Here is a 55,862-nt window from a genome sequence, read left to right as displayed (position 1 = left end):
GGCAACGGCCAGCGCGTTGCTCACCACCCAGGTGCCGAGTTCCCCGTAGGTGACGTCGATGTCGTCGTGCTCCCCGACGTGGGTGGTGACGGCGAGCTCGACGGCCGGCAGGGTCACCGGGTGCACCCGGCCGCTGCGCGGCGGTTCCGCCGTCGGTCGGTACACGAGAAGGTGCCCGCGGCCGTCCTCGAACAGCCCGTTGTCGTAGAGCCCGCCCGGAGCACCGGTCGGCTGGCGGACCACGGCGTCCAGCTCGGCCATGGCGCCGGCGTACCAGCCGAGCACCTCCTCGTGCGCCACGTCGTCCTCGACCGCGGCCACCGTCGTCGCCGGGACCGTGCGGAGCTCGACGTCCAACGGGGCCGGCTCCGGCCGGAGCAGCCGACGCAGCGACATCACCGCGGCGCGGGTCCGATCCAGCTCCGACTCGAGTCGTTGCAGGTGGTCGGCGACGAGGGCGGCACGTGTCCCGGGGTCGGGAGAGCGCAGGATCCGTTGGACGTCGGACAGCGGGACGTCCAGATCGCGCAGCCGGTGGATGACCTGGGCGATCGGGATCTGCTCCGCGCTGTAGTAGCGGTATCCGGTCGTGGAGTCCACGGCCGCGGGCTCGAGCAGGCCGGCGTCGTGGTACCGGCGCAGGGTGCGCACGCTCAGGTGGGTCAGCCGGGAGAACTCGCCGATCGCCAGCACGCATGCACTGTGCCCCCTCCCCCTGGGGGAGAGTCCAGCGCTTGACCTTCCCGCCGCGGAAGGCCGCACCGTGGGGCCATGACCACACCGAACGACATCCAGCCCGACCAGCTCCCCGCAACGATCCGGGGCTACCTCGCTGCGCACGACGCCGGCGATGCGGACACCGCGTTGCGCGCCTTCACGCCGACCGCCGTGGTGGTCGACGACGGCATCACCTATCGCGGGACCGAGGAGATCCGGCGCTTCCTGGCCAAGGCCGGGGCCGAGTTCACGTACACCAGCACCCTCGTCGCCGTGGAGCGCTCCGACGATGCGCACTGGGTCGCCACCAAGCACCTGGAGGGGAACTTCCCCGGTGGCATCGTCGACCTGCGTTACCGCTTCGCGATGGACGGCGACGCCATCGCGGAGCTCGTCATCGCGCCGTGACGACCAGCCACGACCCGTCCACGACACCGCAGAGCAGGGAGTCGGCCTCGCTCATCGCCATCCGCCGGCTGGCCGCGGAGCGACGGCAGTTCCGTGACGGCGACGACCGCCTCGTCTCCGGCCGCCCGTATCCGGACCGCCCGGCGGCGAGGCCCGGTCGGGCAGGACGAGACGAGGCAGTGGCTCACCGGACGGGCGGCCGCGGGCGCCTTGCCGTGTCGGAACCAGGGACCTCGTATCGGTCCTCCACCGCACTGTCCCGCGCGCACTGACTCGCCGCCGTCGAGGGGATCGCGGATCGCCCGGGCAGGATCCGCGCAGCAGCCGGACGGTGGTGGGCGCTGATGGGTGCGGACGTGATGGCGGCCGGCCTGGTGGGCCGGGACGTGGAGATCGACGCGCTCGATTGGCTGCTCCGCGGCGTGCGGCGCCGCGGTGCCGCCGTCCTGATCCGTGGCGAGGCCGGGATCGGCAAGTCCGCCTTCTTGCGCCACGTGTGCGACGCTGCGGCCGAACGCGGGCTGCGGGTGCTGAGCACGACCGGCGTTGAGTCCGAGATGACCCTTCCGTTCGCCGGCCTCCACCAGCTGGTCCGGTCGCTGCTCGGTCGCCTTCCCGCGTTGCCCGCCCCGCAGCGGCGGGCGCTGAAGGCGGCGTCCGGCATGACCGACGACGCTGCACCGGAGCTCTTCCTGATGGGGGCGGCCCGACGTCGTCGACCGCCTCCTGCGCGAGACCGCGGCCCTCGACGTCCCGGCTCGGGAGCGGACCCGCGTCACTGCGGTGCTGGTGGGCCGATCCCGGCGCCGAGGCACGGGCCCGCCTGCTGGAGGTCGTCGAGCAGGCCGTCGACCCGGACGCCGTGCTCGTGCTCGGTCCAGCCAGTGCATGTCGTCGATCACCACGAGCAGCGGCGTGCCGGTGCCCGCCCGGCGGAGGAGTGCCAGCGATGCCCCACCACCGTCGAGCGATGCGCGGCGGGGCCCGAGCCGATGCCGAGGGCAACCTGGAGCGCCTCCCGGCTCGGGGCGGGGAGCTGCTCGAGCTCGTCGGCCAGCCGGTCGACGAGCTCGAGCAGACCGGCGAAGCTCACACCGGTCCCGTGCTCGATGCCTCCACCGCGGACGACCCGCACCCCGCCGACGACCGCTTTCGTGGCGGCAGCGTCGAGAAGCGCCGACTCGCCTGCGCCAGGTTCGCCTCTCGGCAGGAGGGCGGCACCGTCAGCCTCGACCCGGGCCAGGAACGCGTCGACGGCTGCAGGCTCGCGCTCGCGACCGAGGAGACGGTACGGGTCGTTGTCGACCTGAGCCATGGGTCCCGCTCCTCGGCCCCGAGCTGCGGAGCAGGCATCGGATTCCGATGGATGGAACCCGATGCCAACGGCCACCTGCCCCTCGGCGCACCCACTCGGATTGTCCGCTGAACGCGTCCCGAGGCCCCCGGAACTCGAGCCACGCACGGTGGGGCAAGCCCTTGGTGCGGCATGGTCAGGCAGACCTCTCGAGGGTGGGGTAGTCGGTGTAGCCGGCGCGGCCGCCGCCGTAGACGAGTTCGGGTCGCAGCGGGTTGAGGCCGGCGCCGATGGCGAGACGGGCGGGCAGGTCGGGATTGGCGATGAAGGACTTGCCGAACGCGATGGCGTCGGCCCATCCGCTCCGGAGCACGCGCTCAGCCTTGGCAGCGTCGTAGCCGCCGGCGGCGATGATGACGCCGCTGAAGGCTTCGCGGAGCTTGACGCGGAAGTCGTCGTCGAGAACGGGTCCCTCGGCCCAGTCCGGTTCGCTCAGGTGGAGGTGACCGACGTTGCGCTCGTTGAGCCGTTCGGCGATATAGAGGCCCATCTCGAGCCCGTCGGCGTCGTCGAGGCCGCCGAACTTGATGAGCGGTGAGATGCGCACGCCGACGTGTGCGGCGTCCCAGGCGTCGACGACGGCGTCGACGACCTCCAGAGGGAAGCGGGCCCGATTCTCCAGTGAGCCGCCGTACTCGTCGGTTCGCAGGTTGCTGCTGGACGACATGAACTGTTGGAGGAGGTAACCGTTGGCGCCGTGGATCTCCACCATGTCGAACTCGGCGTCGCGGGCGTTGTGTGTTGCTCGGTACTTCGCTCCACCAACGACGCGTCCACCGGCTGCTGATCGCCTCGTCGCAGGGAGCCCGGGAGTCCTTCGGCCCCCGCTCCGGCGGGTCAGGAGCGGATGAACTCCAGCAGGTCGGCGTTGATGGTCTCGGCCTGCGTGGTCGGCATGCCGTGCGGGAAGCCGACGTAGGTCTTCAGTGTGCCGTTGGGGAGCAGCTCGGCCGAGAGCGGACCGGAGTCCGCGTAGGGCACGACCTGGTCGTCGTCGCCGTGCATGACCAGCACCGGCACCGTGATCTTCTTGAGGTCGTCGGTGAAGTCGGTCTGGGAGAACGCGACGACGCCGTCGTAGTGGGCCTTGGCGCCCCCCGTCATCCCCTGCCGCCACCAGTTCTGGATGACCGCTTCGATCGGCTCCACGCCGGGCCGGTTGAACCCGTAGAACGCAGTGGCGGCGAGGTCGCGGTAGAACGCCGACCGGTTGGTGGCCACCTGCTCCTGGATGCCGTCGAAGACGCTCTTGGGCAGGCCGCCGGGGTTGGCGTCGGTCTGCACCATGAGCGGTGGCACGGCGGCGATCAGCGCCGCCTTGGCCACCCGGTCCTGGCCGTGGCGGGCCAGGTGGCGGACCACCTCGCCCCCACCGGTGGAGTGACCGACGTGCACCGCGTCGTGCAGGTCGAGGTGCGCGGTCAGCGCGGCCAGGTCGTCGGCGTAGTGGTCCATGTCGTGTCCCTCGCTGACCTGCGCGGAGCGGCCGTGCCCCCGCCGGTCGTGCGCGATGACCCGGTAGCCCTGGGCCAGGAAGAACATCAGCTGCGCGTCCCAGTCGTCGGACGACAGGGGCCAGCCGTGGCTGAAGACGATCGGCTGACCGGTGCCCCAGTCCTTGTAGAAGATCTCGGTTCCGTCGTCGGTGGTGATCGTGCCCATGGCGGAGGCTCCTCGTGTGCGTCGGGTCCGCCGGCCGGGATGGCTCCGGCGGACGGGGTGAGGGGTAGGACGCTCGACGACGGCGGGCAGCTCTGCATCCGTCATGTGACCGAGCCCGGTGCTGTTCCTGGTCGCGAGGAACGACGAACTCGCCGGGAGGAGTGGCCCTGCCGCCGATGTCTGCCGGGCGACCGAAACGGGTCGCCAGCAGGGCACCGTCGTCCTCGGGGGAGGCATCGACGACCGGTCATCTGACGGATGTGCGTGCCCTCGCGCCCGGCGAGCATCCGCGACATGACTTCGCCCGAGGACCACCCCGCCACGACGTCGCTGACCAGTGAACCGGCCTCGCTGATCGCCGTCCGCCAGCTGGCCGCGGAACGACGGCGGTTCCGCGACGGCGACGACCGCCTCGTCTCGGCCGCCCGGATCAGGGCCGCCCGACGGCGGGACGCGCTCGGGCAGGACGACGCCGGGCGGTGACCCACGCGCTGGGGAGCGACCGGCACTCGACCGCATGGAGGGGCTGGGACGACGTACGGCGCCCGGCCCGGTCGTGCGCTTCTCCGGACCGGGCAGTGTGGCCGCCAGGATTTCGTGGTCTCGAAGCCAGAGAGCCCGTATCGGGCCTTTACTTCAGCGCCCCGATGGCAATATATTGCCGCGGTGTCAAGGGCGTCGCGGATCGCCTGGGCAGGATCCGCGCAGCAGCCGGACGGTGGTGGGCGCTGATGGGCGCGGACGTGGTGGCGGCCGGCCTGGTGGGCCGGGACGCGGAGATCGACGCGCTCGATCGACTGCTCCTCGATGTGCACCACCGCGGCGCCGCCGTCCTCGTCCGCGGCGAGCCCGGTATCGGCAAGTCCGCCTTCTTGCGCCACGTGTGCGACGCTGCGGCCGAACGCGGGCTGCGGGTGCTGAGCACGACCGGCGTGGAGTCCGAGATGAACCTCCCGTTCGCCGGCCTCCACCAGCTGGTCCGGTCGCTGCTCGGTCGCCTTCCCGCGTTGCCCGCCCCGCAGCGGCGGGCGCTGAAGGCTGCGTTCGGCATGACCGACGACGCTGCACCGGAGCTCTTCCTGATCGGTCTGGCGGCCCTGACGTTGATCAGCGACAGCGCCGCGGACCAGCCCCTCGTGCTGGCGATCGACGACGCGCACTGGCTCGACCGGCCCAGCGCCGACGTCCTCGGTTTCGTCGCGCGGCGGCTGGAGTCCGAGGCGGTGGTGATGGTGGCGGCTCAGCGCGACGGCTTCCCGTCCGTCCTCTCCGGTCCGGCGCTGGACGAGCACCACCTGGAGCGCCTGGACCGTCGCGCCGCCGAGGACGTGCTGGCGCGCCGGGCGCCGCAACTCGATCCGGCCGACCGCCGGCGTCTGCTGGCCGTGGCCGCGGGGAATCCGCTCGCGCTGGTGGAGCTGCCTCTGGAGGGCGCGGGGCACGACTGCGCACCCCTGCCGCTGACCGCGCGACTGGAGCATGCGTTCGCGGCCCGGCTCCCCGGGCTGCCCGACGCGACCCGGGACCTGCTGCTCGTCGCAGCGCTGGAGGACGAGGGCGACCTGGGGGAGGCCCTGGCCGCGGCGTCCGCACTCCGCGGCGCCGAGGTCACCGCGGAGGCACTGACCTCGGCGGTCGAGGTCGGGCTGGTCGCCGCCGACGGCGGGAAGCTGACCTTCCGTCATCCGCTGGTCCGCCACGCGATCCGGCAGCGGGCCACCCTGGCCCAGCGGCAGCGGGCGCACATCGCGCTGGCCGGGACGCTGCGCGGCAGCGACCGGCAGATCTGGCATCGGGCTGCGGCCGCCGATGCGCCGGACGACGCGGTCGCCGCGGCACTGGAGGACGCCGCGGCGCGCGCCCAGCGCCGAGGTGGCGTGGCAGCGGCGCAGGCGGCGCTCGAGCGCGCCGCCCGACTGACCGCTGACCCGGCGCAGCGGGTGCGGCGCTACCTGCAAGCAGCCGAACTGGCCTTCGAGTGGGGGCGGCCCGACGTCGTCGACCGTCTCCTGCGCGAGACGGCGGTCCTCGACGTCCCGGCTCGGGAGCGGACCCGCATGACGGTGATCCGGGAGGGGTTCGAGGAGGGCATCCACGACGTCCGCGCGGGCACCCGGATGCTGACCGAGGTCGCCGCCGCGGCCGCCGCCGACGGCCGGGCCGACCAGGCGCTGCGGTTCCTCCAGGCCGCGTCACTGCGGTGCTGGTGGGCCGATCCCGGCGCCGAGGCGCGCGCCCGCCTCCTGGAGGTCGTCGAGCAGGCACTCGACCCCGACGACGTGCTCGTGGTGGAAGTGCTCTGCTACGTGGCGCCGTTCGATCGCGGGGCGATGCTCCTCGAACGGCTGCGCGCCGTGTCCGACGGTCCGGTGGACCCGGCGCGGGCCCAGGCCGCCGGCTTCGCGGCGAGCGTCGTGGGTGACTTCCCGCTGGCCGTGGACATCCTGACGTCGGCGCTGGCGGGCCTCCGGGCCGACGGCCGGCTCGGGCTCCTGGGCCGAGTGCTGACGGTGCAGGCCTGGAGCGCGCTCAACGCCGGGCGGTTCGACCTGGCCGCCACGGCCGCGGACGAGGCCGTCCGGCTCGCCGCCGACTCCGCCCAGCCGCTGATGAGGGCCGTCGCCCTGGTGGTCCAGTCGGTGGTCTCCGCGGTCCGCGGCGCCGAGGACGTGGAGGAGCGCCTCGCCGAGGCGGCCCGGCTGGGGCTGCAGGTCGACTCGAACGCCGTCCTGGCGGTCGTGCAGTTCGCCCGCGGCATGGTCGCGCTCAACGGGGGGCTGCACCAGGCGGCCTGGGACCAGCTCGTCCGTCTCTCCGACCCCGCCGACCCCGCCTACCACCCCGTGGTGCGCAGCTTCGCCGTCGGCGACCTGGTGGAGGCCGCCGTCCGCAGCGGGCACCGGGCCGAGGTCGAGCCGATCCTGGCGGACCTGGAGGCGATCGCGGCGCGGACGCCGTCCCCGGTGCTGCACATCGGGTTGCGGTACGGCCGAGCGCTCCTGGCTCCCGAGGACGACGCCGAGGAGCTCTTCTCGGCCGCCCTGGCAGCCGACCTGGGTGCCTGGCCCTTCGCCCGCGCCCGGCTGCAGCTGTCCCACGGCGCCTGGCTGCGCCGCCGTCGGCGGCCGGCGGAGGCCCGGGCCCCGCTGCGGGCCGCCCGGGACACCTTCGACGCTCTGGGCGCCGCTGCGTGGGGCGACCGGGCGCGCCACGAGCTGCGCGCCTCCGGGGAGCAGAGCAGGCCGCGCACCCCGGAGGCGCGCGAGCAGCTGAGCCCGCAGGAGGTGCTGATCGCGCAGCTGGCGGCGCAGGGCCTGACCAACCGGGAGATCGGCGCGCGGCTGTACCTGTCGCACCGGACGGTCGGCACGCACCTGCACCGGATCTTCCCGAAGCTGGGGATCACCTCCCGCGTGGCCCTGCGGGCCGCGATCGGTCCGGAACCGACCCGATCCACCGTCGGCGCGAAGGTCGTCTGACGTACGCGAAGGCCGGGCCCGCCTCCTGCGGTCGACACACCAGCGCTGACGCGGCCGATCCGGTCGTCCCGGTCGCGGCCTGGCGGACCATCCCGTCGTGGACCCTGGTCACGCGGCAGGACCTCGCGGTCCCGGCCGAGGCGCAGATCTCCATGGCCCAGCGCGCGCGGTCCACGGCCGTCGAGGTCGAGGCATCCCACGCCGTCGCCGTCGCCGTCGCCGTCGCCGTCTCCCGGCCCGGCGCGGTCGCCGACCTGATCCTCGAGGCCGCCCGCGCGACGGCCGGCTGAGGCCGACGACCGCCCGGGCCCGCTCCGTGATCCTCCGGCGATCATGGTGTGCCCGCGGTACCTCTGATCTGTTCGAGGGAGCCGGTCGACCTCGCGCCGCCTCACCATGGGCAGGTGCGTCCGTCCCCTGCACCGCAGAGCGAGCAGGTCACCCAGACCGACGTCGGGTGGGTCCTCGGCGCGCTGTTGCGGAGCCACCGGGAGGTCGTCGCTCCGGGGCTGGGCAGCTGCCCGCAGGGTGGAACGTGCCCCCCTCGCACACGCGAACCCTGCGCTTCTCGGGGCGGGACGGCCTGGTCAGCCGGACGGTGACACCGTCCGTTCCGGTCACGGGCCGCTACGAGCGGCCGGGTCACGCGGACAGTGCCACCGTCGGTGGTGTGCGGGCAGCGCGCAGGGCCGGGTAGAGCCCGGCGACGGCGCCGATGCCCAGGGTCGCGGCCACGCCGACGACGGGGACGCCGGGCGGCACCACGGGGAGCCATCCGTTGGCCACGGCCACCACCGCGGTGACCGCGCTCCCGATCCCCGCTCCGGCGACGCCGCCCAGCGCCGACAGCAGGAGCGCCTCGCTGAGGAACTGGGCGGCGATGTGCCGCCGGGTGGCGCCGAGCGCACGGCGCAGACCGATCTCCCGTCGCCGCTCGATGACCGAGATGATCATCGTGTTGGCCACCCCGATCCCGCCCACGACGAGCGCGATCGCACCCAGGCCCAGCAGCAGCCCGGTGAACGCCTCGTCGGCGGCAGCGCGCGCGGCGAGGGCGTCCGAGGGGCGGGAGACCGCGACCGCGCCGGGCTGGGCGGGCTGCAGGGACGGGGGGATGAGACGGGCGACTGCGGCGACCGTTGCGTCCGTGGAACGCTCGTACAACCGGGTCGGCGTCCCGGTGTAGCCGAGTTCGGACGTGGCGACCGGCATTCCCACCAGGGCGGCGACGTCGAGCTCAGGGGCCAGCTGCACCGGATCGAGGATCCCGAGCACGGTCGTGTTCCGGCCGCCCAGCCACACCTGCCGCCCCACCTCGGTGATCCCCAGCCGCCGCGCTGCCGTGGCGCCCAGGACCGTCGTGGGGAAGCGGGCGGAGGCCTCGTCCAGCCAGCGACCGGTCCGCACGTGCCCCCCGACGACGTCCAGCAGGTCCAGCTCGGTGGCGGTGACCGTCAGGCCGCCGGTCAGCCCGGCGTCGACCGCCTTGCTGCGGTAGACGGCGACGTCGCCGAGGTCGGCGGTGGTCGTGGCCGCGGTGACCCCGGCGATCCGCTCGACCCGGGCTGCCGCGTCGGCCGGGAGCGACGGGAACTCGATCCCGCCGGGGGAGTCGGCCACGCCGGCGGTGAGCAGGTTGGTGCCCAGCGCCGCCAGTTGCCGGTCCAGGCGTGCCTGGCTGGAGGCGGACAAGCCCACCACGGCGACCATGGCGCCGATCCCGATGGCGATGCCGAGCGCGGAGAGCACGGCGCGCACGGGACGGGCACGAAGGCCTGCCGAGCCCAGGTGCACGAGATCCCCCGCGCGCAGCCGGGACGCAGGGGAGCCAGGTCGCCTGCGCCCGTCGGCGGGGGTCACCGGGTCCCCCGTCCGTCGCCACCGGCGGCGATCGGGGACCCGGAGTCGGCCACGACCCGGCCGTCGGCGATGGACACCTGCCGGGGCAGGCGGGCCGCGAGTCGCTGATCGTGGGTGATGACGACGACCGTCGTCCCGGTCCGGTGCAGCTCGTGCAGCAGTTCCACGATGCTGCCCCCGGAGCGGGAGTCGAGGTTCCCGGTCGGCTCGTCGGCCAGCAGCAGCGGTGGCCTCCCGACGACGGCGCGAGCGATCGCGACGCGCTGCCGCTCGCCCCCGGACAGTTGGGAGGGCAGGTGGTCCAGTCGGTGCCCGAGCCCCACTCCGTCCAGCGCGGCACGGGCCCGCTCCCGGCGAACGCGGCGAGGCACGCCGGTGTAGAGCAGCCCATCCGCGACGGCGTCCACGGCGCTCACCCCCTCGGCGAGATGGAACTGCTGGAACACGAACCCGATCCGGAAGGCCCGCAGGGCCGAGAGGCCGGCGTCGGACAGCCCGCCGATGTCGACGCCGTCGATGAACACCCGACCGGAGGTGGGGTGATCGAGGGTGCCCATGACGTTGAGCAGGGTGGACTTGCCCGACCCGCTGGGGCCGACCACGGCGACGAACTCGCCCGCCTCCACGGCGAGGGTGATCCCGGCCAGTGCTCGCGCGGGGGGCGTTCCGTAGCTCCGGGTGACATCGTCGAGGCGGAGGACGGCGCTCATCGGGTCGGCACCACGACGTGGAGACCCTCGCGGATGCCGTCGCCGGAGATCTGGACGCGTCCGGAGGCGAATGCGCCGACGGTGACCGGGACGACGGTCGTCGGGTCACCGGCCCGCCGGCCGGGCACCTCGACGCCGAAGGTGGTCTCGTCGACGGCGACGAGCGCCTCGACCGGGACGGTCAGGACGTCCTCGCCGAGGGTGCTGGTGAACCGGACGAGCACGTCCGCCTGCGAGAAGGCCGCCGCGCCGGCCTGGTCGTCCAGGTCCAGGGCGACCGGCACCACGATCCTCGTGCTCGTCCCGTCGGTCGAGGGCCGCTCCACGGCCTCACCCACGCTGCGCACGGTGGCGGGGAGCTCGGTCCCGTCGGGCAGCACGACCGTGACCGCGGCGCCGACGACGGCGAGGCTCTGGTCGTCCAGCCCGAGGTCGACATCGACGACCTTGTCGGTGCCCGATGTGGTGAACAGCTCCGTGCCGGGGGCCACCTCCGCGCCGAGCCGGCTGGTGAGCGCCGCCACGCGGACGGGCCGGTCGGAGACCAGCACCGCCGACCGCTCGACGACGCCGGTGCGCTCCACGCCCAAGGCCTTCTGCCAGGCCCGGACCGCGGAGGCCGTGGCACCGGTGAAGCGTGCGTCGGGTGCGCCGGTGAAGTGGCCGAACGCCACCAGGTTCTGCTCCAGTTGCCGAACGTCCTCCCCGTCGGTCACGCCGGCCCGCAAGGTCCGCCAGGCCGGTACCTGCCCGCTGAGGAGGACGACCGGTCGGGTGTCGACGGTGTAGAGCGGATCGCCGGCGGAGATCGTCGTGCCGACGGCCGGGAGCATCGTGACCACGCCGGGCGATCGGGAGGTGACAGGCACCCCGACCGGGAAGCGCAGGGTCCCACGCACGTCGGTCGCGGCCACCATCGTCCCCACGGTCACCGGGACGGTCGCCGGTCGGGTGGATGGCGTCGTCGCGGCGTCCTCCCGCACTCCCTGCTGGGTCCAGACGCCGGCGCCGGCAAGCGCGGCGGCCAGCAGCCCGGCCGCCGCGACCACCCGCCACCGCCGACGTGCGGGGCCAGGCGGGTCGGCCACCGCTCCGGAGCGCGCCGTCGCGGCGGGCTCGACCGACTCCGGCCGTTGCACCTCCCCGGGCGCTGACTGCGTGGCCTCACCCGTCGGGCGCGCCGCTGGCCGGGGCGTCATTCGGCCGGCGTCGTGCAGTCGGCGAAGTCGGCGTCGGGCACGCCGTCCAGGGCCAGCGGAGCCCCCACCTCGGGATCGGACACGTCGTGGCCGAGTTCGCGCAGGCACTCGGCCAGCGCGAGCCCGCTCTCGTGCATCGCGCGCAACTCCTCGTCGCTGAAGTCCCGCGTCGGGGGTTCGCCGATCTCGGCCATGCAGTCCGCAGCCGCGGCCTGGACCTCCGGGCCGCTCTCCTGGATCCCGGCACCCGGGGCCGGGTCCTCCACGTCCAGTCCGCGGCTGCGCAGGCACTGGGCCAGCTCCAGGTCGTAGGCATCCCGCTCGGCGGACGCGCCGCCGGTGGACGATCCGCTGCCTCCCCCCGCCGATGCCGACGATGCGGCGGGGGAGCCGGTCGGTGAGGCAGTGGTGCCGCAGGCAGCCAACGCCAAGGCCAGCGCCGGTGCGGCGAGCAACGCCGCCGACGTCCGACGACGGAACGGGGTGGAACGGAGAGCGAGCACGGTGGTCCTCCTGGGTCAGCGGCAGGTTGCCGCGGTAACGGCCCCATCGACCCAACCGGCCGGCCCGTTGCGCGTGCGTTCGCGGAAACGGATACGTCCACGACAGGTGGGCGCGGGCATGTCGTGCGCGTATGCGCAATCGGAGACGCCCTGGCAACCGCCGCCGGACTGCACTGGATCCGTCCACCAGTTCGCACGTCCGCGCCGGCACCGTCCGGCGGGGGAGGAGCTCCACCGTGAAGATCACCCGCCGACCACCTGCCATCGCGACGAGACGGGCCGCCCGAGCGTCCGTCGCCGGCCGGTCGGCGCCGTGGCGACCGGGCCTGCCGGTGCTCTCTGCGGTCGCCGTCGTGCTCGCCGTCGCCGCCATCACGCTCGGCCCGGCCGAGGTCGTCGCCGGCGCCCGCAGGACCGTGGTGGCCGGGGTCGAGGCACTGCTCGCCCCGTGGGTGGGCACCGTGTCCCGGCGTCCGGTCGAGGCGGTGGCGAACGTGCTGCTCTTCGTCCCGGTGGGTGCGCTGGCCGCGCTGGCCCTCAGGCGCTCAGGTCCGGTGCTGCCGCTTGCGCTCGGAGCCACGACGTCGGTGCTGATCGAGCTGGCGCAGGGGGTGCTCCCCGGCCGCGTGCCCGACCTGGTCGACGTGGCCGCCAACACCACGGGCACGGTCCTGGGAGTCGCGCTCGCCACCCTGTGCCGGGCCGCATCGCGTCGGGCCGCCCAGCGTCGAGGCGGAACGCGCCGTCCCCGGCGGAGGCTCCTGTCCGTGCTGGTCACCGCACCCTTGCTGGCCGCAGGGGTGACCGGCTGCTCGTCGACCGGTCCCGCCGGTCCGGCCGGCGCCGCCGGAGGACCGGTTCCGAGGGCGTCGGACGGGGGAGCGATGACCGTCGAGAACGGCCACGTCGCCGACGGCGAGGAGCTGTCGGCGTTCGCCGACGTCCCGGCCATCACCAACCTGGACAGCGCGCTGCGCGCGGCGGTGCAGGACGCGGCCCGGGACGCGACGGCCGACGGGGTGGACTTCCACGTGTCCAGCGGGTGGCGCAGCGCCGCCTATCAGCAGGCGCTCTTCGACGCCGCGGTGGCCGAGTACGGCAGCCCCGCCGCGGCCCGGGAGTGGGTGCTCGGTCCCGACGAGTCATCCCACGTCACGGGCGATGCGGTCGACATCGGTCCCACGGACGCGATGAGCTGGCTGGCTCAGCACGGGTCGGACTACGGCCTGTGCCAGACCTACGGCAACGAGATGTGGCACTTCGAGCTGGCCGTCGAGCGCGGAGGCGAGTGTCCCGCGCCGGCCGACGACCCCACCGCCGGCTGACCGCATGGCGTCTGCCCGCGAACCGGCCAGCGTCGTCGCGGCACGGCAGCTTGCCGCCGAGGCCCACGAGCGCCGCCGGGCGTCCCGACTTCCCTCCGGTCGTCGCTCCGATACATCGCTGATACGGCGCGCTCCTTACGCTTCGACCATGCGGGTGCTGATCGCGGAGGACGAGCCCTACCTGGCCGATGCCATCCGGGACGCTCTGCGGCTGGAGGCCATCGCCGCCGACGTGGTCCACGACGGGGACAGCGCGCTGGAGCACGTGGCCGTCAACAGCTACGACGTCGTCGTGCTCGACCGCGACCTGCCGGGCACGTCGGGGGACGAGGTGGCCCGCCGCATCGTCGCCGACGGCCTGCCCTGCCGGATCCTCATGCTGACCGCGGCCGACCGGCTGGAGGAGAAGGTCGCCGGCTTCGAACTCGGCGCCGACGACTACCTCACCAAGCCCTTCGCGATGCGGGAGCTGGTGGTGCGGCTGCGCGCGCTGGGCCGCCGTCCGGTCGACGGCGCGCCCCCGGTGGTGGAGTTCGCCGGCCTGACCCTCGATCCCTTCCGTCGCGAGGTCTACCGGGACGGCCGGTACGTGGGGCTCACCCGCAAGCAGTTCGCGGTGCTGGAGGTGCTGATGGCCGCCCGTGGCGGTGTGGTCAGCGCGGAGTCGCTGCTCGAGCAGGCGTGGGACGAGAACGCGGACCCGTTCACCAACGCCGTCCGGATCACCATCTCCTCCCTGCGCAAGCGCCTGGGCGACCCGTGGCTCATCCACACCGTTCCCGGCAGCGGCTACCGGGTGGGGGCGCCGACGAACGGCGTCGACACGAGCGGCGCCGACCGCCGGTGAGTGCCCGGCTGCGCCTGACCCTCAGCTACGCCGGCTTCCTGCTCGTCGCCGGACTGGCCCTGGTGGCGGTGCTGGTCTCGGTCATCTGGTTCGTGCCCGAGGGCAACCTCACCGGCGCGGCCGGGTTCATCCCGGACCGGAACGACCTGCTGACCGCGCTGTGGCCGCGGGCCGCGGCAGGACTCGGCGTGCTGGTCGTCGTCGGTCTGATCGGCGGCTGGTTCCTGGCCGGCCGGATGCTCCGCCCGCTGCACCTGATCCACGCCGTCGCACGGCAGGTCTCGGCCGGCTCGCTGGAGAACCGGGTGCGCCTGCAGGGCACTCGCGACGAGTTCCGGGAGCTCGCCGACACCTTCGACACCATGCTCGACCGGCTCCAGGCCTCCCTCGACGAGCACCGCCGGTTCGCCGCCAACGCCTCCCACGAGCTGCGCACCCCGTACGCCGTCGAACGCGCCATGCTCGACGTCGCGCTGGCCGACCCGGCCGGCGTGGACGTCGAACGGCTGCTGCGCCGGCTCGACCAGACCAACCGGCGGGGCACCGAGACGGTGGAGGCGCTGCTGGCCCTGGCTGCCCTCGACCAGGGCCGCACCCCGTCACGTACCCCCGTCGACCTCGCCGAGCTCACCGCCGACGTCGTCTCGGAGCTGACGACGGTCGCCGATCAGGCCGGGATCGTCGTCGAGGCGCACCTGGGCGAGGGCGACCTCGACGGGGCCCCGCCCCTGGTCCGGCAGCTGGTGGCCAACGTGGTGCTCAACGGGATCCGCCACAACACCGGCCCCGGCGGGTGCGTCCAGGTCACGACCGGCACGACCGCCGAGGGCCGGGCCGAGCTGCGCGTGCTCAACACCGGCCCAGTGGTTCCACCGCACCTGCTGGCGAAGCTGACCGAACCCTTCGTGCGGGGAGAAGGCCGGACGTCGGCCGGCGGGGGCGGCCCCGTCCCGCCCGGCAGCGGACTCGGGCTGGCGATCGTGGCCAGGGTGGCAGAGGCCCACGGTGCGGCGCTGGAGCTCTCCGCGCCGCCGGAGGGCGGCCTGTCCGTGCGGGTGTCCTTTCCCGCGCCGGGGACCTGACGGTCCGTGGCCGGACCGCCGTTCGCCGGAGCAGGCGCTTCCCCGACGCACGATGCTCAGCGGCTGGTGGCCGCCGGTGGTGGAGGTCGCCCGCGAGCCGGGGCGAGCTCCGCGCGGCCGGTCACACCGCGATGGCCGCCGCCCGGCAGTCAACCGTCCGCGTCCGGGGAGTCGGCGGTCGACCCCGCATCGGTCTGCAGGCTGTGCCAGGTGCCGAAGGCGACGGCGGCCGCGCCCGCCACGTCGCCGGCGGCGCAGAGCCGGATGAGCTCGTCGTGCTGCGCGACGGATGCGTGACCCTGGGTGGAGCCGAACCGGAGCCGCTCCGCCCGGCGCAGCGTGGGGGTGAACTGCTCGAGGACCGTGGCCAGCGCGCGGTTGCCGCAGATGGTCACGGGCACGCCGTGCAGTTCGTCGTCGGCCCGCACGGCCGACTCGACGTCGCCGCTCTCGACGGCGGCGGCGAACCGGCGGTTGGCGTCGCGCATGGTGGTCACGTCCGCCTCGGTGAGGGCGGGGACGGCCTCGCGGACGGCCACCTGGTGCATCGCGGCGACGACGTCCCGGGCGTCTCGGACCTCCCGGACGTCGAGCGGCCTGACGATGGTCGAACGGCCGGGCTGGGCCAGGACGAGCCCGCTCTGCGCCAGGCGCAGCAGCGCCTCGCGGACGGGGGTCCGGCTGACGCCGAGCCATGCGGCGAGTTCCTTGTCCTTGAGCTGCTCACCGGGCTGGAACGTGCCGTTCTCGATGGCATCGCGGAGTCGGCGGTACACGTCGTCGCGGAGCAGGCTGCGATCGAAGCTCGGGGCAGTTCCGGGAGTGGCCACGCAGTATATTGCGCCGCTCCGCGACCTCTCGGCAACCGCACAGCCGAGAGCGCGAGCGTGGTGACCGGACACCGACCCCCTCGCCTGGCCGACGGGTAGTCGGATGGGCCGTCATCTGACGTACGCGAAGGCCGGGCCCGCTTCCTACGGTCGATATATCAGCGCTGACGCGGCCGATCCGGTCGTCCCGGTCGCTGCGGATCGAGAGGAACGACGATGACCATCACCACCGACGAGCGCCCGTCGGCTCAGGAGAAGCCCACCGTGGTGCTCGTGCACGGCGCGTTCGCCGAATCGGCGAGCTGGAACGGGGTGATCGAGCAGCTCAGGAGCGACGGCTACCCGGTCATCGCCGCGGCGAACCCGCTCCGGGGCCTGCGCGACGACGCCGACCAGCTGCGCAGCATCCTGGACCAGGTGCGCGGTCCGATCGTGCTGGCCGGCCACTCCTACGGCGGCTCGGTGATGAGCGTGGCGGCGGACGGGCACCCCGGCGTCCGGGCGCTCGTCTACGTGGGCAGCTTCCTGCTGGAGGAGGGGGAGAGCACCGGCGAGCTGGCCGGGAAGTTCCCCGGCAACGAACTGGGGTCCGCGCTGGACCCCGTTCCCGTCCCCGACGGGCGCGGCGGCACGGTGACCGACCTGTACATCCAGCCGGACAAGTTCCGTCAGGTGTTCGCCGCCGATGTCCCCCCGGAGGTCGTCGAGCTGATGATCGCGACGCAGCGGCCCATCACCAGCGAGGCCTTGGAGGAGAAGGCGACGGCGGCGGCCTGGCGGACGATCCCGTCCTGGACCCTGGTCACGCAGCAGGACCTCGCGGTGCCGGCGGAAGCGCAGATCTTCATGGCCCAGCGCGCGCGGTCCACGGCCGTCGAGGTCGACGCCTCCCACGCCGTCGCGGTGTCCCGGCCCGGCGCGGTCGCCGACCTGATCCGCCAGGCCGCCCGCGCGACGGCCGGCTGAGCCGCTGCCTCACGACCGTCCCGCCCCTCCGGCAGCCGGGCTGCCGGAGGGCGCTCGGGACGGTGGGCACGGCTCCGCTCCCCAGCCGCCCGGAGGTCGGTGACGACATGCAGGTCCTCGACCTGATCGGCATCTTCGCCTTCGCGATCTCCGGCGCCCTGATGGCGATCGGCCGCGACTACGACGTGGTGGGGATCGCGATCCTGGCGGTGGTCACCGCGCTGGGCGGCGGCATCGTCCGGGACCTGGTGCTCGGCGACACGCCGCCTCCGGCGTTCACCGGGTGGCAGTACCTGGTCGTGGCCCTGGCGGCGGCCGCGGTCACGTCCGTCGCCCACCCCTGGTTCGGGCGGCTGAGCAGGCCCCTGCTCGTCTTCGACGCGGCCGGCCTGGGGCTCTTCTGCGTCGCGGGGACCGAGAAGGCCCTCGACCACGGTCTGGCACCGGTGGCGGCCGCCCTGCTCGGCGTCACGACCGCCGTGGGCGGCGGGGTGCTCCGCGACGTCCTCGCGCGCGAGACCCCGGCGCTGTTCCGGGCGGACTCCGAGCTCTACGCGGTGCCGGCGGTGGCCGGGGCGCTCGTCGTCGGCGTCGCCTCGACCTTCGACGCCGACGGCCCGGCGCTGGGCGCGGGGGTCGCCGCCACGATCTTCGCCGTCCGCGTGCTCGCCCTGCAGCGCCACTGGCGCGGTCCGCGGGCGCGCCGGCGGCGATCCCCGGTCGGCCCGTCGCCGGTGGGCGGACCGCCACCTTCCTGAGGCAACGAGCGAACAGAGCGACATGACACCGGGCGAGCGGTACGACGTGGTGGTCGTCGGCGGTGGCGCCGCCGGCCTGAGCGGGGCACTCGCCCTCTCCCGGGCGCGGCGCAGCGTGCTGGTGGTGGACGCCGGCAGCCCGCGCAACGCACCGGCGGAGCACGTGCACAACAAAGGCGTCCGAGGAGCCCGGGCGTGGATGACGACGACGAAGGAGCAGAGATGGGAAGCGTGGACCGCGGACGGCTGGACGGGCGTCGAGCGCTCGTCACCGGCGGGTCGAAGGGATCGGGTGGCGCCGTGGCATCGCGGCTTCGCGAGCTCGGTGCGGACGTGTACGTGACGGCCCGGACGATGCCCGACGGGTACGAGTTCCCGGACCGCTTCATCGCGGCCGACACCTCGACCGTCGAGGGCACCGCGCTCGTCGCGTCGCGGATCGAGCAGGCAGGTGGTGTCGACGTCCTCGTGCACGTCGTGGGAGGAGCGTCCACGCCGTCCGGGGGGTTCGCGGTGATCACGGACGAGCAGTGGATGACCGAGCTCAATCTCAACTTCCTCGGCGCCGTGCGGCTCGATCGAGCGCTGCTGCCCTCGATGATCCGGTCCGGGCATGGTGTCGTGCTCCACTTCACGTCCATCCAGCGGCAGATGCCGCTGTACGACGCATCTCTCGCGTACGCGGCTGCGAAGGCCGCGTTGCGCACGTACAGCAAGGGTCTGGCGAACGAGCTCGCTCCGCACGGTGTGCGGGTCAACGCGATCAGTCCCGGCGGGATCGAGACCGAGGCCTCTGAGAGGTTCGTGGATCGGATCGCGGAAGGAAACGGCCTGAGTCGGGAGGGGGCGAAGGAGCAGATCCTCGACTCCCTCGGCGGAGTGCCTCTCGGCCGTTTCGCGAGGACGGAGGAGATCGCCGATCTCGTGGCCTTCCTGGTGTCCGACCAGGCGTCGGCGATCGTCGGTGCGGAGTACGTGATCGACGGCGGGACCGTCCCGACGACCTAGTCCGATGAGACCGGTGCTGTCGCGAGTAGCCGTGTGGCGACACACGCGATCCCCGCCTCGGCGGCTGCCGCCGCTCTTGCTCCACCCAGACGGAGCCGCGGCAGCCGCGAAGCGCGGATCGGGCCGTGACGAGGACGGGGTCGCCAACCGCCCGGGGCGTTACCGGATGCAGAAGAGTGCTCCTGCGGGAGAGGAGTTGCCGTGGGTGCCATGGACGAACTGGTCAGCCCAGTCGTCGTCGCACGGCTACGGGCTGCGTTGCAGGCGGTCGCGCCCACCAGCGACTTCCCCGCTCTGGTCCAGGCGGAAGGTGCCGTACGGGGCGTTCGCCTTCGGGAGCGGGTGGACATCGTCCGCGCTGCTCTCCTCAGCGACGTCCCGGCGGGGTTCCCCGCCGCCGAGCGAGTGGTGCTCGACCTGCTGGACGAGCCGCGTTTCGACGGGTGGATGATCTGGCCCACCACGGAGTTCATCGCTTCGAGAGCGCTCGAGACCGCGTCGACGCGGGACTTCGACGCCGCCATGACACTCCTGGCCCGGCTCACCGTCGGGCTGACGGGTGAGTTTGCCGTTCGCGAACTCCTGAACGCGCGACCCGAGCGCGGCCTTCGCATCATGCAGACCTGGACGGGGCATGACAGCGAGCACGTGCGGCGACTCGCCACTGAGGGCTCTCGCGCGTACCTGCCGTGGGCAAAACGGGTGCCGTGGTTGCTTGCCCATCCTCGTGCGACACGAGGCATCCTGGACGCCACCTATCGCGACCCGGCCGAGTACGTGCGGCGCTCGGTCGCAAACCATCTCAACGACCTCAGTCGCGTCGATCCCTCCGTCGTCACGGAAGTCGCCGCCGCGTGGGCCGGCGACCCGGACGCCAACACTCCCTGGGTGCTCCGGCACGGCCTGAGGACGCTGATCAAGCGGGCTGATCGCACCGCGCTGGCACTCGTGGGATTCACCGGGAACAGCTTGCACGTGGCACGACCGCGCATCTCCGGTGATGTCGTTCCCTGGGGAGGGGATCTCACGTTCACGGCCGTCGTCACCAACGACGGGGAGACGGACGCAACCGTGGCGATCGACTACTCCATCGGATTCCAGCGCGCCAACGGGGCCGTGAGCGCGAAGACCTTCAAGCTCGGGTCACGACGCATCGCCGCCGGCGGCAGCACCGTCGTCACGAAGACCCACTCCTTCCGCCCCATCACCACCCGGACGTACTACCCGGGGCCGCATTACGTCACCGTGCAGGCGAACGGGGTCCTCTCTCCACCCGAGGGGTTCGTCCTGGGAAGGGCGGACGGGGAGGAGAAGGGTGATGACGCGCGTCAAGGGCGGCGAGGCGCCTGAGCTCCGGAGGCTGGGAGCGGCCGCCGACTCTGCCGGAGGTGAACCGGCGTCGGTCGGAATGGTCGACGAGAACTGCAAGGAGCACTCGATCGTCGAAGGCAGCGAGGGGCGACATCGTGAAGGAAGTGGCCGAGCGGGTTCTGGGCACTGTGTCCTCGATCCCCAGCGGGCACGTGATGACCTATGGCGAGGTCGCCGAGGCGGCTGGCACGGGCGCGCGCGCCGTTGGTCAGATCCTGCGCAACGGCGGTCACGACGTGCCGTGGTGGCGGGTGGTGGATGCCATGGGGCGGCCGGTCAAGGGCGCGGCCCACGAGGCACTCGCACAGTTCCTCGAGGAATCCACCCCCTTGCTGCACCGCGGCGACGACGTGCGAGTGGACCTCGCGCGAGCATCGTGGAGCATCCACGATGCCGCGAGAGATACGTGACCTGGGCCCGGCGAACGCGAGCAATGTCAGCGGCCATCTGCGAGCAGTGATCCCGTCGCAGAGCGAGATGCTGACCAGCGCCGATGGGGGGCCCGCACGACGTGCGCTGGCACCTTCCTCTTCTTCGACTTCACACGAGCGCAACCCGGCTCATTGCAACCACCGGTCGCGTGCACTGGTCGCCGTCCACCAGTTCTCGATGCCGCACCGGCTCCGCCGAGCGGAGAGGAGCTCTCATGACGACCACCTCCCAATCGTCCGCAGTCGGGGCGAGCGGGGCAGCCGAGGTCCCCGCCCCCGGCTCCCCGGGCTCCCGACGAGCGCGTTCGCTCGTGCTGGCCGCGGTCGCTGTGCTGCTCTTGGTCGGCTCATCACGCTCGGGCCGGCCGCGTTCACAGCCGGCGCCCGCAGGACCGTGATGGCCGGGGTCGAGGCTCTGCCCGCGCCGTTGCCGGGCACCGTGCACCGCGCGCAGGTCGAGGCGGTGGCGAACGTGCTGCTCTTCGTCCCGGTGGGTGCGCTGGCTGCCCTGGCCCTCCGGCGCTCCGGCCCCGCGCTGCCCCTGGCGCTCGGGGCTGCGACGTCGGTGGGGGTGCGGGACGTCGACAAGGGCGAGCGGGCAGCAGCCCGGATGACCGGCGACGTCGCCGTGCAGCGGCTCGACCTGACGTCGCTGGAATCGGTCCACGCGGCCGCAGCCGAGCTGCGCGACGCGCATGCGCAGATCGACCTGCTCATCAACAACGCCGGGGTGATGTACACCCCGAAGCAGACGACGCAGGACGGTTTCGAGCGGCAGTTCGGACCGGTGCTCCGGCGGCGCCGGCCGGACCGGCGGGACCGGCCGACGAGCAGCCGGTCACCGCTGCGGCCAGCAAGGGTGCGGTGACCAGCACGGACGGCCTCGTAGGCGGCGCGCACGCCGGGCGGCGGCGAGCTGCAGGGCGCCAGAGCGCCGGCCAGGACCATGGCCTGGAAGCAGAACGTCTCGGCCGCGGCGCCGAGCTCCATGGTCCGGATCGCCATCTGCAGGGAGTCCTGCGGCTCCCGGTGCAGGACGGCGAGGGCCGGTTCGGCCCCAGGCGGTGGTGGGTGTCGGCGTAGTTGACGCCGGCGGAGCTCACCTCGTAGACCTGCTGGCCCATGCCGGGGGTGGGGTCTGGTCCTGGGGGCCGTGCCGCGCGGCTGACGCTGTGGCTCCGACGGCGCCGACCGGCCGGGGGCCCTTGCTGAGCGAGAGGTCAGTTGCAGGGTGAGTCGGGGAGGTCGACGACGTCGAGGACCTCGGGGCCGCCGAAGCGGGGGATCTGCACAGCTCGCATGGCGGTGAGGCCAGGGCGTGACGTGGCAGGCCTGGCTCGGCGGCATCACGCTTCGGTGCGGTCGTTCGACTCCCCGCTGTTGCTCTCGGTCGACCAGGCCCGACGACCCCGCCGGGCGGTCGGCGGCATCGGTGGTCGCGCCGCAAGGAGAGCCACAGCGCCCCTGGTGGTCGTGAGCCGTGATTGCTCGTCACGGATCCGTAGCCTGGAGGCGTGCAGCCCACGACCCGGGACCGCAGGCCGCGGTTCGTTCGCCTGCCGGACCGGGCGCGGAAGGCGATCTCCGGGTCCGGACCGCCGACGGAGCCCTTCGCGCTGCGCTCCCGGCCCAGCCCGGTCGATGCGACCACCGCGCGGGCGGCGCTCGGTCTGGCCCTCCGCATCGGGGAGTCGATGATGGCGGTCGGGGCCTCCGCGGCCGACGTCACCGCCACGGTGCTGCGGGTGGCGGCGGCCTACGGGTTGAGCAACTGTCAGGTCGACCTCACCTTCACCTCGCTGACGGTCAGTTACGACCCGGAGGACGTCCCACCGCTGATGCTGATGCGCATCGTGCGCCCGCGGGGGTTGGACTACACCCGGCTCCAGGGGATCGCCGAGCTCGCGGGAGCGATCGCGGCCGAGGGCCTGCTCATCGAGGACGCGCAACGTCGGCTGGACGAGGTCCTGTCCGCGCCGCACCCGTACCGCCGGCGGATCCAGGCACTCGGCTGGTCGGGCATGGCGGGGTGCGTCGCCTTCCTGCTCGGTGGCGGCTGGCTGGTGGCCCTGGTCGCGGCGCTCACCACGGCCGTGATCGAGCTGGTCATCCGGGTCCTGGACCGGCACGGGCTCCCGACGTTCTTCCAGCAGGCAGCCGGCGCCGCGGTGGCCACGGGGTCGGCCGTTCTCCTCGTCATCGGGGACGTCCAGGTCCGCAGTTCGCTGGTCGTCGCCGCGGGGATCGTGGTGCTCCTGGCGGGGCTCTCCTTCGTGAGCGCCGCGGAGGACGCGATCAACGGGTTCCCGGTCACCGCCGCCGCGCGGGCCTTCCAGGTGCTGACGTTCACGACCGGCATCGTCGTCGGCATCGCCGCCGTGCTGGACCTGGCGCAGCGGGCGGAGGTCCCGCTGCGCGTGGTCGACCCGGCGACGTTCACCGTGCCGTTCGTCGTGGCGCTGGCCGCGGCGTCCGGGATGGCCGGGTTCTGGGCGCTGGCGTCGCACGCCCGCCCGCAGGCCGTCGGGTTCGCCACGGTGGCCGGCGCGCTGGCGTGGACGACGTCGTCGGCGGCCGGCGCGGTCGGCGCCGGCCCAGCGGTGGCGAGCGCGGCGGCGGCCGTGGTCGTCGGCTTCTGCGGGGAGGCGCTGACCGATCGGCTGCGGATCCCGCCGCTGCTCGTGGTGATCTGCGGCATCGTCCCGCTGCTGCCCGGACTCGCCATCTACCGGGGCCTCTTCGCGATCGTCGTGGAGGCGGACGTCCGGAGCGGGGGCAACGAGCTCGTGGGGGCGGCGGCGATCGGGCTGGCTCTGGCCGCCGGCGTGGTGCTGGGCAGGTACTTCGGCCGCCCGCTGGGCGGCCGGCTCGACCGGTTCGACCGACGGGTACGACGCCGGGCGACCAGCAGCAACTGAGGTCGCCGCTGATCGGGGGCACCACCGCTCGGACCATGACCCGCGCGCGGCCCCCGGCCGACCGGCCCGGGCCCGGAACGGTGGGGCGCGCTGCGGCCCTGGGGGCACCGCCAGGTCGGGAACGGGCCGGTTGGCGCCGGCGCCCCGGCGAACGGCGCGCGGCCGGTGAGCTGGGCGGCCAGCAGCTCGGCGTTCGCCAGCACCGAGTCGGGTCGGGAGCGGGCCCCCGCGGGGGCGACGACCGGATGGCCCGCTCAGCGGATCAGGGTCTCCTCGAGTGCCCGGGCGTCCGTCTCCGACAGGCCCACGCCGATCTCCTCGCGCAACGCTGCCACCGCCCGCGCCGGTGACAGCCGATCCTCCTCGGCGTTGCCGTCCGGCCACTCCACCCGCCGGACGGTCCCGCGCAGCCGGACGAACGAGTCGTCGTCCTTGCGGATGGCCACCAGGCGCCCGACGAAGGGCGAGGACGGGTGGGTCGCGGTGAAGTGGTTGGCCATCAGGACGTCCGAGGCGTGCACCGGCTCGTCGACCAGGCGGTAGAGGGGCGTGGCCGTGTCCCCGGTCTGCTGCTCGACCTGCCAGGTGTTCTCCGGTCCGCCGGTCATCCGGTACCGCCAGCCGCCCTGCCGGTGCCAGGCGGGGTCCCCCCAGGGCAGCGGTTCGAGCAGGGCGTTGCCGAAGCCGACGTCGGCCAGCCAGTCGCCGTCCTCACCGCGCACGTGCAGGGCCATGTGGGTCCGGGGCCGGGGACGGACCCGGTCTCCGCCGACGCGGGCCAGCAGCCGCTGGACGCGGAAGCCGGCCTCCTCGAGGACGGCGGCGAAGAGGGTGGCGTGCTCGTAGCAGTAGCCGCCCCGTAGACCGTGCACCAGCTTGGCCTGGACGCCGTCGAGGTCGACCGCCACGGACCGGCCCAGGACCACGTCGACGTTCTCGAAGGGGATGGTCGCCACGTGCGCGCGGTGCAGAGCGTGCAGCGTGGCGCCGGTCGCCGCGGGTGGGCCCGGGAGACCGATCCGGTCCAGGTAGGCGGCCAGGTCCAGTTGTCCGGTGGCCCACTCCGGCTGCCGACTCGGTCGGCCTGCGTCGGACATCGGCGGGTCCGCCCTCCTGGCCCGGCGGGCCTGCTGCCGGATGCGGTCGGCCGACGCTACCCGGGGCGGGGGCGGTCCGGGCGGGCCGGCGTCGTCTTGTCGTTCGTGACGTGGTGGGACCTGCGGCGGTCCTGTGGCGCCGGCTGCGGGGAACCCGGCCGGAGGTCGACGTCCGCTCGACGGGGTCGGGACCGCGGGGTGTTCAGCCACTGTTCACCTTTTCGTGCACCGGAGTCCCCGTTCTCCGACAAGGCCGGAGTCGAGCAGGAACCGCACGGTTCCGGCACCGAGGCCGGGGGTGTGAGCAGGCGTTTCGGTTCGTCCGGAGGTCGCCGGAATCGGCTCGAGAAATCCGACTCGGGAATGACGCGTATTGCCGTCCGTGACCGCTACGGTCTCCGGCAACTGCCTCTCAGGGAGACCTCATGCGCATCCGCCGTACCTCCGCCGCCCTGTCCGCCCTCACCGCCGGGGTCCTGCTCCTGACCGGTTGTTCGGGCTCCGACGACGCTCCTGACGACTCGGCGAGCGAGGTGGAGATCGGCCCGCTGGGCGAGTACCTGAACGCCGTTTACGGCGGAGACCTCTCTCCCGAGGAGGAGGAGCGGCAGTTCGCCGAGCAGCAGGAGGAGCAGGAGGAGCTCGTCGCCCGGTGCATGCAGGAACAGGGCTTCGAGTACACGCCAAACAACCAGTCGATGTCGTTCTCCTCCGGTGACGGGACCGAGTGGGAACCCGACGACCGGGAGTGGGTCGGGCAGTACGGGTACGGCGCGGTGACGTCCCCGTACAGCGAGGAACCGGTGCCGGCGGAGGAGGAGTGGGTCGACCCCAACGGCGACTACGTCGCCAGCCTCTCCGAGTCCGAGCAGGCCGCCTTCTACGAGGCTCTCTACGGGCCGCAGCCCTCCGAGGAGGAGATGAACGAAGAGGTCTCCTACGAGTACGACTGGACGACCGCCGGGTGCCAGGGGGCCGCGCAGCACGAGGTCGCCGGTGAGGACCCGTCCCAGTCGGAGGAGTTCAAGCCCCTGTTCGACGCGATGAACGAGTTCTACGAGGGCCTGGCGTCCTGGCCGGGCATGGCCGAGCTGGACGCGGAGTGGGCGGCCTGCATGGACAGCGCCGGCCACGGCGGTTTCGCGACCCAGACCGACGCGCAGAACTCGATCTACGAGGAGCTGAACGAGTTCTACGAGAGCACGGCGCCCACGGAGGACGGCGAGATGCCCGTCGAGCCCGACCAGGCCGCGCTCGACGCCCTCGCGGAGCGCGAGGTGGAGCTGGCTCTCGCGGACCTGGACTGCCGTGAGGAGACCGACTACAGCGACCGTTCCGCCGACGTCATGAACGAGGCCGAGCAGCAGTTCGTCGACGACCACAAGAGCGAGCTGGAGGCCATGAAGGCCGCCGCCGAACAGGACTGACGTGAGCGAGCGGCAGAGCACGGACCAGTTCGACGTCATCCAGGAGGTCAGCGGGGACGACGTCGGCGGGGAGGCCGTGGCCGCGGGGGAGACCGCCGGCGGACGAGGCCGGCGACGCCTCGCCTGGCCGGCGTACCTCCAGCGCAACCGCCCGCTGTGGCTCACCGCCGCGGTGGCGGTGGTGGCCCTGGTCGCCGGGCTGGTGGTCGGCCGGTTCGTGGTCGCACCCGACCCTGCGGGGGCGCAGGCGCCCGACCCCGGGCTGGTCACCGTGCCAGTCGCCTTCGGGGCGCTGAGCAACGACGTGACCATCCGGGGCGAGGTCGGGTACGCCGACTCGCTCGAGGTCACCCTGGACACCTCCGCCATCTCCGGGCCGGCGGTGGTCACCGGTCAGGTGCCGGAGGTCGGTTCGGAGCTGGGACCGCTGGGGGTCGCCCTGGAGGTCGCTGGCCGCCCGGTCGTCGTGCTGCCCGGCGAGCTGCCGGCCTACCGGGCGTTGCGCGTCGGGGTGTCGGGGCCCGACGTCGTCCAGTTCAAGGAGGCCATGCACGCGGTCGGCATCGACGCCGGCGACCCCGCCGACGACGTGTTCGACCAGACCGCCGCGTCCGCCGTGACCGCGATGTACGCCCAGGCCGGTTACCCGGCACCGGCCGCCGAGGAGGGCGCCGCCGACGGCCTGCGCGCGGCGCAGGAGGCCGTCCGGGCCGCGGAGCAGGCGGTGGCCGCCGCCGAGGGGGAGCTCGCCCGCGCCCGGGGCGGGCCCTCGGCCGTCGAGGTGCGGGAGGCGGACAACGCCGTCGCCAGCGCGCAACGCGCCCTGGACGCGGCCCTGGACACCAGCCCGGACGACGCCGTGGTCGTCGGCGACCTGCGCGACACCCTGGCCCTGGCCCAGCTGCGGCGCCGGGAGCTGGACGCGGCCCCGGACACCGACCCGCAGCGCGCCCAGCTGGGCGCCGCGCAGGAACAGCTCAACCAGGCCCGCGGTGACCTCTCCGAGGCCCGGGAGGCCGTGCTGCCGTCGCTGCCGGCCGGCGAGGTCCTGTACCTCACCGGGCTGCCCCGGCGGGTCGACGCCGTGGCGGCCCGGCGCGGGTCGGTGCTCGACGGTGCGGCCATGACCGTCTCGGGGGCGACGCTGGCGCTGTCCGGGACGGCGGCCGCCGCGGACGCCCGGCTGCTCACCGCCGGGATGCCGGCCACCTTCGAGCTGCCCGACGGTGGAGAGCACGCCGCGACGATCGCCGAGGTCGTGCCGGGTGAGGGCGACGACGCCCGCTGGACCGTGCGGCTGGAACCGGATCCGCTCACCCCCGAGCAGGTCGTGCAGCTGCAGGGCGCCAACGTGCGGGTCGGTATCCCGGTCGGCGCCACGGAGGGCGACGTCCTCTCGGTGCCGCTGGCGGCGCTGACCGCAGGGCCGGGCGGGGAGTCCCGGGTCGAGGTGGTCGACGGCGACCCGCGCGACGGTGACCGGGCCGAGACCCGCCTGGTGGTGGTGGAGACGGGCCTGGCCGCCGACGGCGCGGTCGAGGTCCGCCCCGTGGACGACGACCTCGGCGAGGGCGACCTGGTGGTGGTCGGCCGATGACGGCGGCGCCGCCTCCGCGGGTCGGGGCACCGGGCCCGGCGCCCGCCACCGAACCGCTCCTGGCCACCACCCTGGACCGGCCCCCGGCCATCGAGCTGCGCGACGTCACCCGGTCCTTCCCCGGGCCGCCGGAGGTGCAGGCGCTCAAGGGCGTCAGCGTCTCCGTCGCCGACGGCGAGTACGTCTCGATCATCGGGCCGAGTGGTTCGGGCAAGTCCACGATGCTCAACATCCTCGGCCTGCTGGACCGGCCCACCGTGGGGGAGTACCGCCTGGGCGGGGTGCTGACCAGTGCGCTCCAGGATGACGAACGCGCTGCCGTCCGGGCCCGTCAGCTCGGCTTCGTCTTCCAGGCCTTCCACCTCATGTCGCGGCGCACCGTGCTGGAGAACGTGCTGCTCCCCATGCTGTACAACGGCACCCCCCGCGCGGAGCGGGAACCCCGGGCCCGCGAGGCGCTGGACCGGGTGGGGCTCAGCCACCGGGTCGGTTTCCTGCCCGGCACCCTCTCCGGCGGCGAGCGCCAGCGGGTGGCCGTGGCCCGCGCGGTGGCCTCCCGGCCCCGCGTGCTGCTGGCCGACGAACCGACCGGCAACCTGGACCAGGCGACGTCCGCGGAGATCATGGTGCTCTTCGAGGAGCTGCACGCCGACGGGCTCACCCTCGTCGTCATCACCCACGACGGAGCCGTTGCCCGGCGCGCCGAGCGGCGCATCCGGCTCGCGGACGGCCGCGTGAGCGAGGTCGGATGACCGACGGGGGGACGCCGCCGTCCGGCGCGCGCGAACGGCCCCGGTCGCGGCGCCGGTCCTGGCTGCGCGTTCCGACTCGGCTCCGCCGGTCCCGGAGGGCGGTTCCGACGCCGGGCGTCCGGCCGGTCGACCCGGCCGACCGGTTCCGCTTCTCCGACCTCCTCGGCGAGGCGACCGCCGACATCGGATCCCGCCCCGGGCGCCTGGTGACGACGATCGTCGGCACCGTGCTGGGCATCGCCGCGCTGATCGCCACCATCGGCTTCGCCCAGACCGCCGCCGGCCAGATCGCCCGGCAGTTCGACCGGACCGCCGCCACCCAGCTCGTCGTCACCCCCGCCACCGCGGACACCCGCGGCGGCGCGACCGTCGCCACCGGCGCGCTGCCCTGGGACGCCGTTCCCCGCCTGGAACGACTGGCCGGCATCGAGGCGGCGGCGCTGCTCGCGGAGGTGCCGCTGCCCCGTGCGGTCATCGCGTCGGTGCCGGTGAACGACCCGTCGCAACCGGCCACGGCGGCACCACCGGTCTACGCGGCCTCCGCCGAGCTGCTGGACACCGTCGGTGGGCGGCTGGCCACCGGCCGGTTCCTCGACGCCGGCCACGACGCCCGCGCCGACCGCGTGGTGGTGCTCGGCGCCCGGGCGGCGGACCGGCTGGGCGTCCAGCGGGTCGACACCCAGCCCTCGATCTTCATCGACGGCATCGCCTACGCCGTCCTGGGGATCGTCGACTCGACCGACGTCCGCGCCGAGCTGCTCAACGCGGTGCTGCTGCCCACCGGCACGGCGCGGGCCGACTTCGGCCTGCGCGCCCCCGGGAACGCGCAGGCCCGCATCGCGATCGGCGCCGGACCCCAGCTGCGCACCCAGGCCGCGCTGGCCCTGGCCCCCGACGACCCGCAGAGCCTCGAGGTCAACGCCCCCGACGGCCGCTCCGAGCTGGGGCAGGAGGTGCAGGCCGACGTGAACGGCGTCTTCGTCATCCTCTCGGTCGTCGTCCTGCTCGCCGGCGGGGTCGGGATCACCAACGTGACGATGCTGTCGGTGATGGAGCGCGTCGGCGAGATCGGGCTCCGCCGCGCCATCGGCGCCACCCGGCGGCAGATCGCCGGCCAGTTCGTCGCCGAGTCCGTGGTCATCGGCCTGCTGGGCGGCCTCATCGGCGCCTCGCTCGGCGTCTTCGCCGTCATCGGCATCTCCGTCGTCCGGGACTGGACACCGGTCATCGACCCGTGGATCGCCGTCGGCGGTGCCCTGCTCGGGGCCGTCCTGGGGCTGGTCGCCGGCGGCCTCCCGGCCCGCCGCGCGGCAGCCATCGAACCGGTCGACGCCCTGCGCGGAGGCACCTGACCTGACCGCACCCCGGACCGCCGACCGGTCGGTGGCCGGGCTCAGGCGCGCGCCGACCGCCGCTGCAGGCGGGCGGGCGATGATGCTCGCGGGCTGACCTCCCCGCAGCAGGTCGCCCGCCACGGGACGTGCGGCAGGTCGTGCTGCTGACCAGCGACCGCACCCGGGTGGCAGAGTTCCTGGCCGACACCCTCGGCGACCTGGTCGGCGCCGACGCAGCCACCCGCGACACGGTGCTGGCCTACGTGCGCGAGCTGGGCAACGCCTCACGGACGGCGCGGCTCTACACCCACCGCAACACCGTGCTGCGCCGCCTGGCCCGCGCCGACGCCCTGCTGCCGCGCCCGCTGGCCGAGAACGTGATGGCCGTCGCCGCCGCCCTGGAGGTGCTGCGCTGGCGCGGACCGGCGCCGGAGCGGGTGGGGCGGTGACCCGCGGCGGCTGCCGCCGGGAGTGCCCGGCGACTCAGTCCAGGTCGGTGCGGGCGTCGGCCAGGTAGCTGCGTACGGCCTGCTCGGGAACCCGGAAGGACCGGCCGACGCGCACCGCGGCCAGCTCCCCGCCGTGCACCAGGCGGTACACGGTCATCTTCGACACGCGCATGATCGCCGCGACCTCGGCCACGGTCAGGAACGCGGCCACCGCGCGGGGAGCGGGCCGCTCGCCCGCCGGCTGCTGAGCCGCCGGGCGCTGGGGCAGCGGCCGCTGGGGCATCGGCTGGGCCGGCGCGGGGCGCATCGCCGTCCGGGGGCCCGGGACCACGGGCCGCCCGTGGGGGAGCTGGGTGGGGCGGTGCGCGACGTGGGCGGCCGGGCGGGCGAGTGCCGGAGCGGGGGAGCGCTGGGGCAGGGGCACAGGAGTTCCTCTCGGTGGCGGTCGGCGGACCGGGCTGCCACTCCACGGTGGCAACGCTGCGCGTCCGCGCTGGGACCCACAGTAGGGGTTGTGCGCCGGTTGTGGGGGGAAACGCGACAACGAGACGAACTGGTCCCGTTCGTCAGGTGTTGACCGTGCGCACGGGACCCGGCGCGGGGATGGGCTCTTCCGGGGAGCGGAGCAGGGACGCCGCGGTCCCGGCCGACGTGTGATGCTCACGGCGAGCTCGCTCTTCTCTGCAACGGCGCGGACGAACAGAGGTGCCCACGTGATGCTCGAACCCCCGGGTCGCCACGGCCGTGCCGGCGGTGGCTGCCGCCGCGCTGCCGGTGGCTCCCGCCGTGGTGCCCGGTGAGCGGTCCGCTCCCGGCCGACCGCGACCCGCACGCCGTCGTCCCGGTGTTCTTCCTGTCCGACAGCACCGGGATCAGCGCCGAGACGATGGGCAACGCGCTGCTCATCCAGTTCCCCGACGTGCACTTCGAGCGCACTCTGATCCCGTTCATCTCCACCGTCGAGATGGCCCGTGAGGTGGTCGCCCAGCTCGACGAGGCGATGACGGGACCGGTGGTTCCGTTGGTGTTCACCACCGCGGCGGTCGACGAGGTGCGCGAGGAGCTGCTGAAGACCAGGGCCCCGATCATCGACTTCTTCGGCATCCACATGCGCCGGGTGGAGGAGCAGCTGGGCGCCCGCGGGCTGCGGGAGGCCCGGCGGCTGCACGGGGTCGGCGACGTCCGGCGCTACAACGACCGGATGGCGGCGATCGAGTTCGCCATCGAGCACGACGACGGCCTGAGCCCCCGCGGGCTGGACCGGGCCGACGTCGTCCTGCTCGCGCCGTCCCGCTGCGGCAAGACCCCGACGGCGATGTACCTGGCCCTGCAGCACGGCCTGTTCGTGGCCAACTATCCGCTCGTCGACGAGGACCTGGAGACCACCGACCTGCCCCGCCCGGTCCGCGACCTGCGCGACCGATGCTTCGGGCTGACCACCACGGTCTCCCGGCTGAGCCGGGTGCGGCAGGAACGCCGGCCGGACTCCCGGTACGCCTCGGAGGAGCAGTGCCGGTTCGAGCTGCGCCGGGCGGCGGCGATGTACGAGACCCACTCCCTGCCCACGGTGGACACCTCGGCGGCCTCCGTCGAGGAGATCGCCGCCGTGGTGATCCAGACCCTCGCCCGGCAGCGGCGCTCCGCCGGGCGGCCCGCCCACTCCAGAGACCTTCGACGAAGAGGGACCACCTGATGAGCAGTGACACCCGTACCGGCACCGACGACAACGTGCGGTGGTTCGCGGACCTGGGACTGGCCGACCTCGAGGTGGTCGGCGGCAAGAACGCGTCCCTGGGCGAGATGATCTCCCACCTGGCCGACGCCGGGGTCAGCGTGCCGGACGGGTTCGCCACCACCGCGTCCGCCTACCAGCGCTTCCTCGGTGACACGGGCCTGGCCGCCCGGATCGCCGACCGGCTGCGTGACCTGGACACCGACGACGTCCGGGCGCTGTCCGCCGCCGGGAAGGAGATCCGCCGGGCGGTGGTGGAGCAGCCGTTCCCGCCGGCCCTGGAGGCCGACATCCGGGCCGCCTACGCGACGCTGGCCGGGGACGACACCGAGGCGTCGTTCGCGGTGCGGTCCAGCGCGACGGCGGAGGACCTGCCCGACGCCTCCTTCGCCGGGCAGCAGGAGACCTTCCTCAACGTGCGCGGCATCGACGCCGTGCTGCAGGCGGTGCGGGAGGTGTACGCGTCGCTGTACAACGACCGGGCCATCGCCTACCGGGTGCACCACGGCTTCGACCACGAGTCGGTGTCGCTGTCGGCCGGCGTGCAGCGGATGGTGCGCTCGGACGTCGGTGCCTCCGGCGTCATGTTCACCATGGACACCGAGTCCGGCTTCCGGGACGCCGTGTTCATCACCTCGGCCTACGGGCTGGGGGAGGGGGTGGTCCAGGGGGCGGTCAACCCCGACGAGTTCTACGTCTACAAGCCCGCGCTGCGGGCCGGGCGGCCGGCGGTCCTCAAGCGGGGCGTGGGGGAGAAGGCCACCAAGATGGTCTACACCGAGCACGCCGAGGTCGGCCGGACGACGGCGTTCGTCGACGTCGCCCCCGCCGACCGGCGGCTGCTGTCGCTCACCGACGACGAGGTGACCGAGCTGGCCCGCCAGGCGCTGCGGATCGAGGAGCACTACGGCCGGCCGATGGACATCGAGTGGGGGAAGGACGGCCGCACCGGCCGGCTGATGATCCTGCAGGCCCGGCCGGAGACCGTGCAGTCCCGCTCGGGGAACACCTCCGAGCGCTACCGGCTCACCGGCACCGGGGACGTCCTGGTCGAGGGCCGGGCGATCGGGCAGAGGATCGGGGTCGGCGCCGTCCGGGTGCTCGACGACATCGACGACATGGACCAGTTCACCGCCGGCGACGTCCTGGTCGCCGACATGACCGACCCCGACTGGGAGCCGATCATGAAGCGGGCCTCGGCGATCGTGACCAACCGGGGCGGTCGGACCTGCCACGCGGCGATCATCGCCCGCGAGCTCGGCATCCCCGCCGTCGTCGGCACCGGGACCGCCACCCGGGCGCTGCGGGACGGCGACCCGGTCACCGTCTCCTGCGCCGAGGGCGACACCGGCCTGGTCTACGCCGGGGAGGTGGGCTTCGAGGTCGCCGAGACCGAGCTGGCCGCCATGCCGGAGATCCCCACCAAGATCATGATGAACGTCGGGACGCCGGAGCAGGCCTTCGCCTTCTCCCGGCTGCCGCACGCCGGCGTCGGCCTGGCCCGGCTGGAGTTCATCATCAACCGGCAGATCGGCATCCACCCCCGCGCGCTGCTGGAGCTGGAGACCCTCGACGCCCCGCTGCGGGCGCAGATCACCGAGCGGATCGCCGCCTACCCCTCGGCGCGGGACTTCTTCGTGCAGCGGGTCGCCGAGGGCGTGTCGATGATCGCCGCGGCGTTCGCCCCCGAGCCGGTCATCGTGCGGATGAGCGACTTCAAGTCCAACGAGTACGCCAACCTCCTCGGCGGGGAGCGCTACGAGCCGCACGAGGAGAACCCGATGATCGGGTACCGCGGTGCCTCGCGGTACCTGTCGGCCGACTTCGCCGACTGCTTCGCCATGGAGTGCGCGGCGCTGCGGTACGTCCGGGACGAGATGGGGCTGACCAACGTCAAGATCATGATCCCGTTCGTCCGGACCGTGGCCGAGATCGAGGGCGTCGTGCGCATGCTCGCCGAGCACGGTCTACGCCGCGGGGAGAACGACCTGTCGGTGGTGATGATGTGCGAGCTGCCGTCCAACGCCCTGCTGGCCGGCGAGTTCCTGGAGCACGTCGACGGCTTCTCCATCGGCTCCAACGACATGACCCAGCTGGTGCTGGGGCTGGACCGCGACTCCGGCCTGGTCGCCGGCGGCTTCGACGAGCGCGACCCGGCGGTGCTGGCCGCGCTGCAGATGGCGATCCGGGCGTGCCTGGAGCGCGGGAAGTACGTCGGCATCTGCGGTCAGGGCCCCAGCGACCACCCCGACCTGGCCGAGTGGCTGGTGGCGCAGGGGATCGAGTCGATGTCGCTGAACCCGGACACCGTCGTCGACACCTGGCTGCACCTGGCGAAGGCGTCGGGCAGGACGTCGGGCACGACCTGACGGGGCAGTCCGGCGCCGTCAGGTCGTGCCCGCTGCCCAGGCCAGCAGCCGCAGCGTCCGCTCCTCCGGCAGGGTCACGACCGAGGTGCCGATCCGCAGTCGGTAGGCCCCGGGCTCGTGCTCCCAGCCGTCGGCCCAGTACGCCAGGTATCGGGTGTCCGCGGCGACGTCGACCCGGGCGGTCCGCCCGGCGGGGACGCGGACGGCGGCCGAGCCCACCAGCCACCGCACCGGACGGTCGACGGCGGAGTCCGGCCGCTCGGCGTAGACCTGCACGACCTCCTTGCCCTCGCGTTCTCCGCGGTTGGTGACCTCGACGGTCACCGTGACGATCTCGCCCGCCCGGACCTCGGCGGGGCAGTCGACGCCGGTCAGTTCCATGGCGGTGTAGCCCCGTCCGCTGCCGAACCAGTACGCCGGCTCCGTGCCGGACCGGAGCCAGGCCCGGTAGCCGATGTGGATGCCCTCGGCGTACTCGACGACGCCGTCGACGGGCGTGCAGTCGAGCACCGGCACGTCGGCCTCGGCCGCGGGCCAGGTGGTGGGCAGCCGGCCGCCCGGCTCGGTGACCCCGAGCAGGACGTCGGCGACCGCGTTGCCGAACTCCTGCCCGCCGAACCAGCCGATCAGCAGGCCGGCGACCTCCTCGCGCCAGGGCATGAGCACCGGCGCCCCGGCGTTGACCAGCACGACGGTGCGCGGGTTGGCCGCGACGACGGCGCGGACCAGGTCGTCCTGCCGTCCGGGCAGGGCCAGCGACTCCCGGTCGTAGCCCTCGGACTCCACGACGGAGTTGGTGCCGACCACCACCAGTGCCACGTCGGCGGCGGCCGCGGCCTGCGCCGCCTCGGCGATCAGGGATTCGGGGTCGGCGTCGGCGGGTTCGGTGCCCAGCCGCAGCGACAGGGCGCGGGCGTTGAAGCCGACGCGGTCGCCGAGGTTGAGGACCAGCCGGACGTCCAGCGGGGTGCCGGCGGTCAGGTGCACCTCGGCGGATGCGGTCGGCGGGCTCAGAAAGGCCGCGCCGAGGTCGGTGCCGACCGGGGTGAGGGTCTCGTCGATCAGCAGCTCGCCGTCGACGTACAGCTGCGCCCGGCCCACCAGGGCGAAGCCGAGCCGCACCGCGCCGGACTCGGCCGGGGTCCACCGGGTGCTCAGCTCGTAGGCGGCGGCCGGCCCGATGGGGGCGTCGCCGCCGAAGTACACCAGGTCGCTCGCCCGGCGGTCCTCGCCGAACAGCTCGGTGCCGTCGGCGCCCAGGAACCGGGCGCGGAGCCCCGGCGTCCCGGTGACCGGGTTGGTCAGCTGGGGCAACGGCAGCTCGACGACCCCGCTCTGCACGACCGCGCCGACGGAGTAGCCGACCTCGACGTCCGGCAGGGCGGCGCGGAGGCCGTCCAGCGGGGAGACGGTGGACTCGGGGACGACGGTGGCACTGCCGCCACCCTGGGTGCGGGCGGCCGCCGCGTTGTTGCCGATGACCGCGACCGAACGCAGGGCGGCGGGATCCCAGGGGAGCTCCGGGCGGCCGTCGACGCCGCGGTTCTCCAGCAGCACGGTGCCCTCGGCGGCTGCCTCGCGGGCGAACGCGATGCCGTCCTCCACCCAGACCGGCTCCGCCGGGGGCGAGTCGCCCAGCGCCCCGACCCGCTGGGCCAGGGTGAGCAGGCGCAGCACCTTGCGGTCGACGACGGCCTCGGCGATCTCGCCGTTGCGCACCGCGGTGACCAGTGCGTCGCCCCACGGGCCGTCCGGTCCGGGCATCACGAGGTCCTGCGACCCCTTCGCGGACTCGAGGCTGCGGACCGCCGTCCAGTCGCTGATGACGACGCCGTCGAAACCCCACTCGCTGTTCAGCGGGGTCTCCAGCAGCTCGTTCTCGGTGACCGTGGCGCCGTTGACCGAGTTGTAGGCGCTCATCACCACCCATGCGCGGGCCTCGGTGACGGCCTTCTCGAAGGCCAGCAGGTAGACCTCGCGCAGGGTGCGCTCGTCGGCCCGGACGTCGGCGGTGAAGCGCTCGGTCTCGAAGTCGTTGGCGACGTAGTGCTTCGGGGTCGCGCCGACGCCGTTGTCCTGCACGCCGGTGACGTAGGCGGCGGCGAGCTCGCCGGTGAGCACCGGGTCCTCGCTGAAGGCCTCGAAGTGCCGGCCGCCGAGGGGGGAGCGGTGCAGGTTGATCGTGGGGCCGAGGACGACGTCGACACCCTTGCGCCGGGCCTCGACCGCGGCGGCGGCGCCGTAGCGGCGGGCGACGTCCGCATCCCAGGAGGCGGCGAGCGCGGTGGCCGAGGGCAGGTTGAGCGAGGGGTCGCGCTCGTCCCAGAGCTCGCCGCGGACGCCGGAGGGGCCGTCGGAGACCAGGATGCGGCGCAGGCCGATCCGCTCGACCGGCCAGGTGGTCCAGAAGTCGCGGCCGGTGAGCAGCTGCACCTTCTCCTCGAGGGTGAGCGCCGCGAGGGCCTCGGTGACGCGCGTGTCGGGACGTACCGGCGTGTTCGTCATGGGATCCGTTTCGATCGGGGCGGTCGCGCGGGCAGCGACGCGGACGACGAGGAGTCGAGCAAGTGACCTGGCCCACCGTAGTCCTACTTACCTACTGCTCGGTAGGTATGTGTCGACGGTGGGAGCGCTCGGCGGACGGGTCACCCGCCGTGGCGGATCCGCCTACCAACCAGTCGGTAAGGGACCGTTCACATGGCATGATCTCCATCACGGGGGCTCAGCGCCCACACACGTGTTCCGTCGGCGGCAAGGGGTTCCTGCAGTGGTGGCTGAACGCATCGAGGGGCTGCGCCTGCCGCGGACGCAGCGCCGGCAGCAGATCCTGGCCGCGGCAGCCCAGGCCTTCGCCGAGACCGGGTTCCACGGCACCAGCCTGGCCGACGTCGCGACCCGGGTTGGGGTGTCCCAGCCCGGGCTGCTGCACCACTACCCGAACAAGCAGGCGCTGATCCTGGCCGTGCTCGAGGAGCGCGACGACGAGGACACCCGCTACCTGGAGGAGGTCTTCAAGGAGACCGACCCCAGCGTCGTGGACTGGCTGACGGCGCTGTGCGAGAAGAACGCGGAGCGGCCCGAGCTGGTCCAGCTCTACACGGTGACCGCAGCGGAGAGCCTCGACCCCGCCCACCCCGCGCACGAGTTCTTCCAGCGCAGGTACCAGCGCATCCGGCAGGTGCTCGCCGCCCGGATCGAGTTGGACCAGCAGAAGGGCCGGATCGACCCCGCGCTCGTCCCGGAGGACCTCTCATCCGAGCTGATCGCCCTGATGGACGGGTTGCAGCTGCAGTGGCTGATGCGGCCGCCGGTCGACATGTGCGTCCTGCTGCGGCGGCGGCTGGAGCGGCTGACCGCGGCGGCGCGGGTGGCGGCCCGCCAGGGCGACGTCCGGTCGGATGCCTGACGGCCCGGCGCCCGTCCGGGAGCGGGACCGCCGGTTCCCCAAGCGGGTCTACGGAACGGGTGAGGAGCCGGACCCCCGGTTCAGCCTGGCCAACGAGCGCACCTTCCTCGCCTGGATGCGGACCTCCCTGGCACTGCTGGCCGCCGGGGTGGCGCTGGAGGCGCTCGACCTCCCGATCGAGGAGAGCGTCCGGCTGGCGAGCGCGCTGGTCTTCATCGTGCTCGGTCTGCTGGCGCCCGTGCAGGCGTGGTTCGGCTGGGTGGCGACCGAGCGGGCGATGCGGCAGTCCCGGCCGCTGCCGTCGCCCCGGCTGGGCCTGCTGACCGCCGTCGGGGTCACCGTGGCGGGGCTGCTCGTGCTGATCGGGCTCTTCCTGCGGTGACCCGGTCCCCGGGGCGGGTGTTCGACGCCGGCCTCCAGGCCGAGCGCACCGCGCTGGCCTGGCGGCGCACCGCACTGGCCGTGGCGGTCGGCGCTGTGGGTGCCGGCCGGCTGGCCGTGCCGGTGCTCGGCGCCCTCGCGCTGGTGGCTGCCGCGGTGGGACTGGGTCAGGCGGCGCTCGTCGCCCTGGCGGCGCGCCGCCGGTACCGCGTGGTGCACCGGTCGCTGACCGTCCGGGGTGATCTCACCGGGGTCCGCCAGGCCGGGGTGCCGATCGCGGCGCTCGCCTGCTCCGGCCTGCTGATCGGCCTCCTCTCGTTCGCCTTCGTCGTCGGTCGCTGATCCGGCGGCACGCCGGTCTCGACGCCTTACCGACTGCTCGGTAAGTTATCTGCGTCACGTTCGGGGACCGACCGGCGTGCGGAGAGTCACCCGACAGGAAGAGGCGATCGCAGTGCGGCGACCGAACGTGCTCTGGATCAGCACCCACGACATCAACCCGCACCTGGGCTGCTACGCGGGGGTGTACCCGGGGGCCGAGTACGCGGTCACGCCACGGCTGGACCAGCTGGCCGCCGAGGGGGTCGTCTACGACAACGCCTTCGCCAGCGCGCCGGTGTGCGCGCCGTCCCGATCGGCGATCTACACCGGGTGCCACCCGACGTCGATCGGGACCATGCACATGCGCACCAAGGCCGTGCCCCCGTCGGAGGTGAAGCTGTTCACCGAGTACTTCCGGGCGGCCGGCTACTACACGACGAACAACTGGTTCACCGACTTCCAGGTGCAGACCCCGGGCACGGCGTTCGACGACTGCAGCACGACGGCGCACTGGCGGAACCGGCCGACCGACGACACCCCGTTCTTCGCCACCTTCCAGGGCATGATCACCCACGAGTCGCAGATCTACCTGGACGACGATGCGTTCGCGGCGCGCACCAGCCGGGTGCGGCCCGAGGACCGGCACGACCCTGCCGCGGCTCCGCTGCCGCCCTACCACCCGGACACCCCGGTGTTCCGGCAGGCCTGGGCCCGCTACGCCGACCTGATCACCGAGATGGACCACTGGGCGGGGGAGTTCCTCGACCAGCTGGAGGAGGACGGCCTCGCGGAGAACACCGTGGTGGTGTTCTGGAGCGAGCACGGGCTGGGCATGCCCCGCGGCAAGCGGTGGTCGTACGAGAGCGGGCTGCGGGAGCCGCTGATCGTGCGCTGGCCGGGCGTCCTCGCCCCCGGGCAGCGGCGCACCGAGCTCATCCAGCTGATGGACCTGGCGCCGACCATGCTCGAGGTCTGCGGCATCCCGATTCCGGAGCACATGCAGGCCAAGCCGTTCCTGGACCGGACCGGCGAGTTCCTGGTGCAGAACGAGCACGCCTTCGGCGGGCGCGACCGGATGGATGTGCAGGAGGACACCTGTCGTACCGTGCGCGACGCCCGCTACCGGTACATCCGCAACCTGCACCCCGACCGCTCCGGCATGCAGCACTGCGAGTACCCCGACCACCTCGCCACCTGGGCGGAGCTGCGGCGGCTGCACTCGCTGGAGGGCAACCAGCTCGCCACCGGGCAGGTGCGGGATGTGCTCACCCCGCTGCAGCGTTCGGTGGTGGCGGCCAGCAAGCCGGCCGAGGAGCTGTACGACCTGCAGGAGGACCCGCACGAGACGGTCGACCTGGCCGGCTCCCCGGAGCACGCCGAGGTGCTCGACCGATTGCGGGGTGCCCTGGACGGCTGGATCGAGGAGTACGGCGACCTCGGTCAGGTGCCCGAGGACGAGCTGATCGAGCAGTGGCGCCCGGGTGGGCGGCTGCGCCCGACCGAGGCCCCCCCAGGTGGTGATCGAGGACGGTCGACTGGTCGCCACCTGTGCCACGGATGGCGCGTCCATCGGCTGGACCACCGACCCGGCCGGGGAGGTGGCCCCGGCTGCCTTCCTCGCGGCCGCCATCGGGTCGCCGGAGCAGGACGGGCGGCGCTGGCGGCTCTACAGCGGCCCGGTGGAGCTGCCGGCTGCCGATCGCGTCTGGGTGCGCGCTTGGCGGCTCGGGCACGCGCCCAGCGACGACGTCGCCGTACCGGTGCCGGAGTCCGCCAGCGCATAACGGTTCGGTGACAACGGGACTTCCGACGAGATAACCCTTGCCCCTTACCGAGCGCTCGGTAAGTTGTCCGCATCACGTGGTCCACATCACGGCCGGGCTCACGCCCGTCCCGCCCAGCCGGTCGCCCCGCGGCGATCACCGGTTCAGAACTCACCGAGGAGTCTGTCCATGCGGAAGTCCACCACCCCCCGCCGTCGCCGGGCGGGAGTCGCCGCCGTAGCGCTGACGTCGCTGCTGGTCGCCGGGTGCCAGTCGGCGGTCCAGGAGTCCGACGACGCGGCCGCCAGTGGCGACGAGGGGACCTGCCAGCAGGGCGGCACGCTCGTGGCCGCCGCCAGCTCGGCTCCCGAGACCAGCCGGGTGCTCACCCAGGCCGCCACCAACCTGCTGTGGGCGCGCGGTGTCTTCGAGCCGCTGATCAACGTGCGGACCAGCGCCCTGGACGACCCGGAGCCGGCGCTGGCGACCGAGTGGGACATCGCCGACGACGGCCTGTCCGCGGTCCTCCAGCTGCGCGAGGACGTCACCTTCCACAGCGGCCGTGCGTTCACCGCCGACGACGTCGTCTTCACCCTCCAGACCGCGCAGGAGCCGGCGACCGTCTCCGACGTCAAGTCCGTCCTGGCCAACTGGACGGTGGAGGCCACCGGCGAGCACGAGGTCACCATCACCTCGACCACCCCGCTGAACGACACGCTGGCCAGCACCCTGGCCCTGACGCCCATCGTCGACTCCGAGACCTACACCGGTCTCGCCGACGGCTCCTCGATCATCGGTACCGGCCCGTACCAGGTCGACACCTACACGCCCGGCGCCGGCATGACGCTGACGCCCTTCGCCGACTACTGGGCCGAGGACGGTCCCTACCTGGACCAGATCGAGATCACCGTGATCCCCGACTCGACCGCCCAGGTCTCGGCTGCGCGCTCCGGCCGCACGCAGATCTCCTACGGGCTCACCGTGCAGGACGCCCTCTCGATCACCGAGGGCAGCGACCAGTTCGAGCTCTTCGACACGGTCTTCGGCGCGTACCCGATCGTCCTCGACGGCATCGAGGACCAGACCGTCCGGCAGGCCATCGGGTACGCGATCGACCGGGAGCGGATCAACGAGCAGGTCTTCGGCGGCCTGGGCACGACCGATGGCCTGTACTGGGCTCCGGGGTCGGCGACCTACCCGGAGGACCTGGCCAATGCCTACGAGTACGACCCCGACCGGGCGCGGGAGCTGATCGAGGGGGCCGGCGCCGCCGGGATGGAGGTGCCGATCACCACCATCAACATCCCGACGATCGCCGCCGAGTACGAGATCATCGCCAACAACCTCACCGAGGTGGGGCTCCGGCCGACGCTGAACGCGCTGGCGCCGCCGGACTACCAGCAGCGGCTGTCCAGCGGAGCGGGCGGCACCTACCTGTCGCTGCGCGGCATCAACGGCTCGCCGGCCTTCCTGCTGCAGACCAACGCCGACCTCCGGCTCGAGGGCGCGCACCGGCAGTTCAGCCCCCCGGAGTACGAGGAGCTGGCGCAGGCGGTCATCCAGGCCAGCAGCGAGGACGAGAGCGTGGCGGCGGTCGCGGAGCTGACCGAGTACATGAACGACCAGGCGTTCCTGCACCCGATGGTGTCCTCGCCGGGTGTCGCCGTGCAGGCCGCCGACGTGCAGGGCGTGGACGTCCCGATCGGTGGCTGGCTCCCGACGCGGACCTGCTTCACCGAGTGAGCGATCGTCCTGGCCGGGGGCGCGGTGCTGGTGACCGCCGGCACCGCGCACCCGGCCCGGATTTGCCGCGCCGCGGCCCGGACGTCATCCCTTCCCGATGAGGAGTGCACTCGTGAGCAAGCCCGCAACCGCCACCCGGCCGGGTGGCGGACGGATCCGGTCGGCCCCGAGGAGCCGCTGGGACGTGCTGGCCGCCGTCCGCCCGTCCCGCGACCCGGGTCGGGTCGGCTGACATGGGCCGCTACCTGATCCGGCGGATCCCCTCGGTCGTGCTGGTGCTCTTCGCGACCAGCGTGATCGCCTTCCTGCTGCCCCGCCTGGTGCCCGGCGACCCGGCCGCCGTCGTCGCCGGCCCCGACGCGTCGGCGGCGACGATCGCGGCGATCCGGACGGAGCTGGGCCTGGACCGCCCGCTGATCAGCCAGTACTTCAACTGGATCGGCGGGGTGCTCACCGGCGACCTCGGCGAGTCCCTCCGCTACAACCGCCCGGTCGCCGAGCTGATCGGTGACCGGTTGGTCAGCACGCTGGAGCTGGCGCTGCTGGCGGGCCTGTTCCTCATCGTCTTCGGCATCGGCCTCGGTGTGCTGGCCGGTTCGGCCCGCGCCCGCTGGGCCCGGGTGCTGATCGAGGGCACCAACACCGGCCTCCTCGCCGCGCCGCCGTTCCTGGTGGGCCTGCTCTTCATCCTGCTGTTCGGGGTGGCCTTCCGGGTGCTGCCCACCAGCGGTGAGGTCTCGGTGCTGGAGGACCCGGAAATCGGGATCCAGTACCTGCTGCTCCCGGCGCTGGCCCTGGCGCTGCCGATGTCGGCGGGCGTGGCCCGGCTGGTCCAGACGCGGATGCTGGCGATCCGCCAGGAGGAGTTCATCGACCTCGCCGTGAGCAAGGGGGTGCCGCCGCGGCGGATCAGCCTGCGGCACGTGCTGCGCAACAGCCTCGGCCCCGCGGTGGTGGCGATCGGCATCCGATTCGGTGACCTGCTCGCTGGCGCGGTGGTGATCGAGGCGATCTTCGCCCGCAACGGCCTGGGTCAGCTGGCGGTCTCCGGGGCGCAGAGCGCCGACTACACGGTCGTGCAGGTGCTCATCGTCTTCGCCGTCTTCATCGCCGTCGCCGGTCAGCTGCTCACCGAGATCGTGCTGGCCGCCCTCGACCCCCGAGTCCGATTGGGCTGATCGACACATGACCAAGGCAATCGACACGTCGAGCAACGGCCCCGGGGACCCCGGATCGGGTCCCGTCCCGGCCACGCCCGTCGGGCGCCGGCGGCGCCGCACCGGTGGTGGCGCGTGGTCGCGGTACGCCAGCGCGCTACGCACGCCGAAGGGGATCGCCGCCGCCGTCCTGCTCCTGCTGCTGGTGGGGGTGGCGGTGCTGGCCCCGGTGATCTTCCCGGGCGGGTACGACCAGCAGGGCCGGGGCGCGTTGGCCGGTCCGTCGGGCGCCCACTGGCTGGGCACCGACGAGTTCGGCCGGGACATCCTCACCCGGACCGTCTACGGGCTGCGGACGGACCTCTCGCTGATCCTGACCTCGGTGCCGGTGAGCATGGTGATCGGCACCGCCCTGGGTCTGTCCGGCTACCTGTCCAAGACGCTGGGGTCGGTGACCCAGCGGGTGCTGGACATCATCCTCGGCTTCCCGGGACTGATCCTGGGGATCATGATCGTGCTGGTCATCGGCACCGGCTGGCTGGCGCTGTTCCTCGCCATCGTCGTCGCCGGGCTGCCGGGCTTCGGCCGGATGGCGCGCGCGGGTCTGCTGAGCGAGGAGCAGCGGGAGTACGTGATGGCGGCCCGCGTGCTCGGCGTCAAGCGCTCCACCGTGATGACCCGGCACATCCTGCCCAACGTGGTCGACCCGCTGCTGGTCCAGGCGTCGGTGTTCATGGTGGTCGCGATCTTCATCGAGGCCGGCCTCAGCATCGTCGGCCTGGGCATCAACCCACCGAACCCATCGCTGGGCGCGATGCTCAACGTCGGTGCCCGGTACGTGCAGACGCTGCCGACCTACGTCGTCGGCCCGGGCATCATGCTGCTGCTGCTCGCGCTGGCCTTCACCCTGCTGTCCGATGCTCTCAACCAGGTGGCGAACCGGCGATGACCCTGTCCTCCAAGCACTCGGGTGCCACCGCGGTGGGTTCCACCACCGCCGGGTCCCCGGACACCGATGTCCTGCTGGACGTGCGCGGTCTGCGCACGGAGTTCCGCACCGCCGAAGGGGTGGTGCGGGCGGTCAACGACGTGAGCTTCTCGGTGCGGCCCGGTCAGGTGCTCGGCATCGTCGGGGAGTCCGGCTCCGGGAAGTCGGTGACCGCCCGGTCGATCCTCCGGATGGTGCGTTCGCCGGGGGAGATCACCGCCGGTGAGGTGCGCTACCGCGGCACCGACCTGCTGGCCCTGGACGAGAAGGGGATGCGGGAGCTGCGCGGTGAGGAGATCGCGATGGTCTTCCAGGACCCGCAGTCGGCGCTGAACCCGGTGATGACGGTCGGGGACCAGATCGCCGAGGCGCTCATCGTGCACGGCGCGGACAAGAAGCAGGCCCGCGCCCGGGCCCGCGAGCTGCTGGGGCAGGTCGGCATCCCCGACGTCGACCGGCGGCTGGACGAGTACCCGCACCAATTCTCCGGCGGCATGCGCCAGCGCGTGGTCATCGCCGTCGCGCTGGCCAGCAAGCCCTCGCTGCTGATCGCCGACGAGCCGACCACCGCCCTGGACGTCACCATCCAGGCGCAGATCCTGCGGCTGCTCGGGCAGCTGCGCGACGAGCTCGGCATCGCAGTCATCATGATCACCCACGACATGGGCGTGGTCGCGGAGATGTGCGACGACGTCGTGGTCATGTACGGCGGCCGCGTGATGGAGCGCGGGCCGGTGGAGACGATCTTCCGCCGCCCGCAGCTGCCCTACACCGCCGACCTGCTCGCCGCGATGCCCCGCATCGACGAGCAGTCCGCCGGCCGCCGGCTGCCGGCGATCCCCGGCTCGCCGCCCGACCCGGCACACCTGCCGCCGGGGTGCCCTTTCCAGCCGCGCTGCCGGCTGGCCGAGGACGTCTGCTCCCAGCAGGTGCCCGAGCTGCTGCCGCGGGAGGGGGACCGGCACCTGGCCGCCTGCCACGTCACCCAGCGCGGGGTGGACATCCCGCCGCTGCGGGCGGACGAGGCAGCCGGGGCCGCCCGGCACAGCGAGTCGCGACCGCTGCTGCAGATCGAGGACCTGAAGGTCGACGTCGCCGGCGACAAGCGCAGCCTGTTCCGCAAGCACGAGCCGGTCTACGCGGTGGCCGGGGTCAGCCTCACGGTCTCCAGCGGCGAGACCCTGGGGCTGGTCGGTGAGTCCGGCTGCGGGAAGTCCACGCTGGCCCGCACCATCGTGGGGATCAACCCCGCCGCCTCCGGGTCGATCCAGGTCGGCGAGCAGGTCGTCGGGTCCAAGGAGGGCGCCGGGTCCCAAGCGCTGCGGGAGACGGTCCAGTACGTCTTCCAGGACCCCTATGCCTCGCTCAACCCCCGGCGCACGATCCGCCAGTCGCTGGAGGAGGCGCTGGCGGTGCGCGGTGTGCCCGCCGCCGAGCGGGACGCCGAGGCTCGCAGCCTCGTCGAGCGGGTCGGGCTGCACGAGCGGCACCTGGACCGCTACCCGCATGCGTTCTCCGGCGGCCAGCGGCAGCGGGTCGGCATCGCCCGCGCGCTGGCGGCGCGGCCGAAACTGCTCATCCTCGACGAGCCGGTGTCGGCGCTGGACGTGTCGATCCAGGCGCAGATCATCAACCTGCTGGAGTCGCTGCGCGACGAGTTCGACCTGGGCTACCTGTTCATCGCCCACGACCTGTCGGTGGTCCGCCACCTCTCCGACCGGGTGGTGGTCATGTACCTGGGGTCGTTCGTCGAGGTCGGGGACGCCGAGGCGGTCTACAACAACCCGCAGCACCCTTACACCGCGGCCTTGCTGGCGTCCTCGCCCATCCCGGACACCGCGGAGAAGAACCGGGAGCGGATCGTGCTGGGCGGGGACCTGCCCAGCCCGAAGAACCCGCCGTCGGGCTGCCGGTTCCGCACCCGGTGCCCGATCGGCCCGCTGACGCACCCGGACCGCACGGTGTGCATCGAGCAGGCCCCACCGCTGGCCGAGACCGAGACCGGCCAGCTGGCCGCCTGCCACTTCGCCGGGGAGCTGTCCCGCGCTGGGGCGCAGGCGTGAGTGGGTCCTGCTGCGGCCCGGCCCGGGGAGCGGACTCCGCGCCCCCGGGCCGCCCGGCGCCGGGTGCGCCGGTCCGGGTCGCCCCGGCCGGCACCGTGGTGGGAGGCGAGGCGATGGTGCACCTCCCCGGTGGGGTCTTCCGGATGGGGACCGACGACTCGGACGGCTTCCCCTCCGACGGGGAGGGGCCGGTGCGCACCGTCGAGCTGTCGCCGTTCCTGATCGACCGGTACGCCGTCCGCAACGACGAGTTCGCCGCGTTCGTCGAGGCGACCGGGTACGTGACCGAGGCCGAGCGGTTCGGGTGGTCGTACGTGTTCGCCGGCTTTCTGCCCGGCGAGCTGCGCCGGATCTCACCGCGCCCGGACGTCACGCCGTGGTGGGCTGCGGTCACCGGCGCCGACTGGCGCCGGCCGGAGGGGCCGGGCAGCTCGCTGGACGAGCGGGCCGACCACCCGGTCGTGCACGTCTCGTGGGACGACGCGGTCGCCTACGCCACCTGGGCGGGCAAGCGCCTGCCGACCGAGGCGGAGTGGGAGTACGCGGCGCGGGGCGGACTGGATCAGCGGCGCTACCCCTGGGGCGACGAGCTCACCCCGGGCGGGGAGCACCGGGCCAACATCTGGCAGGGCCGCTTCCCGGTGAAGAACACCGCCGAGGACGGTTTCGCCGGCACCGCCCCGGTCCACGCGTTCCCGCCCAATGACTTCGGGCTGTTCAACACCGCCGGCAACGTGTGGGAGTGGTGCGCCGACTGGTGGGGGACCGACCACCCGACCGGCCGGGTCCGCGACCCGGCCGGGCCGGCGGCCGGCCCCGGCAAGGTCATGCGCGGCGGTTCCTACCTCTGCCACGACAGCTACTGCAACCGCTACCGGGTGGCCGCCCGTACCCGCAACGAGCTCGGCAGCGCCGGCGGGAACACCGGCTTCCGCTGCGCCCGCGACGCCGGCTGAGCCGGCGCATCGCCCGAAGCCCCAGCGCCCGAACCGAACCGCCCCGGAGGCGACCCATGCGCATCATCTACATCGACGTCGACACCCTGCGCGCCGACCACACCACCCCCTACGGCTACGTCCGGCCCACCACGCCCAACCTGCAGGCGCTGGCCGACCGGGGGGTCACCTTCGACCGCTACTACTGCTCGGACTCCCCGTGCCTGCCCTCGCGTACGGCGCTGACCAGCGGCCAGTTCGGGATCAGCAACGGGGTCATCGGGCACTTCGGGGAGGCCGCCCGGTACCGGCTGGACTCCGGCCACCGCCCGCACCCGGAGCGCCCGCTGCTGGGCCAGCGGCTGGGTGACCACGGCTGGTACACCGCGGCCGTCTCGATGTTCGCCGAGCGCCACCGGGCCTACCACTTCCTCGGCAACTTCCGGGAGTCCATCCGGGCGACCAACGAGATCAACGACGAGGACGGCAGCGCGATCAACCGGGTGGGGCTGGACTGGATCCGCCGGCACGCCGACGAGGACGACTGGTACCTGCACCTGACCTACTGGGAGCCGCACACCCCCTACCTCACCGAGCCCGGCTGGACGGAGAAGGCCGCGGCCTCGGGCCCGCCGCCGGCGTGGCCGGACCAGGCCGCGATCGACGGCCACCAGGAGGTCTACGGCCCGCGCAGCGCGGTCGACCTGCACTACAGCGTCGTACCGCAGAAGTCGCCCACGCCGCACAACGCACCGGACCAGATCCGCACCCGGGCGGACTTCGAGCACCTGATCAACGGCTTCGACGGCACGATCATGTACTGGGACCAGCTGTTCGGGGAGCTGCTGACGACGCTGGACGAGCTCGGCATCGCCGACGAGACGGCGATCATCGTCAGCGCCGACCACGGCGAGTCCTTCGGCGAGAACGGGTCCTACGGCGAGCACGGCCACGCCAACGAGGCGGTGCTGCGCCTGCCCCTGGTCGTCTACTGGCCCGGCGTCACCGACGACCTGCCCGAGTCGGCCCGGCACTGCGACAGCCTGCTCTACAACATCGACCTGGCTCCCACGCTGTGCGACCTGCTCGGCGTCCCGATCCCCTCCGGCTGGCAGGGCACCTCCTTCGCCGGCGCGGTGCGGGGCGAGGAGATCGGTTCGCGGGAGTACCTGGTGCTCGGCCAGGGGGCGCACACCTACCAGCGTGCAGTGCGCACCCGCGACCACATGTACATCCGCACCTACCACCCGGGCTGCATGAAGGTGGACTGGGAGCAGCTCTACGACGTGAACGCCGACCCGCACCTGACCCGCAACCTGGTCGAGGAGCAGCCGGAGCTGGCGGGGGCGATGCGCACCCACCTGGCCGAGTGGTGGCACACCTACGCTGGCCGGCCCGGCGCGCTGCCGGACCCGATGCAGACGACGCTGCAGGTGGGGCCGACGTACTACAACGACCCGGTCATGTACGCCGAGCACCTCCGCGCGACCGGACGTGCGCACCTGGCTGACGACCTCGAGCAGCAGCTGGCCACCGCGGTCGGCGCGACCCCGGTCTCCTGGCACGCCTCGGAGCAGTCCTGGACGCCGGAACGCCGGGTCCGCATGGCGCGGATGTTCGCCCAGCGCGACGACGAGCTCGACTGAGCGATCCCGTGACCCAGGCTCCGAACGCAGGGAGAAGCACCCCGATGACCAGCCGCCCCGACCTGCACCCCCTGATCGCCCGGCTCGATCTCAAGGCCAAGGTGCGGCTGCTCACCGGCAGCACGATGTACGGCCTGCACGCCGAGGAGGACATCGGCCTCGCCGAGATCCATCTGTCCGACGGGCCGACCGGGGTACGCGGGCTGACCTTCACCAGCGGCCCCGCGGTGACGCTGTTCCCGAACGCGTCGCTGCTCGCCTCGGCGTGGAGCGACGAGGTGCTGCACGAGACCGGGCGGCTGCTCGCCGAGGAGGCCCGGGCGCAGGACGTCCACGTGGTGCTCGGCCCGACGATCAACCTGCACCGGAGCCTGCTGGGCGGCCGCCTCTTCGAGGCGTTCTCGGAGGACCCCTACCTCTCCGGCCGGCTGGCCACCGCCTACGTGCGTGGCCTGCAGGAGCAGGGCATCGGGGCCTGCCTGAAGCACGTCGTCGCCAACGAGTCCGAGACCGACCGGCACACCGTCGACAGCGTGGTGGACGAGGCCACGCTGCGCGAGGTCTACCTGCTGCCGTTCGAGATGGCCGTTGCCGACGCCCAGCCGTGGTCGGTCATGGCTGCCTACAACCGGGTGAACGGGGTGTCCGCGACCGAGCACGACGGGCTGCTGAACGGCGTCGTCAAGGGGGAGTGGGCCTACGACGGGCTGGTCGTCTCCGACTGGTTCGCCACCCGGAGCACCGCGCCCTCGGCCAACGGCGGGCTGGACCTGGTCATGCCCGGTCCGGTCGGGCCGTGGGGTGATGCGCTGGTGGCAGCGGTCTCGGCGGGAGAGGTGGCGGAGCGGGTCGTCGACGAGCACCTGCACCGGCTGTTGCTGCTGGCCGAGCGCGTGGGAGCCCTGCGCGCGCCCCGGCCGGTGGCCGCCGAGCTGCCCCGGCCGGACAGCGACCTGCGCCGCGAGCAGCTCACCCGGCTGGCGGCCCAGGGCATGACCCTGGTCCGCAACGAGCGGGCCACCCTGCCCCTCGAGCGCGGGACGACGGTGGCGCTCATCGGACGGCACGCGATCGACACCGTCTGCATGGGCGGCGGATCAGCCCAGGTGAGGGCGGTACACCAGGTGAGCATCGCCGACGGGATCACCTCGTCGCTGGGGTCCGCGGTGCGCGTCCTCGACGGCGTCGAGGTGCGCAGCCGGGCAGTGGCGGCGCGGGCCGGGACGGTGCTCGACCCGATGAGCGGCGAGACCGGCGTGCACCTGCTGCTGCTGGGTGCCGACGGCGAGGTGATCGAGGAGCGGCACGAACGGACGGCCACCAGCATGATCGGTGTCGACGACGACCTGCCGGCGCCGGTGACCGAGGCGCGTTTCCGGTCGGTGGTCCCGCATGGTGGCGAGATGCAGCTCGGCGCCCTCGGGGTCGGCAACTGGCGGTTCGCCGTGGCCGGCACCCCGGTCGGGGGCTTTCAGCTCCGGCTGTCGACGGAGGACGCCGGCGAAGCGATCCTCCGGCCGCCGTCGGGCACCGTCCTGGCCGAGGTGCCCGACGGCGCGCTGGTCGAGGCCACCGTCGACCTGCGCACGGCCAGCGGGCTGGGCCGACCGGGGCGGATGGCGGGAGCCGGGCTGTTCGGCCTGGTCGCCGGCCCCGCGCCGCGCGACCGCGACGTGGTGCTCCGCGAGGCGGCCGACGTCGCCCGGGGTGCCGACGTCGCCGTGGTCGTCGTCGGGGTGACCGAGGAACAGGAGACCGAGTCGGTCGACAAGTCGACCCTCGCGCTGCCCGGAGAGCAGGACGCCCTGGTGCGGGCGGTGGCTGCCGCGGCCCGGCGCACCGTGGTCGTGGTCAATTCCGCGACCCCCGTGCTGATGCCGTGGATCGAGGAGGTGGACGCCGTGCTCGTCGCCGGGCTGCCCGGGCAGGAGGCCGGCCACGCGGTCGCCGCGGTGCTGCTGGGGGACCGCGAGCCCGCCGGCCGGCTGGTCTCCACCTGGCCGGTCGCGGACGGCGCAGCCCCGGCCTGGTCGGTGACGCCGGTCGACGGCCGGCTGGTCTACGCCGAGGGAGCCTTCCTGGGCCACCGCGGGCACGCCGCCGGCCGGGCGCCGGAGCCGCTGTTCTGGTTCGGGCACGGCCTGGGCTACGGGGACTGGGAGTACTCGGACGCGCGGCTGGTGGCCGGCGCCGAGCGCCCCGGCGTCGCGGTCACCGTGACCAACACCGGTCTGCGGCGGAGCCGGGAGGTGGTGCAGGTCTACCTGCAGCCGGCCGACCCCGAGCAACCGGTCCGGCTGGCCGGCTGGCAGGCGGTGATCGTGGAACCGGGGGAGAGCCGGACCGTGGAGGTGCCGACCGACCTGCGGATGTGGCGCCGGTGGGACGTTGCCACGGGGGACTGGGAACTGCTGCCCGCGGCCGGTCAGCTCGTGCTCGCCCGCGGCCTGGGCGACGTCCGTGCCGAGCTCCCGCTCGACCACTCTTGACCCCCGCCGAACCTGATGACGACCGAGGAGACACACGTGCGGGCCATCGTCCTGATGTTCGACAGCCTGAACCGGCACATGCTGCCGCCCTACGGCGACACGTTCGTCGACGCCCCCAACTTCGCCCGGCTGGCGGAGCGCACGGTGACGTTCGACAGCTTCTACGCCGGGTCGATGCCCTGCATGCCGGCCCGCCGGGAGATGCACACCGGCCGGTACAACTTCCTGCACCGCAGCTGGGGGCCGCTCGAGCCGTTCGACGACTCGATGCCGGAGCTGCTGAAGCAGGCCGGCGTGCACACCCACCTCGCCACCGACCACCAGCACTATTTCGAGGACGGCGGCGGCGATTACCACACCCGCTACTCGACCTGGGAGTTCTTCCGCGGCCAGGAGGGCGACCCGTGGAAGGGTGTCGTCCCCCGGCCCACCGACCCGGTGGTCAGCTACCCCGGCCCGCCGTTCTTCCAGGCGATGCGTCGGCAGGACGTCATCAACCGCAGTTACATGCCGACCGAGGCCGACCACAACCAGACCCGCACGGTCGATGCCGGGATCCACTTCCTGGAGACCAACGCCGACGCGGACAACTGGTTGCTGCAGCTGGAGCTGTTCGACCCGCACGAGCCGTTCTTCACGCACGAGGACTACAAGAAGCGCTACGCGCACGACTACGACGGCCCGGAGTTCGACTGGCCCGGCTACCAGAAGGTGACCGAGCCCGCCGACCAGGTCGAGCACGCACGGTACGAGTACGCGGCGCTGGTCTCGATGTGCGACGCGTCGCTCGGGCGGCTGCTGGACTTCATGGACGGGCACGACATGTGGGCCGACACGATGCTGATCGTCAACACCGATCACGGCTTCCTGCTCGGCGAGCGGGGCTGGTGGGCCAAGTCGGCGATGCCCTGGTTCAACGAGCTGGTCCGCCTGCCCTTCTTCCTCTGGGACCCACGCACCGGTGAGCGGGGCACGCGCTGCGGGGCGCTGGCCCAGACGATCGACCTGGCGCCGACGCTGCTCCGCTTCTTCGGCCTCGAGCCGACCCCGGACGTGCAGGGCCGGGACCTGGCGGAGCTGGTGGGCGAGGACGGGGTGCCGCCCCAGGGACGGCTGGCGCGCGAGGGTGCGCTCTTCGGGGCGCACGGGGGCCACGTCAACGTCACCGACGGCCGGTACGTCTACATGCGGGCGCCGGCCGAGGCCGCCAACGCCCCGCTGGACGAGCACACCCTGATGCCCAACCACATGCGCAGCCGGTTCGGGGTGGGGGAGCTCGCCACCTGGGAGCCGGCCGGGCCGTTCTCGTTCACCAAGGGCCTGCGGACCATGCGCATCCCGGCCGGCCCGGCCCGGAACAACCCCTGGCTGCACGGGACGCTGCTGTTCGACCTGGCGGCGGACCCCGGCCAGCAGCACCCCCTGCAGGACGACGACGTCGAGCTCCGGATGCTGGGGCTGCTGGCCCGGCTGATGCACGAGAACGACGCACCGGCCAGCCAGTTCCAGCGGCTGGGCATCCCGTTCGACGGCGAGATCGGGGCCGAGCACCTGCTGGTGCGGGCACAGGCCGACCGGGCTGCCGCCACGGCCGAGCCGCTGCCGCCGCTGGCCGACCTGCCCGCCGCCGACCTGCTGACCGAGCCGCTGCCCCGGCTGCTGCAGGACGACCGGGCGCGGGCGCTGGTGGAGCGGCACGCCCCCGAGCTCACCCAGACGGAGCTGCTCACGGTCCCGCCGACCATGGGGTTGCTGGGCATGGCGCGGGCCGCGCTGCTGCCTGCCGCGACGCTGCGGGCACTGGCCGAGGACCTCGCCGTCCGCTGACGGGGTGCCACGGCCCCGTGGTCAGCCGTCCGCCGCGGCGGCGTAGCGGGCGGCGAGCGTGGCGCAGGCGTCGCGCAGCTGCGGTGGGCCGACGACGCGGACCCCGGTGTCGAACCGGCCGAGCGTCGCGGCCAGCCCGCCCCAGGACCAGGCGCCCAGGGTCAGCCGGCAGCGCCCGGGGCCGAGCGGCTCCACCGTCCCGTCGAACGCGAACGGCGCCACCTCCGTGGCCGGCAGCTCCAACTCGACCACGCCGGTGCAGGGCCACCCAGCGGCGCCGGTCGAGCCCCTGAACCGGGCGTCGACGAAGGCCGCGACGTCGCCACCGGGGAGGTCGCGGGGGGTGAAGCGCGGACCGGTGGGGTGCGCGGGCTGATCCGGTCCACGCGGAAGGTCCGCCAGTCGGCGCGGTCGAGGTCCCAGCCGACGAGGTACCACCGCCCGGCCCGGTTGACCAGGTGGTGCGGCTCCACCCGTCGCAGGGGCGGGAGCTGCGCCGGGTCGTCCCCGGAAGAGGCGCCGGCGTGGTCGAAGCGCAGCACCTCGCGCGCACGGATCGCGGTGGTGAGCGCCACCAGCAACGCCGGGTCGACCTGGCCGTCGTCGGCGGGAACAGGCGTGACCTGGATGGCGTCGACCCGGTGCCGCAGCCGGGCCAGCATCACCTGGCGCACGGTGGCCAGGGCGCGCGCCGTCGCCTCGGTGATCCCCGCTCCGCTGGCCGCGGCGACCCGCAGCGCGACGGCGAGGGCGACCGCCTGGTCGTCGTCGAACAGCAGCGGCGGCAGCTGCGCGCCGGCCGCGAGGCGGTACCCGCCGTCGGGGCCCTTGACCGCCTGCACCGGCTAGCCGAGCTCCCGGAGCCGGTCCACGTCGCGGCGCACGGTGCGCGGGGTGACCCCGAGCCGCTCGGCGAGCACGGCGCCGGGCCAGTCCCGGCGCGCCTGCAGCAGCGCCAGCAGCCGGGACGACGTTCCGTTCATGCTGTCGATCATGCCCGGAGTAGAGGACCGAACCTGTCCTCTTCACAGGGTGGAGTGCGCACCGCCGGTGCGCACCGCCGGTGGGCAGGACCCAGAGGCGAGGAGCCCGACATGAGCGTCACCACCACGCACCTGAGCTTCCGCGGCCAGGCCCGCGAGGCACTGGAGCACTACGCCGCCGTCTTCGGTGGGGAGGTCGTCGCCTTCACCTTCGCCCAGGGCGGCGACGAGCGGGACGCCGCCGACGGGGCCGTGCCCGACCAGCTGAGGTGGGGCGGCGTGCAGTCGCCCGGCGGCTTCTCGGTCATGGCGTTCGACGTCCCGCCGAACCGGCCGTACGACGCCGTCTACGTCTCGGTGCGCAGCGACGACGCCGAGGAGGTCACCCGGTACTGGCACGGGCTGGCCGAGGGCGGCACCGTGCGGGCGGCGCTGGGCCCGGCGGGTTACGCCCCGCTCTACGGCAGGGTCACGACCGCTTCGGGGTGACCTGGGTCCTCGACGTGGTCACCCCGCACAACGGCTGACCCGTCCGGCCGGGGGCGCGGGCCGAGGGCTCCGCTGCCCCCCGGTGCGGCCGGTCAGCGGTCGTGCGGGCGAACGGTCCGCAGCACCGGCGTCGCCGTCGGGCGCGGTCGACCGCTGCGTGGCGACGACCCGGGCGCCCGAGTGCCCCGCCGTCCGACCAGCTCCTGGCGTCCTCCGGCGTGCCGGTCACTCCGGCCAGGGCGAATTCTCAATGACCTCCACGAAGTCCACGTGCCGGTAGCCGGGCACCCGGTGCTCCAGGACGTCGCCGTTCACCGTGCCGAACGTCGTGTCCGGGCGGTGCCGGAAGCCGTCGGCGAAGGCGTCGACGATCGCCTTCTTGAACCCGGGACGGGGGTGGGCGGCGGTCACCGCGGCGACGTCGGCGGGGGAGAGGTCGCGGTAGCCGATCCCCAGGACGTCGGTCTCCACGCCGGCGGTGACCAGGGCGACCTCCGGCTCCAGCCGCCAGGGCACCTCGGGCGTGGTGTGCAGCGCGATCGCCTCCCACACCAGCCGGACCCGCGGCTCGGGCACGCCGTGGGCTCGCAGGAACGCCCGTGCCTCGTCCGCGCCGTCGAGCTCGAACCGCTGGTCGTCGCGTCGGTGGCGCTCGGTCAGGCCCAGGTCGTGGAACATCGCTCCGACGTAGAGCAGCTCCGGGTCGGCGGTCAGGCCCAGCCGCCGCCCCTGCAGGCTGCCGAAGAGGAAGACCCGGCGGGAGTGGTGGAACAACAGGTCGTCGGTGGCGTCGCGGACCAGCGTGGTTGCCTCCCGGGCGAGGGTGGAGTCGGGGAGCTCGATCCCGGCGACGGTCTCGGTCACGGGTTACCTCCTGCCAGTGGCGGGCCCTGGTGGCCCGGTCACCACCACCCTGCTGCAGGTCCTCCGCTCGCGCGCCCGCTGGGGCGATCCGGTCCCGGCCGGACCGGGTCAGCCGGTGCGCCGCTTGCCCAGGTACATGACGGCGTCCGCCCGGGCGATCAGCGTCGCGGCGTCGTCGGCGTCCCGGGGGAAGAGCGCGGCTCCGGAGCTGCCGCTGAGCCGGAGGGTGGCACCGGCGAGCTCGAGTGGTTCACCGAGGGCGGTGTGCAGGTGTTCCTGCACCCGCCGGACGGTCTCCTCCGCGGTGGTCGGTGGGGCACCGTGCGTCGGGGGGAGCCCGGCCAGCACGGTGAGGAACTCGTCCCCACCGAGCCGTCCCAGCAGGTCGCCGGCGCGGAGGGCGCCGCGCAGCCGGGTCGCCGCCCCGACGAGCGCCGCGTCGCCCCCGGCGTGGCCGAATCGGTCGTTGACGGCCTTGAACCCGTTGAGGTCGATCAGCACGACGGCCACGGTGGTCCCGGGGGGGGGGGGGGGGGGGGGGGGGGGGGGGGGGGGGGGGGGGGCGGGGGGGGGGGGGGGGGGGGGGGGGGGGGGGGGGGGGGGGGGGGGGGGGGGGGGGGGG

At 73.6% G+C, this 55,862-nt stretch carries 52 protein-coding genes and 1 pseudogene (1 of these 53 running past the window's edge); 36 read left to right on the top strand and 17 right to left on the bottom strand.

Annotation, left to right across the window (positions count from 1 at the left end; all coding sequences use genetic code 11):
- On the bottom strand, positions 1-693 hold the 5' portion of the coding sequence (locus tag ACI79Y_RS04050; protein ID WP_457157238.1) for a MerR family transcriptional regulator. The gene continues 105 nt to the left of window position 1, outside the view; the window shows 693 of its 798 coding nt (coding positions 1-693); it begins with the start codon at positions 691-693; the stop codon falls past the left edge of the window.
- Between the two features lie 78 nt (positions 694-771).
- On the opposite strand from ACI79Y_RS04050, the gene ACI79Y_RS04045 reads away from it, so the two are divergent.
- Positions 772-1,125 carry a nuclear transport factor 2 family protein gene (locus ACI79Y_RS04045; RefSeq protein WP_457157237.1) on the top strand — a complete coding sequence of 118 codons (354 nt, stop codon included), beginning with the start codon at positions 772-774 and terminating at the stop codon, positions 1,123-1,125.
- A 344-nt stretch (positions 1,126-1,469) separates the two neighbouring features.
- Positions 1,470-1,790, top strand: a pseudogene (locus tag ACI79Y_RS04040) (ATP-binding protein); the annotation flags it as partial.
- Positions 1,791-2,023: 233 nt separating this feature from the next.
- Here ACI79Y_RS04040 and ACI79Y_RS04035 read toward each other — a convergent pair.
- The 3 genes from ACI79Y_RS04035 to ACI79Y_RS04025 all read right to left on the bottom strand — a co-directional run bounded on the left by ACI79Y_RS04035 (position 2,024) and on the right by ACI79Y_RS04025 (position 4,141).
- Positions 2,024-2,440 (bottom strand): hypothetical protein, encoded by a 417-nt coding sequence (locus tag ACI79Y_RS04035; protein WP_457157342.1) that lies wholly within the window; start codon positions 2,438-2,440, stop codon positions 2,024-2,026.
- 175 nt (positions 2,441-2,615) lie between these two features.
- On the bottom strand, positions 2,616-3,320 hold the full coding sequence (locus tag ACI79Y_RS04030) for an oxidoreductase (protein ID WP_457157339.1): 705 nt from the start codon (positions 3,318-3,320) through the stop codon (positions 2,616-2,618).
- A complete protein-coding gene (locus ACI79Y_RS04025; protein ID WP_457157236.1) occupies positions 3,317-4,141 on the bottom strand; it encodes an alpha/beta fold hydrolase in 825 nt (274 codons plus the stop codon). The genes ACI79Y_RS04030 and ACI79Y_RS04025 overlap by 4 nt, the downstream gene beginning before the upstream one ends.
- Before the next feature lie 294 nt (positions 4,142-4,435).
- Between ACI79Y_RS04025 and ACI79Y_RS04020 the strand changes: the two genes are divergently transcribed.
- The 3 genes from ACI79Y_RS04020 to ACI79Y_RS04010 all read left to right on the top strand — a co-directional run bounded on the left by ACI79Y_RS04020 (position 4,436) and on the right by ACI79Y_RS04010 (position 7,910).
- Entirely contained in the window at positions 4,436-4,624 is a 189-nt protein-coding gene (locus ACI79Y_RS04020) for a hypothetical protein (protein ID WP_457157235.1), read from the top strand.
- A 248-nt stretch (positions 4,625-4,872) separates the two neighbouring features.
- Positions 4,873-7,620: an ATP-binding protein gene (locus ACI79Y_RS04015; RefSeq protein ID WP_457157234.1), complete on the top strand. Its 2,748-nt coding sequence runs from the start codon at positions 4,873-4,875 to the stop codon at positions 7,618-7,620.
- 152 nt (positions 7,621-7,772) lie between these two features.
- Complete coding sequence (locus ACI79Y_RS04010; RefSeq protein WP_457157233.1) at positions 7,773-7,910, top strand: hypothetical protein; 138 nt, start codon at positions 7,773-7,775, stop codon at positions 7,908-7,910.
- A 352-nt stretch (positions 7,911-8,262) separates the two neighbouring features.
- Here ACI79Y_RS04010 and ACI79Y_RS04005 read toward each other — a convergent pair whose 3' ends face one another.
- From ACI79Y_RS04005 to ACI79Y_RS03990, 4 genes are all read right to left on the bottom strand, one after another.
- On the bottom strand, positions 8,263-9,369 hold the full coding sequence (locus ACI79Y_RS04005; RefSeq protein ID WP_457157232.1) for an ABC transporter permease: 1,107 nt from the start codon (positions 9,367-9,369) through the stop codon (positions 8,263-8,265).
- A gap of 107 nt (positions 9,370-9,476) precedes the next feature.
- Positions 9,477-10,190: an ABC transporter ATP-binding protein gene (locus ACI79Y_RS04000; RefSeq protein WP_457157231.1), complete on the bottom strand. Its 714-nt coding sequence runs from the start codon at positions 10,188-10,190 to the stop codon at positions 9,477-9,479.
- The gene (locus tag ACI79Y_RS03995) at positions 10,187-11,329 is read right to left on the bottom strand and encodes a peptidoglycan-binding domain-containing protein (RefSeq protein WP_457157230.1); all 1,143 of its coding nucleotides are present in this window, start codon (positions 11,327-11,329) and stop codon (positions 10,187-10,189) included. The genes ACI79Y_RS04000 and ACI79Y_RS03995 overlap by 4 nt, the downstream gene beginning before the upstream one ends.
- A 56-nt stretch (positions 11,330-11,385) precedes the next feature.
- Positions 11,386-11,892: a hypothetical protein gene (locus ACI79Y_RS03990; protein WP_457157229.1), complete on the bottom strand. Its 507-nt coding sequence runs from the start codon at positions 11,890-11,892 to the stop codon at positions 11,386-11,388.
- A gap of 236 nt (positions 11,893-12,128) precedes the next feature.
- Between ACI79Y_RS03990 and ACI79Y_RS03985 the strand changes: the two genes are divergently transcribed.
- The 3 genes from ACI79Y_RS03985 (at position 12,129) to ACI79Y_RS03975 (ending at position 15,146) form a co-directional block, all read left to right on the top strand.
- Positions 12,129-13,217 (top strand): VanZ family protein, encoded by a 1,089-nt coding sequence (locus ACI79Y_RS03985; RefSeq protein WP_457157228.1) that lies wholly within the window; start codon positions 12,129-12,131, stop codon positions 13,215-13,217.
- Positions 13,218-13,365: 148 nt separating this feature from the next.
- On the top strand, positions 13,366-14,064 hold the full coding sequence (locus ACI79Y_RS03980) for a response regulator transcription factor (protein ID WP_457157227.1): 699 nt from the start codon (positions 13,366-13,368) through the stop codon (positions 14,062-14,064).
- Entirely contained in the window at positions 14,061-15,146 is a 1,086-nt protein-coding gene (locus tag ACI79Y_RS03975; RefSeq protein WP_457157226.1) for a sensor histidine kinase, read from the top strand. Before ACI79Y_RS03980 ends, ACI79Y_RS03975 begins: the two co-directional genes overlap by 4 nt.
- A gap of 149 nt (positions 15,147-15,295) precedes the next feature.
- On the opposite strand, the gene ACI79Y_RS03970 is transcribed toward ACI79Y_RS03975, so the two are convergent.
- Positions 15,296-15,976: a GntR family transcriptional regulator gene (locus ACI79Y_RS03970; RefSeq protein WP_457157225.1), complete on the bottom strand. Its 681-nt coding sequence runs from the start codon at positions 15,974-15,976 to the stop codon at positions 15,296-15,298.
- A gap of 216 nt (positions 15,977-16,192) precedes the next feature.
- On the opposite strand from ACI79Y_RS03970, the gene ACI79Y_RS03965 reads away from it, so the two are divergent.
- From ACI79Y_RS03965 to ACI79Y_RS03930, 8 genes are all read left to right on the top strand, one after another.
- The gene (locus ACI79Y_RS03965; protein ID WP_457157224.1) at positions 16,193-16,942 is read left to right on the top strand and encodes an alpha/beta fold hydrolase; all 750 of its coding nucleotides are present in this window, start codon (positions 16,193-16,195) and stop codon (positions 16,940-16,942) included.
- A 107-nt stretch (positions 16,943-17,049) separates the two neighbouring features.
- A complete protein-coding gene (locus ACI79Y_RS03960; protein WP_457157223.1) occupies positions 17,050-17,700 on the top strand; it encodes a trimeric intracellular cation channel family protein in 651 nt (216 codons plus the stop codon).
- A 22-nt stretch (positions 17,701-17,722) separates the two neighbouring features.
- On the top strand, positions 17,723-18,043 hold the full coding sequence (locus ACI79Y_RS03955; protein WP_457157222.1) for an FAD-dependent oxidoreductase: 321 nt from the start codon (positions 17,723-17,725) through the stop codon (positions 18,041-18,043).
- Positions 17,932-18,708, top strand: a complete 777-nt coding sequence (locus ACI79Y_RS03950; RefSeq protein WP_457157221.1) for an SDR family oxidoreductase — start codon at positions 17,932-17,934, stop codon at positions 18,706-18,708. Before ACI79Y_RS03955 ends, ACI79Y_RS03950 begins: the two co-directional genes overlap by 112 nt.
- Before the next feature lie 201 nt (positions 18,709-18,909).
- The gene (locus ACI79Y_RS03945; RefSeq protein WP_457157220.1) at positions 18,910-20,058 is read left to right on the top strand and encodes a hypothetical protein; all 1,149 of its coding nucleotides are present in this window, start codon (positions 18,910-18,912) and stop codon (positions 20,056-20,058) included.
- Between the two features lie 116 nt (positions 20,059-20,174).
- Entirely contained in the window at positions 20,175-20,489 is a 315-nt protein-coding gene (locus ACI79Y_RS03940) for an MGMT family protein (RefSeq protein WP_457157219.1), read from the top strand.
- A gap of 418 nt (positions 20,490-20,907) precedes the next feature.
- Positions 20,908-21,378: an SDR family NAD(P)-dependent oxidoreductase gene (locus ACI79Y_RS03935; RefSeq protein WP_457157218.1), complete on the top strand. Its 471-nt coding sequence runs from the start codon at positions 20,908-20,910 to the stop codon at positions 21,376-21,378.
- A gap of 646 nt (positions 21,379-22,024) precedes the next feature.
- Positions 22,025-23,428, top strand: coding sequence for a threonine/serine ThrE exporter family protein (locus ACI79Y_RS03930; protein WP_457157217.1), 1,404 nt, complete (start codon positions 22,025-22,027; stop codon positions 23,426-23,428).
- Positions 23,429-23,682: 254 nt separating this feature from the next.
- Here ACI79Y_RS03930 and ACI79Y_RS03925 read toward each other — a convergent pair whose 3' ends face one another.
- A complete protein-coding gene (locus ACI79Y_RS03925; protein WP_457157216.1) occupies positions 23,683-24,525 on the bottom strand; it encodes an arylamine N-acetyltransferase family protein in 843 nt (280 codons plus the stop codon).
- A 425-nt stretch (positions 24,526-24,950) separates the two neighbouring features.
- Here ACI79Y_RS03925 and ACI79Y_RS03920 point away from each other — a divergent pair, with 425 nt between their 5' ends.
- From ACI79Y_RS03920 to ACI79Y_RS03900, 5 genes are all read left to right on the top strand, one after another.
- Positions 24,951-25,952, top strand: coding sequence for a hypothetical protein (locus ACI79Y_RS03920; RefSeq protein WP_457157215.1), 1,002 nt, complete (start codon positions 24,951-24,953; stop codon positions 25,950-25,952).
- A gap of 1 nt (position 25,953) precedes the next feature.
- Positions 25,954-27,549, top strand: a complete 1,596-nt coding sequence (locus tag ACI79Y_RS03915) for a hypothetical protein (protein ID WP_457157214.1) — start codon at positions 25,954-25,956, stop codon at positions 27,547-27,549.
- A complete protein-coding gene (locus ACI79Y_RS03910) occupies positions 27,546-28,301 on the top strand; it encodes an ABC transporter ATP-binding protein (RefSeq protein WP_457157213.1) in 756 nt (251 codons plus the stop codon). Before ACI79Y_RS03915 ends, ACI79Y_RS03910 begins: the two co-directional genes overlap by 4 nt.
- A gap of 206 nt (positions 28,302-28,507) precedes the next feature.
- A complete protein-coding gene (locus tag ACI79Y_RS03905; RefSeq protein WP_457157212.1) occupies positions 28,508-29,653 on the top strand; it encodes an ABC transporter permease in 1,146 nt (381 codons plus the stop codon).
- Positions 29,654-29,781: 128 nt separating this feature from the next.
- Complete coding sequence (locus ACI79Y_RS03900; protein WP_457157211.1) at positions 29,782-30,084, top strand: helix-turn-helix domain-containing protein; 303 nt, start codon at positions 29,782-29,784, stop codon at positions 30,082-30,084.
- 34 nt (positions 30,085-30,118) lie between these two features.
- On the opposite strand, the gene ACI79Y_RS03895 is transcribed toward ACI79Y_RS03900, so the two are convergent.
- On the bottom strand, positions 30,119-30,508 hold the full coding sequence (locus ACI79Y_RS03895; protein WP_457157210.1) for a helix-turn-helix domain-containing protein: 390 nt from the start codon (positions 30,506-30,508) through the stop codon (positions 30,119-30,121).
- Between the two features lie 372 nt (positions 30,509-30,880).
- Here ACI79Y_RS03895 and ACI79Y_RS03890 point away from each other — a divergent pair, with 372 nt between their 5' ends.
- A complete protein-coding gene (locus ACI79Y_RS03890; protein WP_457157209.1) occupies positions 30,881-31,777 on the top strand; it encodes a pyruvate, water dikinase regulatory protein in 897 nt (298 codons plus the stop codon).
- Positions 31,777-34,185: a phosphoenolpyruvate synthase gene (gene ppsA / locus ACI79Y_RS03885; protein ID WP_457157208.1), complete on the top strand. Its 2,409-nt coding sequence runs from the start codon at positions 31,777-31,779 to the stop codon at positions 34,183-34,185. Before ACI79Y_RS03890 ends, ppsA begins: the two co-directional genes overlap by 1 nt.
- A gap of 18 nt (positions 34,186-34,203) precedes the next feature.
- Here ppsA and ACI79Y_RS03880 read toward each other — a convergent pair whose 3' ends face one another.
- Positions 34,204-36,690, bottom strand: coding sequence for a glycoside hydrolase family 3 protein (locus tag ACI79Y_RS03880; RefSeq protein ID WP_457157207.1), 2,487 nt, complete (start codon positions 36,688-36,690; stop codon positions 34,204-34,206).
- Positions 36,691-36,955: 265 nt separating this feature from the next.
- Here ACI79Y_RS03880 and ACI79Y_RS03875 point away from each other — a divergent pair, with 265 nt between their 5' ends.
- The 12 genes from ACI79Y_RS03875 to ACI79Y_RS03820 all read left to right on the top strand — a co-directional run bounded on the left by ACI79Y_RS03875 (position 36,956) and on the right by ACI79Y_RS03820 (position 52,904).
- Entirely contained in the window at positions 36,956-37,591 is a 636-nt protein-coding gene (locus ACI79Y_RS03875) for a TetR/AcrR family transcriptional regulator (protein ID WP_457157206.1), read from the top strand.
- Positions 37,584-37,973, top strand: coding sequence for a YidH family protein (locus tag ACI79Y_RS03870; RefSeq protein ID WP_457157205.1), 390 nt, complete (start codon positions 37,584-37,586; stop codon positions 37,971-37,973). Before ACI79Y_RS03875 ends, ACI79Y_RS03870 begins: the two co-directional genes overlap by 8 nt.
- Positions 37,970-38,314, top strand: coding sequence for a DUF202 domain-containing protein (locus ACI79Y_RS03865; RefSeq protein WP_457157204.1), 345 nt, complete (start codon positions 37,970-37,972; stop codon positions 38,312-38,314). The genes ACI79Y_RS03870 and ACI79Y_RS03865 overlap by 4 nt, the downstream gene beginning before the upstream one ends.
- A 112-nt stretch (positions 38,315-38,426) precedes the next feature.
- Complete coding sequence (locus ACI79Y_RS03860) at positions 38,427-40,088, top strand: sulfatase family protein (RefSeq protein WP_457157203.1); 1,662 nt, start codon at positions 38,427-38,429, stop codon at positions 40,086-40,088.
- A gap of 157 nt (positions 40,089-40,245) precedes the next feature.
- Positions 40,246-41,799, top strand: coding sequence for an ABC transporter substrate-binding protein (locus ACI79Y_RS03855; RefSeq protein WP_457157202.1), 1,554 nt, complete (start codon positions 40,246-40,248; stop codon positions 41,797-41,799).
- A gap of 233 nt (positions 41,800-42,032) precedes the next feature.
- The gene (locus ACI79Y_RS03850; protein ID WP_457157201.1) at positions 42,033-42,977 is read left to right on the top strand and encodes an ABC transporter permease; all 945 of its coding nucleotides are present in this window, start codon (positions 42,033-42,035) and stop codon (positions 42,975-42,977) included.
- A 7-nt stretch (positions 42,978-42,984) separates the two neighbouring features.
- Positions 42,985-43,905 carry an ABC transporter permease gene (locus ACI79Y_RS03845; protein WP_457157200.1) on the top strand — a complete coding sequence of 307 codons (921 nt, stop codon included), beginning with the start codon at positions 42,985-42,987 and terminating at the stop codon, positions 43,903-43,905.
- The gene (locus ACI79Y_RS03840; RefSeq protein WP_457157199.1) at positions 43,902-46,007 is read left to right on the top strand and encodes an ABC transporter ATP-binding protein; all 2,106 of its coding nucleotides are present in this window, start codon (positions 43,902-43,904) and stop codon (positions 46,005-46,007) included. The genes ACI79Y_RS03845 and ACI79Y_RS03840 overlap by 4 nt, the downstream gene beginning before the upstream one ends.
- A 113-nt stretch (positions 46,008-46,120) precedes the next feature.
- Complete coding sequence (locus ACI79Y_RS03835) at positions 46,121-46,963, top strand: formylglycine-generating enzyme family protein (protein ID WP_457157198.1); 843 nt, start codon at positions 46,121-46,123, stop codon at positions 46,961-46,963.
- A 56-nt stretch (positions 46,964-47,019) separates the two neighbouring features.
- On the top strand, positions 47,020-48,588 hold the full coding sequence (locus ACI79Y_RS03830) for a sulfatase family protein (protein WP_457157197.1): 1,569 nt from the start codon (positions 47,020-47,022) through the stop codon (positions 48,586-48,588).
- 44 nt (positions 48,589-48,632) lie between these two features.
- Positions 48,633-51,077: a beta-glucosidase gene (locus tag ACI79Y_RS03825; protein WP_457157196.1), complete on the top strand. Its 2,445-nt coding sequence runs from the start codon at positions 48,633-48,635 to the stop codon at positions 51,075-51,077.
- A 36-nt stretch (positions 51,078-51,113) separates the two neighbouring features.
- Positions 51,114-52,904, top strand: coding sequence for a sulfatase (locus ACI79Y_RS03820; RefSeq protein ID WP_457157195.1), 1,791 nt, complete (start codon positions 51,114-51,116; stop codon positions 52,902-52,904).
- A gap of 21 nt (positions 52,905-52,925) precedes the next feature.
- On the opposite strand, the gene ACI79Y_RS03815 is transcribed toward ACI79Y_RS03820, so the two are convergent.
- From ACI79Y_RS03815 to ACI79Y_RS03805, 3 genes are read right to left on the bottom strand one after another with little or no spacing between them, the layout of a single operon-like run.
- Complete coding sequence (locus tag ACI79Y_RS03815; protein ID WP_457157194.1) at positions 52,926-53,099, bottom strand: WCX domain-containing protein; 174 nt, start codon at positions 53,097-53,099, stop codon at positions 52,926-52,928.
- Positions 53,066-53,746 carry a WYL domain-containing protein gene (locus ACI79Y_RS03810; protein WP_457157193.1) on the bottom strand — a complete coding sequence of 227 codons (681 nt, stop codon included), beginning with the start codon at positions 53,744-53,746 and terminating at the stop codon, positions 53,066-53,068. The genes ACI79Y_RS03815 and ACI79Y_RS03810 overlap by 34 nt, the downstream gene beginning before the upstream one ends.
- A 3-nt stretch (positions 53,747-53,749) precedes the next feature.
- Positions 53,750-53,899 carry an HTH domain-containing protein gene (locus ACI79Y_RS03805; RefSeq protein ID WP_457157192.1) on the bottom strand — a complete coding sequence of 50 codons (150 nt, stop codon included), beginning with the start codon at positions 53,897-53,899 and terminating at the stop codon, positions 53,750-53,752.
- A 99-nt stretch (positions 53,900-53,998) separates the two neighbouring features.
- Between ACI79Y_RS03805 and ACI79Y_RS03800 the strand changes: the two genes are divergently transcribed.
- The gene (locus ACI79Y_RS03800) at positions 53,999-54,376 is read left to right on the top strand and encodes a VOC family protein (protein ID WP_457157191.1); all 378 of its coding nucleotides are present in this window, start codon (positions 53,999-54,001) and stop codon (positions 54,374-54,376) included.
- Between the two features lie 225 nt (positions 54,377-54,601).
- Here ACI79Y_RS03800 and ACI79Y_RS03795 read toward each other — a convergent pair whose 3' ends face one another.
- Positions 54,602-55,240 carry an HD domain-containing protein gene (locus ACI79Y_RS03795; protein WP_457157190.1) on the bottom strand — a complete coding sequence of 213 codons (639 nt, stop codon included), beginning with the start codon at positions 55,238-55,240 and terminating at the stop codon, positions 54,602-54,604.
- Between the two features lie 108 nt (positions 55,241-55,348).
- Positions 55,349-55,750 (bottom strand): GGDEF domain-containing protein, encoded by a 402-nt coding sequence (locus ACI79Y_RS03790; RefSeq protein ID WP_457157189.1) that lies wholly within the window; start codon positions 55,748-55,750, stop codon positions 55,349-55,351.
- Between the last annotated feature and the right edge of the window lie 112 nt (positions 55,751-55,862).

The sequence above is a fragment of the Modestobacter sp. SYSU DS0875 genome (assembly GCF_054050915.1).
The sequence above is the reverse complement of the archived record's forward strand: the minus strand, read 5'-3'. Positions and strand labels throughout refer to the sequence as shown.

Excerpts from the sequence above, each read along its gene's own strand:
- ACI79Y_RS03830 (WP_457157197.1), top strand. The coding sequence starts at position 47,020 with ATGCGCATCATCTACATCGACGTCGACACCCTGCGCGCCGACCACACC.
- ACI79Y_RS03845 (WP_457157200.1), top strand. The coding sequence starts at position 42,985 with ATGACCAAGGCAATCGACACGTCGAGCAACGGCCCCGGGGACCCCGGA.
- ACI79Y_RS04045 (WP_457157237.1), top strand. The coding sequence starts at position 772 with ATGACCACACCGAACGACATCCAGCCCGACCAGCTCCCCGCAACGATC.
- ACI79Y_RS03870 (WP_457157205.1), top strand. The coding sequence starts at position 37,584 with ATGCCTGACGGCCCGGCGCCCGTCCGGGAGCGGGACCGCCGGTTCCCC.
- ACI79Y_RS03805 (WP_457157192.1), bottom strand. The coding sequence starts at position 53,899 with ATGATCGACAGCATGAACGGAACGTCGTCCCGGCTGCTGGCGCTGCTG.
- ACI79Y_RS03920 (WP_457157215.1), top strand. The coding sequence starts at position 24,951 with ATGCGCATCCGCCGTACCTCCGCCGCCCTGTCCGCCCTCACCGCCGGG.
- ACI79Y_RS03910 (WP_457157213.1), top strand. The coding sequence starts at position 27,546 with ATGACGGCGGCGCCGCCTCCGCGGGTCGGGGCACCGGGCCCGGCGCCC.
- ACI79Y_RS04035 (WP_457157342.1), bottom strand. The coding sequence starts at position 2,440 with ATGGCTCAGGTCGACAACGACCCGTACCGTCTCCTCGGTCGCGAGCGC.
- ppsA (WP_457157208.1), top strand. The coding sequence starts at position 31,777 with ATGAGCAGTGACACCCGTACCGGCACCGACGACAACGTGCGGTGGTTC.
- ACI79Y_RS04015 (WP_457157234.1), top strand. The coding sequence starts at position 4,873 with ATGGGCGCGGACGTGGTGGCGGCCGGCCTGGTGGGCCGGGACGCGGAG.
- ACI79Y_RS03880 (WP_457157207.1), bottom strand. The coding sequence starts at position 36,690 with ATGACGAACACGCCGGTACGTCCCGACACGCGCGTCACCGAGGCCCTC.
- ACI79Y_RS03840 (WP_457157199.1), top strand. The coding sequence starts at position 43,902 with ATGACCCTGTCCTCCAAGCACTCGGGTGCCACCGCGGTGGGTTCCACC.
- ACI79Y_RS03850 (WP_457157201.1), top strand. The coding sequence starts at position 42,033 with ATGGGCCGCTACCTGATCCGGCGGATCCCCTCGGTCGTGCTGGTGCTC.
- ACI79Y_RS03835 (WP_457157198.1), top strand. The coding sequence starts at position 46,121 with ATGGTGCACCTCCCCGGTGGGGTCTTCCGGATGGGGACCGACGACTCG.
- ACI79Y_RS04020 (WP_457157235.1), top strand. The coding sequence starts at position 4,436 with ATGACTTCGCCCGAGGACCACCCCGCCACGACGTCGCTGACCAGTGAA.
- ACI79Y_RS04010 (WP_457157233.1), top strand. The coding sequence starts at position 7,773 with ATGGCCCAGCGCGCGCGGTCCACGGCCGTCGAGGTCGAGGCATCCCAC.
- ACI79Y_RS03855 (WP_457157202.1), top strand. The coding sequence starts at position 40,246 with ATGCGGAAGTCCACCACCCCCCGCCGTCGCCGGGCGGGAGTCGCCGCC.
- ACI79Y_RS03800 (WP_457157191.1), top strand. The coding sequence starts at position 53,999 with ATGAGCGTCACCACCACGCACCTGAGCTTCCGCGGCCAGGCCCGCGAG.
- ACI79Y_RS04000 (WP_457157231.1), bottom strand. The coding sequence starts at position 10,190 with ATGAGCGCCGTCCTCCGCCTCGACGATGTCACCCGGAGCTACGGAACG.
- ACI79Y_RS04025 (WP_457157236.1), bottom strand. The coding sequence starts at position 4,141 with ATGGGCACGATCACCACCGACGACGGAACCGAGATCTTCTACAAGGAC.
- ACI79Y_RS03955 (WP_457157222.1), top strand. The coding sequence starts at position 17,723 with ATGACACCGGGCGAGCGGTACGACGTGGTGGTCGTCGGCGGTGGCGCC.
- ACI79Y_RS03825 (WP_457157196.1), top strand. The coding sequence starts at position 48,633 with ATGACCAGCCGCCCCGACCTGCACCCCCTGATCGCCCGGCTCGATCTC.
- ACI79Y_RS03980 (WP_457157227.1), top strand. The coding sequence starts at position 13,366 with ATGCGGGTGCTGATCGCGGAGGACGAGCCCTACCTGGCCGATGCCATC.
- ACI79Y_RS03960 (WP_457157223.1), top strand. The coding sequence starts at position 17,050 with ATGCAGGTCCTCGACCTGATCGGCATCTTCGCCTTCGCGATCTCCGGC.
- ACI79Y_RS03935 (WP_457157218.1), top strand. The coding sequence starts at position 20,908 with ATGGCCGGGGTCGAGGCTCTGCCCGCGCCGTTGCCGGGCACCGTGCAC.
- ACI79Y_RS03965 (WP_457157224.1), top strand. The coding sequence starts at position 16,193 with ATGACCATCACCACCGACGAGCGCCCGTCGGCTCAGGAGAAGCCCACC.
- ACI79Y_RS03925 (WP_457157216.1), bottom strand. The coding sequence starts at position 24,525 with ATGTCCGACGCAGGCCGACCGAGTCGGCAGCCGGAGTGGGCCACCGGA.